The following is a 50,982-nucleotide window of genomic DNA, read 5'->3' as shown; positions in this document are numbered from 1 at the left end:
CGCAGCGGCCCCCCCGGGGGGCAGGGAGCTACACGCAGTGAGCGACCGTGGGGGCTTTTTTCTTTTCAAGCAGGGGCCGCGGGTCCGGCTTTGCCGGCCCGCAGGCGCAGCGGCCCCCTCGGGGGGCAGGGAGCTACACGCAGTGAGCGACCGTGGGGGCAACATCAGCCCGGGATTTTTTCGAGGCAGTAGCCGAGTCCGCGTACGGTGGCGATGCGCACCGGGCCCTTTTCAATCTTCTTGCGCAGCCGGTGGATATACACCTCGATCGCGTTGTTGCTGACTTCCTCGCCCCATTCGCAGAGGCGCTCGACCAGTTGGTCTTTGCTGACGAGGCGGCCGGCGCGCTGCAGCAGCACTTCCAGCAGGCCCAGTTCGCGGGCCGACAGTTCCAGCATCTGGCCGTCGATGGTGGCCACGCGGCCCGCCTGGTCATACACCAGCGGGCCGTGCTTGATGGTGCTGCTGGCGCCGCCCATGCCGCGGCGTATCAGGGCACGCACGCGGGCTTCGAGCTCCTGCAGGGAAAAGGGTTTGGCCATGTAATCGTCGGCGCCGTAGTCCAGGCCTTTGACGCGTTCTTCCACGCTGTCAGCGGCGGTGAGGATGAGCACCGGCATGGCCGAGCCGCGGGCGCGCAGGCGCTTGAGCACCTCCAGCCCGTGCATGCGCGGCAGGCCCAGGTCCAGGATGAGCAGGTCGAACTCGGTGTTGGTCATCAGGGCGGCATCCGCCTCGGTGCCGCTGGCCACGTGGTCGGCCGCCGCACCGGAGGCTCGCAGCGTACGCAGCAAACCATCGGCCAGGACCTGGTCATCTTCTGCAATCAGGATACGCATGCTGGTCTCCGGAGGTCAGGGCGGCAGCGGCTGCGTGCCCGTCGTTGTTATGTCTCTGCCCGAATTTTAGGCGCTGTGATCCTTTGCGGGCAGATCATTTATGCGAGTGAGCCTGGAGGCCGGTATCCCTCCAAGCAGGGGCCGCGGGTCCGGCTCTGCTCGCCCGCAGGCGCAGCGGCCCCTCGGGGGTAGGGAGTTGCGCGAAGCGAACGACCGTGGGGGCCGGTATCCCCAAGCAGGGGCCGCGGGTCCGGCTCCGCCGGCCCGCAGGCGCAGCGGCCCCCTCGGGGGGCAGGGCGCTACACGAAGTGAGCAACCGTGGGGGCCCTACTTTAGCCAGCATAGGCCTCCAGCCCCAGTGCGACCACCGTAGCCACGTCGGTGCCCACGGCCTGGCGGAACTCAGCTTCCGCTTGCGCGACGGCTGTGCGAAAGGCCTGCAGCCAGAGCAGGCCCGATTCGGTGAACATCACGATGCGGGCGCGTTTGTCGTAAGGGTCGGGCACGCGGGTGACCAGCCCCCAGGCCTCGCACTGGTCCACCAGGTCGCCCATGGCCTGCTTGCTCATGCCGGCGCTCTGTGCCAGGTCGGTCAGACGCGAGCCGCCGACTGCCAGGTGGCGGGTGATGTGGATATGCGCCGCACCCACCTGCGCGCGCGCAGCGAGGTTGGACAGGGCCAATGGCACATCGACATTGCGGGCCATCAGCACCAGCACGCGTTCGTCAAAACGCCGCAAGGCGTGGCCGAGCAGACGGCCAAGATGGGTAAGGCGCCAGTTTTCCTCGTCAGCGGGGGCGCCGCCGGACGCGTGAGCAGGGGAGGAATTCATGCGGAAATGATAAGCCCAGTTGATCAGGCAAACTGACTAAAAACATGGTTTACTTATTTATATGACAGCCATAAAGTACTGGTCATGTACCCAGCACTGTGATTAAAAGCAGATCTAGGGTTCGAAGTTAAAAGTTTCCCCTTACTGACATTCAAGGAGTTTTCCATGGACCTGCCGAACAAGACCAACCCCGCCCTGAACACCGAAAAAGCCAAGGCGCTGCAGGCTGCGCTGGCCCAGATCGAGAAACAATTCGGCAAGGGCACCATCATGAAACTGGGCGCCGGCGAGGTGATCGAGGACATCCAGGTGGTGTCCACCGGCTCACTGGGCCTGGACATCGCGCTCGGCGTCGGCGGCTTGCCGCGCGGCCGGGTGGTTGAAATCTACGGCCCGGAATCGTCCGGCAAAACCACGCTGACCCTGCAGGTGATTGCCGAAATGCAGAAACTCGGCGGCACTTGCGCCTTTGTGGACGCTGAGCACGCGCTGGACATCCAGTACGCCCAGAAACTCGGCGTGAACCTGCAGGAACTGCTGATTTCCCAGCCCGACACCGGCGAACAGGCCCTGGAAATCGTTGACTCGCTGACCCGCTCCGGTGCGGTGGACCTGATCGTGGTTGACTCGGTGGCGGCGCTGACGCCCAAGGCCGAGCTCGAAGGCGAAATGGGCGACTCCCTGCCCGGCCTGCAGGCCCGCCTGATGAGCCAGGCACTGCGCAAGCTAACGGCCCACATCAAGAAGGCCAACTGCATGGTCATCTTCATCAACCAGATTCGCATGAAGATCGGCGTGATGTTTGGCTCGCCCGAAACCACCACCGGCGGCAACGCGCTGAAGTTCTACGCCTCGGTGCGCCTGGATATTCGCCGTATCGGCTCCATCAAGAAGGGTGAAGAGGTGGTCGGCAACGAAACCCGGGTCAAGGTGGTCAAAAACAAGGTGGCCTCACCGTTCAAGATGGCGGAGTTCGACATCCTCTACGGGGAAGGCATCAGCCGCCTGGGCGAGGTGCTGGACCTCGGCGTGGCTGGCCACATTGTTGAAAAAGCCGGCGCCTGGTACGCCTTCAACGGCGAAAAAATCGGCCAGGGCCGCGACAACTCGCGCGAATTCCTGAAAGAAAACCCGGACCTCGCGATGGAAATCGAAAACAAGGTGCGCGAGTCGCTGGGCATTCCGCTGATTCAGGAGGCCGTGGGCGGCAAGCCGGACAAGGCAGAGAAGGCCGAAAAAGCGGAAAAAGCCGACAAACCCGAGAAGGCGCCCAAAGTCGTTGCTGCTTGACGGGTTGGGGCTGCTTGTGCCGAATTTCGCATCAGATAGGCCTCCAGACCTTATGTATCAAGCGCCAGCAGCTATCAAAATAGAAGCAATTGGTTGATGAATCAGCGTATGACATCAGGCAAACCTGCAGCGGCTCCCGGCTTCGGCCTGTCCCTGAAGGGTCGGGCCTTGCGCTACCTGGCGGCGCGCGAGCATTCGCGCGCCGAGCTGGAACGCAAGCTGGCAGCGCATGCTGAGTCGCCGCAGCAGCTGGTTCAGGTCCTGGATGAGCTGCAGGCCAAGGACTTCATCAGCGAAGCACGGGTGGTGGAGTCGGTGATCAACCGGCGCGCCGGACGTTTCGGTGCCGCGCGCATCCGCCACGAGCTGCAGGGCAAGGGTCTGGCGCCCGAAGCGGTGGCCGAAGCGGTTAACGGCCTGAAGGCCAGCGAGGTCGAGCGGGCCCGCGAGGTCTGGCGCAGGAAGTTTGGCGAGCCGGCAACAGACGCCGCGGCGCGTGGCAAGCAGATGCGTTTTCTGGCCGCGCGCGGGTTCGGCGCTGACGCGATTCGCCGCGTGGTGTCGCAGGCTGAGGACTGAGCCCCCACGTTCGCTCACTCCGTGTAGCTTTCTGCCCCCCGAGGGGGCGCTGCGCCTGCAGCCCGGCGAAGCCGGTTCTGCGGCCCCGACTGGTTGGGAAGTTCTCGCCTATAAACCGAGCATGAGTTCCAGGTTTTGCACCGCAGCGCCGGAAGCGCCCTTGCCCAGGTTGTCCAGCCGCGCAATCAGCACGGCATGGCGAAACTCTTCGTTGCCGAAGACCCGCAGTTCCATCTTGTTGGTGTCGTTCAGCGCGAGCGCATCGATGGATGTGCTGTCCCCGACCGGTTCTACTGTGACCCAGGGGCTGCCCGCATAGTGGCGTGCCAGCACGTCCTGCAGCTGCGCCGCCGTCGGCCGCCCAGGCAGCAAATCCAGGTGCAGCGGCAGCTGTACCAGCATGCCTTGCTTGAAGTTGCCGACGGATGGCGTGAACACGGGCCGGCGTGTCAGACCCGTGTAACGCATGATTTCCGGTAGGTGCTTGTGCTTGAGGTTCAGTCCGTAGATCTGGTAGGCCGGCGCCTTGCCGGATTCGTAGTCTTCAATCATGCTGCGCCCACCGCCGGAGTAGCCGCTGACGGCCGGAATGGCCAGCGGATAGTCCTTGGGCAACAGACCGGCATCAATCAGCGGGCGGATCAGCGCAATCGCGCCAGTGGAATAACAACCCGGGTTCGCCACACGATCAGCCCCCGCGACGGCATCACGCTGGCCGGGGGTGAGTTCAGGGAAACCGAAGACCCAGCCCGGCGCGGTGCGGTGCGCGGTGGAGGCGTCAATGACTTTGGGGCCTTTGTTGCCGCTGACACGTGCCAGGTCGTCGATCATGGCCACCGACTCGCGCGCTGCGTCGTCGTGCAGGCAGAGCACCACCAGGTCGACCGTGCCCATCAGCGTACGCTTGGCCGCAGCATCCTTGCGCAATTCGGGCGCAATGCTGACCAGCTCAATAGCGGGCATGGCTTGCAGGCGTTCCCGGATCTGCAGACCCGTGGTTCCCGCTTCGCCGTCGATAAATACCTTGGCCATCTGGCTTTTCCCGTGGAAAGTGCTTATAAGGGCGGCGTCAGCCGCGCACAAGAATTGTGCATCGCAACATGATACAGTTCTGCGCTGCTGCCTGCAGTGATCGAAGGCGTTACATTTTGGTGAATTCTGCGAAATGTCGCAGATACACATCAACTCCTGTGAACGCCCCTTTTTACCGACTCCTGGAAGTAATTTCATGAAAATTCACGAGTACCAAGGCAAGGAAATCTTGCGCAACTTTGGTGTCCCTACGCCGCGCGGCATTCCCGCGTTTACCGTGCAAGAAGCTGTTGAAGCTGCACAGAAATTGGGCGGACCGGTTTGGGTGGTGAAGGCCCAGATCCATGCTGGTGGCCGAGGCAAGGGAGGCGGTGTCAAGGTCGCCAAGACCATCGACGATGTCAAGCGCATCGCCGGTGAAATCCTCGGCATGCAGCTGAAGACGCATCAGACCGGCCCTGAAGGCCAGAAAGTCCGCCGCCTCTATATTGAAGACGGCGCTGACATCCAGAAAGAGTATTACGTTTCTGCTGTGACCGACCGCGAGTCGCAAAAGGTGGCCTTCATCGCTTCCAGCGAAGGCGGCATGGACATCGAAGAGGTGGCCCATTCGAACCCCGAAAAAATCATCAAGGTGTTTGTCGACCCCCTGGTCGGCATGACCGACGCGCAGGCCAAGGAAATTGCGTCCGGCATTGGCATGCCTGCTGATTCCGTGGCGCAAACCGTCGATATCCTGCAAAAGCTCTACAAGTGCTACATGGAGACCGACGCGTCGCTGGTAGAAATCAACCCGCTGAACCGCAACAGCAAGGGCGAAGTCATGGCCCTGGACGCGAAGTTCAACTTTGACGCCAACGCCTTGTTCCGCCACCCCGAGATCGTCGCCTACCGCGACCTGGACGAAGAAGACCCGGCCGAAGTCGAAGCCAGCAAGTTTGACCTGGCCTACATCAGCCTGGACGGCAACATCGGCTGCCTGGTCAACGGTGCCGGTCTGGCCATGGCCACCATGGACACCATCAAGCTGTTCGGCGGCGAGCCGGCCAACTTCCTGGACGTGGGCGGCGGCGCTACGGCCGAGAAAGTCACCGAAGCCTTCAAGATCATGCTGAAGAACCCCGATGTCAAAGGCATCCTGGTCAACATTTTCGGCGGCATCATGAAGTGCGACACGATTGCCGACGGTGTGATCACCGCCTGCAAGGCCGTGAACCTCTCGGTTCCGCTGGTCGTGCGCATGAAGGGCACCAACGAAGACCTGGGCAAGAAGATGCTGGCCGACTCCGGTTTGCCCATCATCGCCGCAGACACCATGGCCGAAGCCGCGACCAAAATCGTCGCCGCTGTCAAATAAGCCCGGAGCCAAGAACATGTCCATCTACATCAACAAAAACACCAAAGTCATCACGCAGGGTATTACCGGCAAGACCGGCCAGTTCCACACCCGCATGTGCCGCGACTACGCGAATGGCAAAGAATGCTTTGTCGCTGGCGTGAACCCCAAGAAAGCCGGCGAAGACTTCGAAGGCATCCCGATTTTTGCCAACGTGACGGAAGCCGCCAAAGCCACCGGCGCCACGGTGTCGGTGATTTACGTGCCACCCGCAGGCGCTGCCGCCGCCATTTGGGAGGCTGTTGAAGCCAATCTCGATCTGGCCATCTGCATCACCGAAGGCATCCCTGTCCGTGACATGCTGGAAGTGCGCAACCGCATGAAGGCCAAGGAAGCCGCCGGTGGCAAGAAAACCCTGCTGCTGGGCCCCAACTGCCCCGGCCTGATCACGCCTGAAGAAATCAAGATCGGCATCATGCCCGGCCACATCCACCGCAAGGGCCGTATCGGTGTGGTCAGCCGTTCGGGCACGCTGACTTATGAGGCGGTGGCACAGTTGACCGAAATCGGCCTGGGCCAGTCCAGCGCCGTTGGCATTGGCGGCGACCCGATCAACGGCTTGAAGCATATCGACGTAATGCGCGCCTTCAATGACGACCCGGACACCGATGCGGTCATCATGATTGGCGAAATCGGCGGTCCGGACGAGGCCGAAGCGGCCATCTGGTGCAAGGCGAACATGAAAAAGCCTATCGTCGGCTTCATCGCCGGTGTGACGGCCCCGGCCGGCAAACGCATGGGCCATGCTGGTGCGCTGATTTCCGGCGGTGCTGACACGGCGGACGCCAAGCTGGCCATCATGGAAGAGTGCGGCTTTACCGTGACGCGAAACCCGTCCGAAATGGCCAAGCTGCTCAAGGCACTGCTCTGAGATCCAAGCGCACCAGCGTTTCGAGAAATCTTGACTGCGGTCAAGCGCGTAAGCAGTAATACCAATCGTGGCAGCCGCGTTGCGGCTTAGACTCATCAAAAACAAAAAAGCGCTTTCCCGGCGCTTTTTTAATTCATAACAGGAGCTAGTCATGATTTTCGAAATGGACTTGACGTCCCCCATTTTCTGGAGCGCTTTCGGCTCCATCCTGCTGGCGAACATCGTCCTGTCCGGTGATAACGCCGTGGTGATCGCGATGGCGGCCAGAACACTGCAGCCCGCGCAGCGGAACAAGGCCATTTTCTGGGGCAGCGCCGCCGCCATTGTGATGCGGATCGTCCTGACCATTGTCGCGATCCAGCTCCTCACGCTCCCGTACCTGAAAATCATTGGCGCCATCCTGCTGGTGTATATCGGCGTGGACCTGCTTAACGGGGACGACGAAGGCGAGGGCGAGGGCAAGGAGATCAGTGGCATGGCTGCAGCCATTCGCACCATCCTGATCGCCGACCTGGTAATGAGTCTCGACAATGTGCTGGCCGTGGCTGCGGCTGCCAAAGGCAATCTACCGCTGCTCATCATGGGTCTGCTGGTCAGTATTCCGCTGATCATTTTTGGCGCCACCTTGTTGACCAAGGTCATGGAGCGTTTTCCCATCATCATCACCATCGGTGCCGCGCTGCTGGGCTTTCTGGCTGGTGAAATGCTGCTAACAGATCCGGCGGTCGTCACTCAATTCGGGGTGATAGGTGACCAGATCGTGACAATCGGCGGAATCCTGGGCGCCGCGCTGGTGGTGGCTTTGGGTACATACATGCAAAAACGACGCAGCCGGAGCCCCGCGCCGGAAGCCTGAAGTCCCGCTGCCGGCCGCCCCGTTCGGGGCTCCCGGCCCCCTACTACCGGTCTTCAGGCTGGAGAGTGGCGCTGGCGGCGCCAAATTGCAACACAAGCCAGGGGCGGTGTGCAAAAGTCCCTTGTCCGGGTTCAAAGCGTCTGTTAATGTCCACAGACAGTGGATTTGTAACCGGCTTGTAACGCTCGCCGGGTGACAAGTGCGCAAAAAAGAAACCGGTGCAGTAGCCTGCGCCGGGCGAACCAGGACAAAGGCGGGACGGACGTGGCCACATCATCAAGTAAGCGCAAACAGTTCTGGCGAGCCGACTGGTTTGTGGGCGTCCTGGTGGTGCTGGCCGTGCTGGTTCTGCACAGCGCGACAGATTTTTTTGGCACGCTGGAGCGCCGCTATTACGACTTTGCGAGCACCAGCACGTCGCGCCAGCCTTCAGATCGCATTGCGATCATTGCCATTGATGACCAGAGCATTGCCAATATCGGCCGCTGGCCCTGGCCGCGGGACATTCACGCACAATTGATTGATCAGCTGGCGGGGGCCAAGGCCAAGACGATTGCGCACACGGCCTTTTTCTTTGAGCCGCAGACCGACCGAGGCCTGGTGTTCATCCGGAAAATGAAAGAAGCGCTGGGGCCTGCTGCCAGTCCTGCGAATGCGTCTGGGGCGGATGCTGCTGTAGCCCAAAATGGCCTCAGTGAACAGCTCGCCAAGGTGATCGCCGAGGCGGAGATTGCACTCGACACGGATGCCAAGCTGGCTACAAGCATGGGCAAGGCGGGAAATGTCCTTGTACCTTCTGTATTTGCGCTGGGAGAACCCCAAGGCAAGGCTGACAGCCCCTTGCCCGCGTACGCGCTCAAAAGTGCCGTGGACGAGCCTAACGGTTTCTCTCTGCCTGCCGTGCGCGGGCAGCAGCCGATCGAAATCATTGGGAACAGCGCAGCGGGGGTGGCCCATTTGAATCAACTTCCTGATGTAGATGGCGCGGTGCGGCAAGAGCCCCTGTTGATTAACTATTACGGCAAGGCGGTTCCCTCGATGGGGCTGCTTGCGGCCGCCATGAGCTTGAACCTGACCGCGTCGGATATCAAGCTCAATGGCGGCGAGTCGGTCCAGCTTGGCAAGCTGCGCATAAGGACCGACGAGGCAGCGCTGATGTTGCCGCAGTTTTACAAAGGGCGTGATGGCAGGCCTGCTTTTGCCGTTGATTCGTTTTACGATGTGTTGTCCGGAAAAATTCCAGCAGCCAAATACGCCGGCAAGATCGTCATCATCGGCGCCACGGCAGCCGGGGTCGGTACGCAGTTTCCGACACCCGCTGGCCCCGGGCTTTCACCTGCGGAAACGATTGCCCATATCACTTCAAGCATCCTCAGCGAGCACTTTATTGTGCAGCCCTCCTGGGGAATTTGGGCCACGCTGGGCGTGCTGATCATCGTTGCGGCTTACTTGATTGCGGGTTTGCCTCGTCTTTCCGCCGGCAAGGCGGCCGTGGTGACGCTTCTGTTGTTCGTCGTGCTGCTGGTGATCGAATTCGGCTTGTTATCGGCAGCGGCGACCTGGCTCAAGCTGGTGTTTCCCGCGGCGCTGCTGGTCATCGGCCATCTGGCGCTCACAACAAAACGTTTCCTCATGACCGAGGCCGGCAAGCTCAAGTCTGACGAAGAATCGGCCGAGACCAATCGCATGATGGGCCTGGCGCTGCAGGGCCAGGGCCAGCTGGACATGGCCTTCGACCGTTTCCGCCGTGTCCCTTTCACGGATGCGCTGATGGACAACATGAACAACCTGGCGCTCGATTTCGAGCGCAAACGGCAGTTCAACAAGGCCCAGGCGGTTTACGAATACATGGCCAGCTACAACAAGAACCACAAGGATTTGCAGTCCAAGTTGAACCGCGCGAAAAATCTGTCGGAAACAGTCATTCTGGGCGGCGGTGGTGCGCATCCCGGCGGCACCATGCTGCTTGATGGCGGTGGGGTCGAAAAACCCATGCTGGGCCGATACCAAGTCGAGAAGGAGCTGGGCAAGGGCGCGATGGGTGTCGTTTATCTGGGCAAAGATCCCAAAATCGGACGAGTGGTGGCCATCAAGACCATGGCTTTGAGCCAGGAGTTCGAAGGTGACGAGCTGACGGATGCCCGTGAGCGCTTCTTCCGCGAGGCCGAAACGGCAGGCCGCCTGCAGCATCAGAACATCGTGACCATCTTCGATGCCGGGGAAGAACACGACCTTGCCTATATCGCCATGGAGTTCCTCAAAGGCAAAGACCTGGTTGACGTCACCAAAGACGGACAGCTCTTGCCCATTGCAAAGGTGTTGTCCATCGTGGCGCGTGTGGCGGAAGCATTGGCGTACGCGCACAAGCAAAACGTGGTGCACCGCGACATCAAGCCGGCCAACATCATGTATGACTCCGACAGTGACGTCGTCAAGGTGACCGACTTCGGCATCGCGCGCATCACCGACTCGAGCAAAACCAAAACCGGTCTGGTGCTTGGCACCCCGAGCTTCATGTCGCCCGAGCAGATTGCCGGCAAGAAAGTCGATGGGCGCTCGGACCTGTATTCCCTGGGCGTGATGCTGTTCCAGATGCTGGCTGGTGTGCTGCCTTTCCGTGGCGACTCGATGGCAGAACTGATGTACAAAATTGCCAACGAACCCGCACCGGATATTCGCATCATCCGCCAGGCACTGTCGCCGCGTCTTGCGGAGATCGTGGCATTGTCCTTGGGCAAGGGGCCGGAAACACGCTACCAGGACGGTGAGAAGTTTGCGGCTGATTTGCGGCTGGCGATGACCGAGCTGTCCGGCCAGGGGGTTCCCACTGCAGTCTCTTCGATGGCGGCGTCAGGCCCCCAAATCAGCGAAAAGACGGTGGCGTTTGCAGCCGGCGACAATCCTTCTTTTGAAAAAACAATTGCAGCCCGTTCTCCGCTGGATCCCCCCACAGGCGACGACGCTACAAATTTGAAACCATAACAAGAATACGATGATTTACGAGATTTGCACTCAGACCGATCCCGGCCTAATGCGGGACAACAACGAAGATTCCGTCACATTTGACGTGGTTACGAATCTGTGCATTTTGGCCGACGGCATGGGTGGTTATAACGCAGGGGAAATTGCCAGTGGCATGGCGACTGCATTTATCAAATCCGAATTGGGGCGCTGGCTGTCACAGGCAGGCAGGCACGCCAACGGCAAGGAAGTGCGGCGCGCCATGGAGATCTGCGTGGAAAACGCCAACCATTCCATTTTTAACGCCGCCAACTCCAACCCGCAGTATTCAGGCATGGGCACCACGCTGGTAGTGGGGGTCTTTCAGAACACCCGCCTGATGCTGGGTCACATCGGTGATTCGCGCTGTTATCGCTGGCGCAATGGCCAGCTTGAGCAGATCACCAAAGACCATTCCCTGCTGCAGGAGCAGATTGATGCGGGACTGATTACCCCGGAACAGGCGCTGACATCGGTCAACAAAAACCTGGTGACGCGGGCTTTGGGGGTGGAGGACGCTGTGTTGCTGGAAGTCAACGAACACCGGGTTGAGCTGGGTGATATTTACCTGATGTGCTCTGATGGCCTGTCTGACATGATCAGTGATGGGGCGATTGCGGCTATTCTATCGGGGTCGAAGTCGCTGGACCAAACGGCCCGGCAACTTGTCGTGGCGGCCAATGACGGCGGCGGGCGAGATAATATTTCGGTATTGCTCACGCAAGCCAAGGAAGCCACGGTCAAACGCGGGCTGCTGTCCAGAATGCTGGGGAAGTAAGCGGATTGACTGCGAAATTAAAAACAGACAGGAGTCGGCCATGCCGAAAATGATCGTCTCTATTGACGGCGTTGTGATCAAAGAGGTTCAGCTCACCAAGGACCGCACGTCCCTGGGGCGCCGTCCTTACAACGACATTGTCATTGACAACCTGGCCGTCAGCGGTGAGCACGCCGTTCTGCAAATGTCGGGCAACGAGGTTTTTGTTGAAGATTTGAACAGTACCAACGGTACCTATCTCAACGGCAAAGCTGTGAAAAAGCAGCAGCTCAACAACGGCGACACGGTTGAAATTGGCAAGTACAAGATCAAGTATGTCAACGAGGTTGCGAGTGCTGGTTTCGAAAAAACCATGATCATCAAGGCTGGCTCTGTTGCTCCGGCAGGACCGGCCGCCCCACAGGCAGCGGCCTCCAGCGGCGATGCCGCCGGTGGCGCCAATGCGGCCATCAAGGTCATGTCTGGCGCCGCCGCTGGCCGGGAGGTTGCCCTTGTCAAGGTCGTCACCACCATCGGAAAGCCCGGCGTGGCAGTTGCCGCCATCACCAAGCGGCCCCATGGGTTTGTGGTGGCGCACGTGGAGGGCGATAACAAGCCCACCCTGAATGGAGCGCCCATTGGCGTGGAGCCGGTGCCACTGAAAAATGGCGATATGCTGGAGTTGGCCGGCACCCAAATGCAGTTCGTGCAACGCTGACCAAGCGGTTTTCCAGTCACTGACCGGAAAACCACTTCCAATCGCGGCTCTTCAAGAGGCCTTATGCGACTTTTTTCCCGGCATTGGCCTCGCATTGCCGTCACCCTGATCCCGCTGGTACTGGCCTTGCTGCATGCCAGCGGTGCGGTTCGCATCGATGTTTTGCAGCGGCTTGACGACATTCTTTACGATGCGCGGCTTCGTGCCACCATGCCCCGGACGCTGGACGAACGCATTGTCATCGTCGATATTGATGAAAAAAGCCTGGCCGAAGTAGGCCGCTGGCCGTGGGGGCGTGACAAGCTGGCCGCTCTGGTGAGCGAATTGCTGGACGGGCAAAAAGCTGCGTTGCTGGGCTTCGACGTGGTTTTTGCGGAGGCAGACGAGAGTTCCGGGCTGAAACGCCTCAAGCAACTGGCCCAGAACGAGCTAAAGGACTTGCCGGCGTTTACAGAAAAGCTGGGGCAGTTGCAAGGCAGCCTTGACTACGATGCCGTATTTGCGAAGTCCGTGGAGAAACGGCCCGTGGTTCTGGGGTATTACTTCACCAGCGACCGGGATGGCCGGGTGAACGGCGTTTTGCCGCCACCGGTGATGACCCGGGAAGCGCTCAAGGGGCGACCCATCAAGTTCACCACCTGGAACGGCTTCGGTGCAAACATTGAGCAAATCGCCCACGCCGCGCCTATGGGAGGATTCTTCAACTCGATCACAGAGGGTGATGGCGTTGTGCGCTCGCTTCCCTTGCTGGCTGAATACAAGGGCCAGTATTACGAGTCACTGTCGCTGGCGATGTTTCGCATGCTGATGGGTTTGCCCGATGTTGAGCCTGGGTTCCCCCAGGAAAAATTCCTGACGCGCAACTACCAGGGGCTGGAAAGCATTCTGCTGAGGCAGGGCAACAAGACGCTGGCCATTCCGGTGGACGACCGGGTGGCCACTCTGGTGCCGTTTCGTGGACCGGGAGGCGCCGGCGGTGGATCTTATCGGTATATTTCCGCGTCCGACGTGCTGGCTCACAAGGTGGCGCCGGGTCAGCTGAAGGACAAAATCGTTCTGCTGGGCACCACGGCTCCAGGTTTGCTCGACTTGCGGGTCACGCCTGTCGGCGAAACCTACCCCGGCGTTGAAACCCATGCCAATGTGATATCCGGGTTTCTCGACGGCAAGGTATTTGTCAAGCCGGACTATGCCGTCGGCTTTGAAGTGGTGGTTCTGGTTCTGTCAGGATTGACCTTGGCCTTCGCGTTGCCGATGCTCTCTGCGCCCAAAGCTGTTGCAACCAGCGTCGCGGTAATTTTCGTGCTGTCAGGCCTCAACTTCTGGCTGTATTCGGCGTATGGCCTGGTCCTGCCCCTGGCTACAGCATTGGTGATGGCGTTGACTGCTTTTGCCTTGAACATGAGTTATGGCTATTTTGTGGAGAGCCGTTCGAAACGGGAGCTGGCCAATCTGTTTGGCACCTATGTACCGCCCGAGCTGGTCGATGAAATGGTCAAAGACCCCGACAGCTACAGCATGAAAGCGTCGGCCAAAGAGTTGACCGTGATGTTCTGTGACATGCGCGGCTTTACCCGGATGTCGGAAACCATGGAGCCTACGCAGCTCCAGGCGCTGCTTAACAGTGTTTTCAGCAGGCTGACAGACCAGATTCGCAGTAATCGCGGCACCATCGACAAATACATGGGTGACTGCGTGATGGCTTTCTGGGGTGCACCGGTGGACACGCCTGAACATGCCGGGCTGGCCGTTAAAACCTCATTGGAGATGGTGCAGGCAGTGCGCCAGCTGAACGAAGAACACCGAGCCAAAGGTTTGCCCGAGATTGGCATTGGCATCGGGCTGAACACCGGCAGCATGTGTGTGGGTGATATGGGTTCGGACATTCGTCGCAGCTACACGGTGATCGGCGACGCGGTCAACCTGGGCTCCCGTCTGGAAGGGCTTTGTAAAACCTATGGTGTCGATACAGTCGTCAGCGAATCCACCCGTCACCTTGCCGCTGAATTTGCATGGCAGGAACTCGATAAGGTCCGTGTCAAGGGCAAGGACCAGGCGGTGGCCATTTTCTCTCCGGTAGCGCTTTCGGGGCAGCTCGACAAGCAAGCGGCCGGCGAGCTCAAGGAGTGGGCTCTTGCCCTGAAGGCCTACCGCGACCAGGAATGGGACGATTGCGACGTGCATTTACTCAATTTACAGCGCATGAATGCGCAAAAGTACCTTTACCGGCTGTACGCGGAGCGTGTAGCCTCCATGAGATTGCTGCCCTTTGACCCCGAATGGGATGGGGCAACCAACTTCGAAACCAAATGACACAGCCTGCCGGCGCACCAAGCCAAAAAAGACCATGAAAGTACGCGTACTGGGCTGTTCAGGAGCCATTGCCAAAGGCTGCCGGACCACATCTTTTCTGCTTGATCACGATGTGCTGGTTGATGCCGGAACCGGCGTTGGCGATCTCACCTTGGACGAGATGCGCGGTATCGATCATGTCTTGCTGACTCACTCCCACCTTGACCACGTGGCGGCCTTGCCTTTGATGGTGGATGCGATTGCAGCGCAGCGGACAAGCCCGATCCGGATTCATGCCTTGCAAGGGACCATCGATGCGTTGAGGGCGCATATTTTCAACAATACCATCTGGCCCGATTTCTCGAGAATCCCAACGCCGGAAGCACCCTTTGTGAGTTTTCATCCGCTCACCATCGGCCAGACATTGCTGCTGGCAGGTAAATACGTGGAGGTGTTGCCCGCCGTTCATACGGTGCCGGCCGTCGGTTATGCGGTGGCGACAGGTTCCGGCTGCTGGGTGTTCACCGGCGACACAGAGCGCAACCCAGCCCTCTGGGACCGAATCAACCAGCTTAATGTCGCGATGCTGGTGATTGAAACCGCGTTCAGCAACCGGGAGCGGGATCTGGCCAGACGCAGCTTGCATCTCTCGCCACATGCATTGGCCAGTGAACTGGACTGCATCGACAAGGGAAAAAACTACCCGATTTACATCACCCACACCAAGCCGGCGGAAACCGATCTGATCATGGCCGAGATACAGCGCTTCGACCAGACAGCACCTTTTGGTCCTAACGTTACCCACGACATACGGTGGTTACGCGCGGGGCAGGAGTTTGAACTATGAATGCGCTTGTGCAGCGAGACCACGAGGACGAGTTCTTTGACTCGCAAATGCTTCCTCCCCAGGAAAGGGGGGTGACTTTTGAGGCGCTCTATTTCCGCCAGCTGCAACTGGTCACCAACCGCATTCACGAAACGGAGAACATTGACCAGATCATGCTGGAAGCTAGCCAGGATATCTGCAAGCTGTTCAATGCGGACCGGTTGACCTTGTATGCGGTCAATGAAGACCGCACCTCCATCATCTCCAAGGTCAAGACTGGCTTGAATACCAGCCGCGACCTGAAACTGCCAATCAGCACACAAAGCATTGCCGGCTACGTGGCGCAGTCAAAGCAAATGCTCAACATCGCCGATGTTTATGACGACGAGGCGCTCAAGAAGATTCACCCAAACCTGAGCTTCCTGCAGGAAGTGGACAAACGCTCCGGCTATCGCACCAAGCAGATGCTGGTGGCGCCGGTGATGGACGGCAACACGCTTTATGGCGTGCTTCAGGTCATCAACAACCGCAGTGACCAGCCTTTTGCAAAGCTCGAAGAAGACGGCGCGCAACAACTGTGCAAGACACTGGGCATCGCCATACGCCAGCGCATGCAGAAGTCCGAAGAGGGGCAGCGACGCAGGGCAACCAAGTACGACGGCCTGGTGGCGGAAGGGGTGCTGACGCAGGACGAGCTGCAGCAGTGCATCCAGAAAGCGCGCGAGGAGGTGCAGTCTGTCGAGCATTTGTTGATGGCTGACTATCACATCCGTCCGGTGCAGATCGGTGCATCGCTTGCCAAGTTTTTTGGTGTCCCCTACGAGGCTTTCAACGCGGGCCGCATACGCTCGGAAATGCTGCATGGCCTGCTCAAGCGGGATTTTGTGGAGCAGCAGGCATGGATGCCGCTTGAGGAAACGCCGGACGGGCTGGTCATTATGTGTGTGGACCCGGAAGCGGTCCGCGGTGCGCGTGTGGTGCCGCAAGTCTTTTCAAAAATCGGCAAATTCTCGTATTGCGTAACGACGCAAACCGAGTTCGACGAAACCCTGGCCCAGTTGTTTGGCTCGGGCAATGAAGGCGGCTCCATCGACGAGCTGCTGGCCGACATGGACTCGCCGCTCGAGAACGATGCTAATGACGATTCAGCCCTGGAATCGGCTGCGGCCGACAACGAGCTGGTCAAGTTCGTCAACAAGGTCATCATTGACGCCTACAAGCAGAAGGCGTCCGACATCCACATCGAGCCGATGCCGGGAAAGGCCAAGACCGGCATCCGTTTCCGTATTGACGGCACCTTGCTGCCTTACATCGAAGTACCGGCCCAGTTTCGCCAGGCCATGGTCACGCGGCTGAAGATCATGTGCGATCTGGACATTTCCGAAAAGCGCAAGCCGCAGGACGGAAAAATCAAGTTCAAGAAATATGGCCCGCTCGACATCGAGTTGCGTGTCGCCACCATTCCGTCAGCGGGAGGCGTCGAGGATGTGGTGATGCGGATTCTCGCCGCAGGGGAGCCAATACCGCTTGAAAAGCTGGGCCTGACTGCCCACAACAAGGAGCGGCTGGAAAAAACCGTTTCCAAGCCCTACGGCCTCTTTTATGTTTGTGGCCCGACAGGTTCTGGCAAGACGACCACACTGCATTCCATTCTGAAGTTTTTGAATACGCCAGACACCAAAATCTGGACGGCCGAAGATCCCGTGGAGATCACGCAAAAAGGCCTGCGTCAGGTTCAGATCAATAAAAAAGCGGGTATTGATTTTGCGCTGGTCATGCGTGCTTTTCTGCGCGCCGACCCGGACATCATCATGGTGGGTGAGTCCCGAGACAAGGAAACGGTCTCCATGGGTGTGGAAGCTTCGCTGACAGGCCATATGGTGTTTTCCACGCTGCATACCAATTCAGCGCCGGAATCCATCACCCGCCTGCTCGACATGGGCATGGACCCATTTAACTTTGCTGATGCCTTGCTCGGCATCCTGGCGCAGCGCCTGGCGAAAAAGCTGTGCGATTGCAAAGAGGCCTACCAGCCGACCGCGCAGGAGGTCAAGGACTTCGTCAAGGAGTATTCCGAAGAGCTGCGGAGTACGGATGCCTGGAAGACCGATCCTGGTGGTGAAGCGCAGAAGCTGCTGGACGATTGGACAGAGCGATACGGCAAGGATGGCCAACTCACCATGTACCGGGCGGTAGGATGCGACAAATGCAACCAGACCGGCTACAAGGGCCGTATCGGCTTGCACGAGCTGATGATTGCCGACGATGCGGCTAAAAAATTGATTCAGGAGCGGGCCAGGGTTGCCGAGCTGTTTTCTTCGGCGGTAAACAGCGGCATGCACACGCTCAAAATGGACGGTATGGAAAAAGTTCTGATGGGATTGACTGACTTGAAGATGGTCCGGTCGGTGTGTATCAAGTAAAGTCAACAATGGACGGATCGCGGTAGCAGGGCGCGCCGACCTTATGCCGGTGGGTTGTCATCGCCACGAAAAAAAATGGAAAGCGAAGTGCGTTAAATCCATTTGCGGCCGTTTGCGTAGTCGACCTGGAAGCGAATTTTTCAGGAGAAAACCTTGTCAGTATTATCAAGTTTGCTTGGGGACTTATTTTCGCGGAACAGTCCACTGGGTGCGTCGCACCATTCTTCTAGTTCGGCAGAAAAAATAGTCGAATTTGGTCGTGAGATGCTGACTGCTGGCGACATATCGGGTGCCGAGAGCATGTGCCTCAAAGCGCTTACTTTGGTTCCTGAACATGAACCGGCCCGCCAGTTACAAATCGATATCGAATTCGTTCAATGCCTTGCAACAGTTGACCACCGCTTTCCGGGACCCCACTATCTGGATTGGCTGGCCTGGTTCCATCAGACCCTTGCGCCCGAAAGCTATCTGGAAATTGGTGTTGAATCTGGGCAGTCCTTGCAGTTCGCCGCCGCCCCGACGCGAACGGTGGGGGTGGACCCGGAAATCAGAATTGTTTACCCTCAGAAAAACTGGGTGAAGCTCTTTAAATTGACCAGCGATCAATTCTTTGCCACTCAAGATATTCAACAGGTGTTTGGACTAGAGACTATCCGCCTGTCTTTTATAGATGGACTGCACACGTTCGACCAAGCGTTGAAAGATTTTATCAATGTAGAGCGCTTCTCGAATGCGGCATCTGTAGTCCTATTCCATGATATTTTCCCGGTGGTTCCGGCCACGGCGCAGAGAGATCGAATTACGAAGTTTTGGGTGGGCGATACCTGGAAGGTCATGTGGATATTGTTGAAATATCGTCCAGAGCTCAATATTTTCACGATACCATCCGGTCCAAGCGGACTTGGCGTGATCACGGGGTTAAATCCCCATTCGGACGTTCTCCAAAGCGGATTTGACCGGATTTGTCGAGAAGCCATGGCTCTTGATCTTGAGAGTTTCATTGCAGATATGGGAACATTTTTGCATGTAGTTGAAAATGATTTTGAAGGGGTGGCAAACCGTTTGGCTAATATATGAAATAGCGGGCTGCCATCACCTATGGCATTCGGTAAAACTCCAACGATATTTAAGGACACCTGTGTTCTCATTTTTTGACGCACGTTCAGCCAAGAAGTTTGGCGCTCAGATGGCCCAGTTCTACATCGCAGCAATGCCCCTGAACATGAATTTGAAAGAAAAGCAGTTTGCCGTGAAATCGCTGAAAACAATGGAAAAAATGAGCCTGCTGATTGGATCCTACAAGCAGCAGAACAAACTCAATATTTACAAAGTGGCCCAGATGGGAAATGCCTTTAAGTGGGCGTTGAAGGATGCGGCTTATGAGGATGATTACGTTGATAAATTGACGCAATGGTTTGTCGTCACGGTGAAAACATGATTTCTTCTGCCTTGCTGAGTCAATACCCGGATTACCCATGCTTAAATGGTTGGCAACAAAGTTCGAAGCACGCCGAGCCGGTCTGCAGTCACGCCTGGAAGGTTCTTTGCAGCCTTCGATGGGCACCAGCCAGCAGATCAGCTCAGCAGAATGGCGTAAGCGCGGTAATGCGCATCTCGACGCCGGCCGGCTGAACGAAGCCGCGGAGTGCTACCGCAGCGGAATGGCGATCAGTCCTGATGACGCGATCTGTTATTCCAACCTTGGGTATGTTCTGGGGGAGCAGGGACGTTCAACAGAGTCGCAGGAAATGCTGCTTAAGGCGGTGAAGCTCAACCCCGCGGATTTCGATGCCTACTACTTGCTGGGCAACCTGGCACGGGCGAGGGGTGAATTGTTGCAAGCTGTCGTGAGTTATCGCAGGGCGCTGGATATCCGTCCCGATTTCGACATTTGCCGACGTGGTCTTTGTGTTTTGCTGGCGCAGACAGGCCGAACCCGCGAGGCCCGCCTTGTGTTGGAGCAAGGTCCGGCCTTCCCTGAGAACACCGTTGACTTCTATTACTTCAGGGGCAATCTGCATCTCGCCGAGGATGAACTTGACGACGCCATCAAGAATTTTCTCCGCGCCGCGCATTTGCAGCCTCGAGACTCCTCCATTCTTATCAATTTGGGAGTGGCGCAACTCAGGAAGCGTGATGTTTTTTCTGCAATAGACACTTATCGCGGTATCCTGGAGTTTGAGCCTGGCAATGTGCAGGCGCATGCCAATATCGCGGCCGCCTTCCAGCTGAGTGGTCAGTTGGACCTTGCCATTCAGAGTTACAGACATGCTTTGAAAATCAACCCTGAGTATTTGAACGCGCATCAAAACCTGCTGTACGCACTGACTTATGTGCCAGATTTTCCGCCCGCCGAGTATCTGCTCGAGGCGCGACGATACGGCACTAGAATCACCGCGCGCGCCAAAGCCTATTCGCGGTGGCTTTGCCCGGCACTGACGGAAGTGGCCCGCCCCTTGCGTGTGGGATTCATCTCGGGTGACTTGCGGACCCATCCTGTAGGCCTGTTTCTTGAAAGCATTTTGGCAAGGATTGACCCTGCCAAGTTGACACTCGTTGCCTATTCGAACTCTACGACGGTCGATGTTCTGTCTGAACGGCTCAGGGCCCAGTTCGCAGAATGGAACCTGGTTTCCGCGATGCCGGACGAAGCGCTGGCCAGAAAAATTCACGGTGACAGCATCGATATTCTTGTCGATCTTTCTGGGCACACCGAGTTCAATCGGCTGCCCGTTTTTGCGTGGAAGGCCGCACCTCTGCAGGCTTCATGGCTCGGCTACTGGGCGAGCACTGGTGTTGAGGAAATCGATTACATCCTTGTCGACGACATCGCTGTGCCGAAATCAGAGGTGCAGTTTTTCTCAGAAAAAATCTGGTACTTGCCGGATACCCGTTTTTGCCTGAGTCCGCCCGCTACCGCCCAGCCTGTTGAAATACAAGAGCTACCCGCCCTGCGCAACGGGCGTATCACGTTCGGCTCATTTCAGATACTGAACAAGATCAGTGATCGCACCCTGGCACTCTGGGCTCGAATTCTTGCGCGCGCCCCATCGGCGCGGTTTCGTCTTCAAAGCTTGCCACTGTCCTACCCCGAAGCCATTGCCAACATGCGCCGGCGATTGGCTGCTGTCAACATTGATCCTGACCAGGTGGACCTCCACGGCGGAGTTTCACGGGAAGACTATCTGGCTTCATACTCAGAAGTTGACATTGTTCTGGACACGTTTCCGTTTCCGGGGGGAACCACGACCGCCGAGGCTTTGTGGATGGGTGTGCCGACAGTCACACTCACCGGCAGCTCACTCCTGGCGCGCCAGGGAGAAAGCCTTCTGCGTTGCGTGGGGTTGGGGGACTGGGTTGCAGCCAACGAACAGGAGTACGTCGATATAGCCCTGGCGAAGGTGGGTGACCTGAAGAAGTTGGGAGAATTAAGGGCCACCCTTCGTTCCCGTGCGCTCAATTCGCCGCTTTTCGATGCCGCTAGGTTTGCGCGACATCTGGAAGATGCCTTCACGGGCATGGCTTGTGCCAAGATCCTCAGGAATTGAACTACCCTGTTGACAAACCAGATCGGCAGAAAAGACGCCGCCGGCAGGAGAGGGGGGGGGTGACAAAAATGTCTCTTTCCGTGTCCGTCGCCGCAGAAATTGTCAATTTTGGTCTTGTTTGAGCGTCGCAGATGAGTCTTTGGGCTCGTTTTCGGGGCTTGGATCGGTTGGCATGAACCCTGCTCATCACAAGTGCCAGTTTTTCAACCAAGGAGTTTTTATATGAAGCGTTCCATGCAACAGGGTTTTACCCTGATCGAATTGATGATCGTTGTGGCGATCATCGGTATTTTGGCGGCCGTGGCATTGCCCGCGTATCAGGACTACACCGTCCGTGCGAAAGTCAGTGAGGTCGTTTTGGCGGCTTCTGGCGGAAAGACCGCAGTTGCCGAGGCCTTTCAGACTTTGGGGCACATGCCTTCTCTTGGTTCGGAGGGCATAACGAATCAAAACTCTCCGTTTGTGGCGACTGTTATCTACAGCACCACGGCGACCAATGTGGGCATCATCACTGCAACGGCGTCAGCTAAAGAACCCAAAGTTTCTGGAAGCACCATTGTCCTGACCGGAACGGCCAACGGAGACGGCGTGGTGGCATGGGTTTGCACCGGCACCATCGATCCAAAATACAAGCCTGCCAACTGCCGTTAATTTTTCAAAACTTCATTTTCTGTTGTTAAAAAAGCTCCGCTTGTGCGGAGCTTTTTTTTTGCTGTTGCCGAGGTGCATTTGATGTCTTTGAGACGTTTGTTGGTACTTCTGATTTTGTTTTTGGTCGCCTTGTGCCTGCTTGTCGCTATAACCTATTGGGCGGGGATACGCGGGACTTTTATATTTGATGATTTTTCAAACATCGTCAATAACCCATCATTGCGGCTATTTGATGGGTCGCTGTCATCCCTGATGGCGGCAGCGACCAGTGGGACGTCAAGCCCCTTGGGCCGGCCCTTGAGCATGGCCAGTTTTGCCTTGAATTTCTTTTTCTTTGGAGGCGCTCCCTTTTCGTTCAAGCTGACCAATCTGCTCATTCATATTGCGAATGCGCTGCTGGTTTTCGGGCTGGTTAGGCAGTTGTTACGCCGCTTGGGTGACGACACAGGCACCAGCCAGTCGTTGGCGTTGGCAGCAGGGATAACGGCAGCGTGGGCATTGCACCCTATGAACGCAACGCCAGTGTTGCTCATTGTTCAGCGCATGACGAGCCTGTCCGCCTTTTTCATTCTTTCTGCACTGTCACTCTACCTGTATGGAAGGCACGCAAAAAACAAGTTGGGCTTCCTTGCAATTGCGACAAGCCTTCTGGTGTGCTGGCCAGCGGCGATTCTTTCAAAAGAAACCGGGTTGTTACTGCCGATTTACATCTTCCTGTGCGAATGGCAACTGCTTGGCACTTTCCGGTCTATTTCCATAAAAGCGAAGTGGCTGAGCTTGTCCGTGATTGGTGGCCTGGGTGCCGCAGTATGTTGGGGAAATTGGACTTTCATCACTGCCGGTTATGGCGTGCGGGACTATGATCTTTTGGAACGACTCATGACGGAGGCCAGAGTTCTCTGGTTCTATATTCGACAGCTGCTGTTGCCCGCGCCCGATCTCTTTGCCCTGTTTCACGATGACATTCCGGTTTCACGAGGGCTGCTTGCTCCGTCTGAAACACTCTTTGCGATCATGGCTTGGATAGGCGTCACAGCCCTCGCCTTCCACCAGCGCGCACGCAGCCCGCTATTTGCATTTGCCGTGTTCTGGTTCTTGGCGTCCCATTTGTTGGAATCGACCGTATTGCCATTGGAAATCGCCTATGAGCACCGTAATTATGTGGCGTCGATCGGGATATTCCTGTGGCTTGGTCGCCTGTTGCTGCCTGTTCAGACAAATGTGCAATGGCTTATTCCCCGGTTGGTGCTGGCGGCCGCCTTTGTTTTTTTCTGTGGCCTTGTGACAAGCATGCGTTCATTGCAATGGGCGGACGAATTCCAGCGTACTCAGATGGAAGCAAGCAATCACCCTGATTCCGCACGGGCCAACTATCACGCCGCCACGGTCGCTATGCAGAGAACATATGAATTGGGTGGTGGCAACCCGGTCGCTTATCAAATGGTGCAGTTCTATTTCAAGCGCGCGGGAGAGCTTGACACGAGCAGCAAAGCCCCTCTGATTGGCTTGTTATACCTCGACTGCGCCGCTGGTTTGCCACAGAATGCTGTTATTCAGTCGCAGTTGCGCGAGCGATTTTCTTCCGCACGATTTTCCTTTGGTGACCGCGCTGTTGTGCATAGTCTGTCGGCGCTATTGGTTGAAAATCGCCTGTGCTTGGACGACCAGGAAGTCAAAAAACTCATCGAAGCGGGCCTCTCGAACCCGCTGGCAGATGGTTTGATGCGTGGCATGATCAACGCTGTGGCAATGGATTATGCGGCAGCAAAAATGCGGTCAATTCCCCTTGCCTTGACGTATGCCCAAGCCGCTGTGGCGAGTGATCCGGGTAATGTCGCATTCCGTGTCAACCTCATTCACCTCTATATCCAGTCCAATAAATTCAATGAAGCGCGCCGGGAATATATGATTCTTGCGAGCAGGTCGCTTTCAGCGCGTGACAGACCAGGCGTGGACGGACTGAAGAACCTATTTGATGCGATGGGAAAAAATGCGAACAGACACTGACAGCTTGGCTGAGACGTATTCCATCGTGATCCCAGCTCGCAACGAGGCAGCTGGATTAGCGAAACTGTTGCCAGCGTTGGTTGCGCGTGTTCTTCAGCGCGCGGAAATCATTGTTGTCAACGACGGCTCAGACGATGACACCATCTCGGTATGTGCAGACCACGGCGTCCGGGTGCTAAGCCACCGTTATCCCAAGGGCAACGGCGCCGCCATCAAAACGGGTGCACGCGCAGCTACAGGCGACATCCTGATCTTCATGGACGCCGACGGCCAACACCAGCCTGAAGACATTCCCCGCCTGCTTGAACAGTTCAACCAAGACTGTGACATGGTTGTGGGCGCGCGGCAGTCAGGCTCGCAAGCGGGTTTGCATCGCGCTGCCGCCAACGACATCTTCAGCCGCTTCGCGAGCTGGATGGTGATGCAGCCGATCGCCGATCTGACCTCGGGATTCAGGGTTGTTCGTGCTTCCAAGTTTCGCCAATTTCTGTATCTGTTGCCAAACGGATTTTCCTACCCGACAACCATCACCATGAGCTTCTTCCGCGCTGGCTACAGCGTGGTCTATGTCCCGATCCATTCGCCCCGTAGGAGCAGCGGCGCTAGCCATATCCATCCACTGCGCGACGGCCTGCGCTTCCTGTTAATCATCATCAAGATAGGTACGCTGTTTTCGCCGCAAAAGCTGTTCCTTCCGATCAGCGCAGGTTTTTTCTTCACGGGTCTTGCCTACTATGTGTACACCTACTTGACTGCCGGTCGGTTCACCAACATGAGCGCGCTGCTGTTCATCTCTGCCATCTTTACCTTTTTGATTGGCATCGTTTCCGAGCAGATATCGGCCTTGCATTACAAGAACATCGACACCAACGACCACAAGGGCAACTAGCGTTGCCGCGAGGCGAAGGGCTCTCGCCGCCCCGCCTGCTCCAAAGAATTCCCGGCCATGACCCTGAATCCCATTCCTCCCGTCGCCTCCCTTCGTGCGATCCCCGCCTTGGCGATGGTGCTGGTGCTGGTCGCGCTGGCAGTGGCGTGGGGATTGATGCACTACGCAGTGGGCGGGCGAGTCGCCTATACCATGGACTCATTGACGTACCGGGATGCCGCGCTGCAGTTCGCGGCCGGCCACCCGATGCAGTCAAGCAACGTGACGGCGCAGGCGCCCAAACTTCGTCCCCTGCTGAACTGGCCGCCCGCTTATCCCGCACTGTGGGCGTCGACCCTGAGCCTGGCAAACGGCAATGTCGATGATGTGCCCGCTCTACTGAATCCGGTTTTGCTAGGGCTCACCACGCTGGCCATTTTCGGGATTTGCCATATGGTTACCGGCAACTCCATGACTGCGGGGGCCTTGGCTACCGTGAATGCGTTCACGCCGACCAGCATGATTGTCTACGGCCACGCATGGAGTGAGACGCTGTTCATTCCCATGCTGCTGCTGGCCTACGCCGCCTTCTGGAAGTACCGAATATCCCAAGAGAAATTCATCTGGCTGGCGGCCGCTGCCGTCCTTGTTGGCAGTATCAATTGGGTTCGGTATGCCGGCGTGGTTTTCCTGCCCATACTGGGATTTTCGGTTCTCGCAGCCTCGAGCTCGACGCTGGGCAAACGAATTGTGCACGCAGCCAGCGCGATGCTGCTGGGCGCCGCACTGGCCATTCCCCTGTGGCTACGCAACTGGCAGCTGGCCGGCAATATTTCCGGATCCGCCCGCGGGGGGATCCCGAGATTTGACAGATGGCTCGAGGATTTTGTGACCATCATCGATTTATTCGAGCACTGCTTTTTCTCGTTCAGCATGGTGCTGAGGGCGAATCTGGAGATCCCGATTCTCACCGGGGCTGTTTTTGTGGCTTACAAAGCGTTCCGCCGCAGTGGCATCCAATGGCTTCGCCCCCCGGAAATCTGGCTGCCCATGATCTGGCTGACGGGGTACCTGCTCTTCCTGCTTTACGCCCGAAAAATCCAGACCACCGTGGACCTGGACCTGCGCATGGTGGCCGTCGTGTTTCCCTTCCTCCTTCTTGCGATGGCTCCCGCCGTGAGTGCCGCGTTCTCGAACCGTCTCCTCGATACTCGGAAGATACTCGTTGCCCTGATGCTGGGGCTGCTGGTGTATGCCGGTCTCGACCAAGCCAGCAGAACCCACCGAAATTACGCGTTTGACGGGATACCACGATGGCGGTCCGCATTTGGCCTTGGCTTCCGGGAGTTGCGCGACACCTCGCCGACCAGCCGCGCGATCAAGGAAAGCATCGGCCCTGTGGATGCGTCCACGATCATCCTGACGGATTACCGCGCTCTTTACATCCGGTACCTGACAGGTGCAAAAGTCTATTCTCCAGAAGACAAGGACTGTGCACAATGGGCATATGCGTCGACCGGGAGCTTGCTGTTCCTGGGTGGTGCGGAGCTGCCGGCCTGGGCTGTCGACTGTCTCAAGGAAAAGTCACGGTGGCGGCTGTTGAGACCTGCAGGGAAAGCCGCGCCATCCATGTATGTCGATTGATTCTCATGATTCGGAAAGTTGTAGCTTGAACATCCTGATGAGCAGCACCTCCTACCCAGAAAGTCCACAGGACTGGCGCGGCCGCTTCATTGTCAACCAGGCTGCCGCGCTGGCGCGACGTGGAGATGTCAATCTTTCTTTGTGGGCACCGCCGGGGGAATTGCCCGCGGGCGTAAGCGCCGCGACGACACAGGCCGATGCGCTCTGGCTGGCGGGCTTGTCGCGGCAGGGCGGCATCGCCCACCAGCTACGGACCCGACGCTTACTGGCCGGTGGCAGCATTCTGGTTTTGCTGATGAGACTGGGCCGGGCCTACCGCCGCCGGTCCACCGATGTCGTCCATGTGAACTGGCTTCAAAATGCATTGCCGCTATGGGGCACTACGACACCGGCGCTGATCACCGTGCTCGGTAGCGATTTTGGCCTGCTGCGCCTGCCCGGCATGAAGGCTTTGCTGCGCGCCGTGCTGCGGCAACGCCGCGCGATCCTGGCTCCCAACGCCGACTGGATGCGGCCGGCGCTGGAGCAGGCCTTTGGCGATCTTGCCGAAATCCGTCCGATGGCCTTTGGCGTGGACGATCCCTGGTTTGAGGTTGAGCGCCATCCCCCGGCAGGCAACGTGCGGCGCTGGCTGGCAGTGACCCGCCTGACTCGGGACAAGATCGGTGACCTGTTTGGCTGGGGTGAGGGCCTTTTCGATGATGTGCGGCAATTGCACCTGTTTGGCCCGATGCAGGAGACGCTCGAGCTTCCTTCCTGGGTGCGGTACCACGGCCCGACGCATCCGGCGGACCTGCTGGAAAACTGGTTCCCGCAGGCGTGCGGGTTGATCACCCTGAGCCGCCACGATGAGGGGCGGCCGCAGGTGATGCTGGAGGCCATGGCCGCGAGCCTGCCAGTGCTTGCCTCCGCCTTGCCGGCCCATCGCGACATGGTTCAGCATCGCGCGACCGGCTGGCTGGCGGGCAGCCGTGACGAACTTTGCGAGGGCCTGAACTGGCTGGAGAACCCCCTGAACAATCAGGTGACTGGCCAAGCAGCTCGAGGCTGGATCAAGCAGTCGATCGGCACTTGGGACGACTGTGCCGGGCGTTATGCAGCCGCCTATAAAGATCTACTTGAGAGAGCAGTATGAGCCAGGATGGCGTGCTGCTGCTCGGCGGTGCCGGTTTCATCGGCAGTGCGCTGGCTCGGCGCTTGGCACGGGAAAATATGCCCGTGCACATTCTTGGTCGGCACCAACAGGATCAGCTCGAGCATGTGTTACCGCAGTGTGGCACCGTGGTTCACCTTGCCTGCTCCACCACGCCAAGCGCATCAGCCGCCTGCGCGAGCTTGGAGCTGGGCAACCTCACCCTGACCTTGCGTTTACTGGACTTGCTGAAGAATCAACCGAAAACGCATCTGATCTTCTTTTCCTCCGGTGGCACCGTATACGGCAATCCCCGGACTCTTCCGGTGACGGAAGACAGTCCGCTCGCGCCGCTTTCCAATCACGGTGCGAGCAAAGTTTCGCAAGAGGCTTTTTGCAGCGCGCTGAGAACTGAGGGCCATCCCCTTACGATTCTTCGCCCGTCCAATGCCTATGGGCCGGGCCAGATGATGAAAAGTGGCTTCGGCCTTATTCGGACCATGCTCGAACACGCTCGTGCAGGGACCCCGCTAGAAATTTGGGGCGATGGTGAAAATATCCGTGACTTCATCTACATCGACGACATCGTCGAGGCCAGCCTGCGCTTGATCAAGCTGCCGCAAGACGCAGGTACCTACAACCTTGGCAGTGACATGGGCTTCAGCATCAACCAAGTCCGGGGCATCGTCGAGGCGGCCTGCGGCAAGGAATTGCAGACAAACTATCGCCCAGCAAGAGGCACAGACGTTCGCTGCGTGGTGCTGGACAGTAGCCGCCTCAAGGCACGACTGGGCTGGCAAGCTGCTGTTGGGCTGGTGGACGGTATAACGCGAACCTGGGATTGGCTGAAACGGCATGGTTGACAATCCTCCGCTTATTTCCGTGTGCATCGCTAACTACAACGGCATGGAAGTCATCGACGACTGCCTGCGATCCATTTTTGAACAGGAAGGTCATCTCCCTGTGGAAATCCTGGTCCATGACGATGCCTCCAGCGACGGCTCGGTAAGCTATATCCGGGACCGCTATCCGGATGCAAGGCTGATCGTCAGCGACAGCAACGTCGGTTTTTGCGTCGCCAACAATCGCATGGTGGCAGCGGCCAGGGGAAAATACCTGCTGCTGCTCAACAACGATGCAGCGCTTTTCCCGGATGCCGTGCAAACCCTGCTCCAGGAGGCTGATCGGATTGGCGGGTCCGCCATCCTCGGGCTGCCACAGTATGACGCTGGCAGCGGCGAGATGGTCGACATGGGTAGCCTGCTTGATCCTTTTCTCAACCCGGTTCCCAACCTCGACCTGAGCCGCAACGAAGTCGGCATGATCATAGGCGCCTGCTTATGGGTGCCAAAAGAACTCTGGAATGAATTGGGTGGATTTCCGGAGTGGTTCGGCAGTATTGGTGAAGACTTGTACCTTTGCTGCCGGGCGCGGCTCGCAGGTTACGCGGTCAGGGCCCTGGCAGTTTCAGGCTACCGACATTGGCAGGGAAAAAGTTTTGGCGGTAACAAGGTGGTCGAAAATCGGCTCGCTACGACCTTCCGGCGACGTGCTTTGTCGGAGCGCAACAAGTGTTTTGTCATGGTGTTGGCTTATCCCACACCACTGCTTCAGCTGATTTTCCCTATGCATCTGGCTTTGCTATTGGTTGAGGGCTTTTTACTAAGCCTGCTCAAGAAGGAATGGCGGGTGTTCCAGGATATATATGGGGGCTGCCTGCAAAGCCTGTGGAGCGAGCGGAAGAACCTTTTCCGGCTTCGACGCCAGATCCAAGCCGACCGGACGATATCCTGGCGGACGTTCATTGATTCCTTCACCTGGTGCCCGCACAAATTGCGCCTGTTGCTACGCCACGGGGTTCCACACGTTGGCTGACAGGTCCACACATGCTTGAAGCCCTCCGCGCCGACCCCTGCCGGTTTGTTGGGACCCTGTTGGATTACCGGGCCCTCCACCGGCTCTGGCACACCTGGCGCAGCCGGGGGACGGCAGCCATTCTTGCCGAACTCTCCATTGAAGAAAATCCTCAGTTCGCGGGCGTAGTGCCCGATGCGGTGTCAACAAAGGACCTTCGGGCTGGGGCCACCCTGCTGGTCATTGACACTACGCTTCCCCAGTACGACCGCCATGCCGGAGGGCGATCCAGCTTCCTCTATCTGCAGATGCTGCGAGAAATGGGGCATCAGGTGTTCTTCATGCCCAATGATCAAATGCGGCGAGAGCCCTACGCCAGCGCCCTGGAAGGTCTGGGCGTGACCTTGCTCATGGGGCCGGGCTTGCGTTGCGGCCAATGGAAGCACTGGTTGCGGGACAGGCCTGGGCAGATTACCCATGTTGTTCTACATAGGCCGAACGTGGCAAAGCGCTATCTGGCGGCACTCAAAAAAATGGCCGGCCTGAAGATTCTCTATTTTGCGCACGATCTGCGCTTCCTGAGGGAGGCGCGTCATTACGAACTGAATGGCGATACGTTCCATCGCTCCGAGGCTGAGTACTGGAAAAAGGTAGAAGAAAAAATCATCTCCCAGGTAGACGTGGCATATTTTTTTTCCGATGAGGAGGTCCGGGCGGTTTCCGCCTGGAATGGCGGGGCAATTGCCCGTACCGTGCCGCTATTTCCCGTGAATCTCGCCCCGGTTTCAGGATTGCCGTATGCGCAGCGCGCTGGTCTGCTGTTTGTCGGAGGGTTCGCCCATCAGCCCAATCGCGATGCGGTCTCGTGGTTTGCCAAGGAAGTGTTCCCCCTTGTGCGGCAGGCTTTGCCGAATATCGAGTGGCATATCGTGGGCCGTGAACCACCCCCTGAAATCCGCAGCCTTGCGGGAAATGGAATCTTTGTCGAAGGGGGCGTCTCCGAGGCACGCCTGGAAATGCTTTATCAGACCACAAGGCTGGCGGTCGCCCCGCTGCGCTTTGGTGCCGGCGTAAAGGGGAAGGTCGTGGAGGCAATGTGCCTAGGTGTGCCGGTCATTACCACTCGAGTCGGCGCGGAGGGCATACCAGATGGTGATGAACTCCTGAAGGTCAGCACATCTGGAGAAGATATGGCAAGACAAATTCTTGAAACATACCAGCGCCCTGATTTGTGGGAGAGCATGCGCGAACGTGCCATTCAAGGGGTGAATAAACATTTTTCGCGGCAGGCAGCTCTGCTGCGCCTGTCGGAAGATTTTGGCCCAGGGCCACATCGTTTGTCAGTCGACAAAGGTCTTAAGCGTGACCAGTAGGTTCCGCGTACTTTCTTCCCAGGTGGGCCAACTGAAAGAGGAGGTGCCGGGAGTCGAGGCCAAGGCAAGGTGCGCCTCGACTACATTTGCTAAAGCTTGTGCATCAGTCGCAGTGAAGAAAATAGCGTGGTCACCAGCAATTTCCCTGAATGGAGGAATGTCACTAGCAATAACTGGCAAACCCAAGCTTAACGCTTCAACTAGAGGTAGACCAAAACCTTCTACTATGGACGGGAAAATAAGCGCGGAAGATCGTTGATAGGCGTTAACTAAATCACGATCATTAACATCATTAAACCAATACAACATTTTTCCTGTCTGGGGGTGTTGCTTGATACGCGCTATGAGATCATCGCAAAGCCAACCTTCTCGACCAATGAGTAGGAGTGTTGCATGGTGACCGGTCTTCCAAAGAATTTCGAATGCGGTGATAAGAACTTGAATGTTCTTTCGAGCTTCCAGTGAGCCAACGCAAATATATACAGGCATGGTCGATTCCAAAACGCGACACAGCGTTCGATGACCAATCCGTACATTTTCTGGTGTTGGCAAGTCGAATCCCAGCTGCACTACCTTGCGGGGCGGAGCCGTTACTGCGACTCGGTCAATTAGAAAAGTGCTGACGCAACTCGCCGTAAACTGACTATTGCAAATTAACAAGTCGGCTGTACTCAGCACCTGCAGAAACCATGATTTGAAACGAGCTACATGCACGACATGACAAACCTCAGGATGGTCTATCGGAATGATGTCATGAATCAGAAAGACAATTTTTGAACCGGAGGACTTGGCACGATCCAAGAAAGGGAATGGGTCATAACCCCATGACGCATCTGGAAGAAATATCACGTCCCCATCGCCAAAAATGATGATTTGATCCGACGGTTTGGCAGTGTTGGCACCCTTAAGGGCTGTTTTCAGGATCAAAAATAGGCGAAGCGGCAAATATAAAATCCAAGCCAAACCGAAAGCCGATCGATGAGCCGAAATAAAGCGTTGCCATGCGGGGAATGGCAATAGCCTAGACAGGTTGCGTGCGAAGTGAAGGTATGCTTGATTTAGCCGTGCGCGCAGTGACTCTCGCGGAGGCGAATCTGAAAAAAGTGCTCCACCAGGAATAATCCTCGGTAGCGAGTTGTCAAATACGAAAGGAATGATCTCAATTTTTTCTGAATGGCCAAATCTCTGCAAGTGAAATACAAAATTTCGGACTACGCGTTGAATCCCAGTGTTTTTGCCGGAAAAATACGTGTCAGTGCAATCTATAAAAATACGCATAAGTTATTATTAACTTCCACTTATTTGATTACCTCGCGTTGCCTTTTCGGATGATCAATCCTATGGAGGTGCAGTCAAAATTATGTAAATTTAGACGAATGTGCTGATCGTCACTATAGGGCGGCATATCGACATGGCGATCGAGCTCAGAGTCGCAAGTAGAAAAATCGGGTTCTTCTACGTGGTGCCCCAACTTTCTTAACTGCAATATTAATAGTTCGATGTCTTGGCGTCTGAACAATACACACGATCTGTTGTTGTCAATGGTTGTAATGTTAGATGTGAGGTTCAATTCGGTAGTGTGAACAGCTAGACCACCGGGCCTCAATGTGTCTAGCGAGCGTAGGATGAAGGTGAGTCCATTGTGAATAGAGCCAAGGTGCTCGAGTGCGCAGGAAGACCAGCAAAAATCGTATCCATTCAAATGTGCTGGAATGGAATTCATGTCTACGACCTGAAAGTCGACTTGCTGTTGAAAAAGCGATGGCTCGCACAATCCGCGCTGATTCAAATCAGCATGAGATGCTGCATGCTGTTCTGAAGTGGCCCAGCCGAGTTCTTGAGCCGTAATAGTGGCTAAATCCGTAGCGGTAATTTTGCAGCCAGATGCGGCAAAAAGAGATGGTAATGGCTCTTTTCCCACACCAAAGCCGATTCCACTATTGGATGCCTGAAGGTATCCACGTTCATGTAGCGCATGGACGATAAAAACAAATTCCCATTGCTTTCTGTGGAGTCGCGGCTTTTCACGAAATTGCTGACACCAATAGGCATAAAGAGGCATCAAAAAGTGTCGCGACCGGCAAATGTCTGATCTAAAAGTGTACGGTCCTGATGGTGAAATTGACGCGAGGTGTTGATAGCTTGAGGAATTCAGTTCCCTCAGCACATTTCCCGAGTCCGAATAACTAGCGTGTTTTTTTTGTTTTTCGACAACGGACGATGATTGGGAATACGGGGAATTGGAATATGGAATGAGCGCGTGCTTGGATTTTTTGGCGATGTTATAAATCCAACGTGCAAGCCGCCAAACCTTGCTTTGACGCAGACGTTGCCTCACATTCTCGGCTTGCTCTGCTCGGAGTAATCTTTCGTCATAGCGTCGAACAATATCCTCGAGACTCATCCCTCCTTGACTTAGGAAGGCGGTTGACAAGGATGCCATCACTTCCGGCGGCCCTTCTTTTTGGGCAATCACTGCATAGTCAGGACTGGCTCCACGAATGACATCCATTAGGGATGGACTCATGTTGGTAGCTAAAAGAGGCTCTTCATGCAAACGCAATAACTTCACTCTCGGAAAACCATGATATTTCGTGAGAAAAGTAAGAAAGTCTGATGGGATAGGGCGAATGTGAGTCGGGTCTAGATAGAAATTTTGTGTCGCAACTAACAGGTTTTCTGGATTAGGGGTCTCCATTATCAGAATTCCACCGGGCTTCAACGCCCGAAAGGACTCAGATACGACCTGGCGCAAGGCTTCGAATGGAATATGTTCGATGACATGAAAAGCTGAGATGACAGCCTGACTATCGTTCTCCAAAGTTTTCAAATGTTCGACCGCATCTCCTTCTTTAACGGGTAAATCGCGGTCCCAGCAATCTTGGAGCATACCGGCATCAAGATCAACGCCAAACACTTCAAAGCCCATTTCTTGCATGAGACTCAACCACTCACCACGTCCGCAACCAATATCAAAAACTTCTGCAGCCTCATATATTTTTGTGAGTGGCAAAACAAAAGGAAGATATTGTTTACGCAGTTCCGTAATCACCTGGCGAGGTGCATAGAATTTCTCTTCAAAGGCCCTGTAAAATTTTTCATTCATTGCAATATTCCCATTTTGAACTGAGGCCGACAAGCCATTTAAATCTATTTAAATATTGCTTCTAGAGAGAGCATGGAAATGCCCAATCATTCGGGTCATTTGGATGGTTTGATTGATTGAATTTCCTTAATCTTTCTTGCGGGCACGCCCGCATAGATGCTGTTGGCATCCACATTACCTGTCACAACCGCTCCTGCTGCTATGACCGAATTACGTCCAATCACACATGGGCCTAAAACAGTAGCGTTAGAGCAAATCCATACGCCCTCTTCGATCAAAATATCTCGTCCATAGCTAGGTATCTGTGCCTGGCGCTCAAAACCAGTGCAATGGTAATCATGAGTCCCCGTAAGAAGGGAAACTCCATGCCCGAAAAAAGTATGGTCCATTAAGACCACGCGGCCTGAAACTGTATTTATTAAGGCATTGTTCAAAACCACACCGTGTCCAACTATAAGATTTTCATTTTTTCCAAAAACGAGGTGAACATTTAGAAGTTTGTGCGATATATGTCTATATATATCATCATTTTTAAGTAGGCATACTTCATGTATGCCAAGAAATTTAAGTAGCCAATCTTTAATTTTTACGGAAAAATTATTCATTTTCAATCCTGTGACGCACTACATTTTGATTAGTCGACAGATAAATTGCTCCGGTAAATTTTGGCTTGGTTAGATTGATCACTTGGAAAAATAAGGCTCCATCCCGCCACTCAAAATTTTTGGAGAGATGTGTCTCTGAATTTGTAATTGCGGTTGCAATTGAGTAGGTTCCTTCGCCCAGAGCCGCGTCAAAGCTAAACTGGTAGAGAAGCTCATCTCCAGCAGACAGATTCTGCTCAGCTTTACCGAGTTGAAATGTACTCGTCCCGTATATAGCTTGTCCGAGCCGATCCTTGAGTAGATAGCCTAGAACGAGTAGAGGAATAGGGGCGTAAATACGAACTCTGATTTGTAGGACAACCGATTCCCCCACATCCACGACCTCTGCTTGTTCGCCTTTTGCATCTAGCAGCGCAATGTCTTCAACTGTGGCTTCCCCCGTGCCGGATGTGGTTTGCACCTTGCCGTCTTCGCCAGTGCGTTGGCGCACGGTCTGGTTTTCACGTTCGGCCAGCAGGGCGTTGTAGTAGTCCATCACCGCCTCGGGCTCGCCTTGCATGCCAAGCTGGCCGGCGTTGAGCAGGATGGCACGGTCGCAAATGGACTGGATGGCCGCCTTGTCGTGCGAAACAATCAGCAAGGTGGTGCCATCCCTGCGGAACTGGCGGATGCGCTCGAAGCTTTTGTGCTGGAAATAGGCATCGCCCACCGAGAGCGCCTCATCGATGATGAGGATGTCCGGCCTCCTGGCGGTGGCTACGCTGAAGGCCAGGCGCATCTGCATGCCGCTGGAATACACCCGCACCGGGTGATCCATATAGTCGCCGATCTCGGCAAAGGCTTCGATTTGCGGCATGAGTTGGTGGATTTCCTCCGCGCTCATGCCCAGCAACTGACCCGCCATGAAGGCATTTTGCCGCCCGGTAAATTCGGGGTGAAAGCCAATGCCCAGCTCCAGCAGTGCGGCCACGCGGCCAGTGGTTTGCACCGATCCGGTGGTCGGTATGGTGGTGCCGGTGAGCATTTTGAGCAGGGTGCTCTTGCCGGCGCCGTTGACGCCAATGATGCCGATGGCCTCACCGGGGTTGACGCTGAAATTGATGTCCTGCAGCACCCATTTGAGGGTATGGCGCGGCTTGGAGAATGGGATAAGCCATTCTTTCAGGCGGGCGAAACGGCTGGGGTAAACCTTATAGGCTTTGCCGAGATTGCGCGCGGTAATGCTGCCCATCAAAGTTCATCCACCATTTCGCTGGAATGACGGCGAAAGAGACTGACCGCATACAGGGCCAAGCCCGCGGAAAAGAGGGTGACCAGCGCAAGATTTTGCCAATCCGGCAATTGGCCTGCCACGAAAATGTTCTGATACCCCTGCATCAGCTGATACATGGGGTTCAGGTTCATCCAGGGCCTCAACCATTCGGGCAGGATGGAAGCGGGATAAACGATAGGCGTGGCCCAAAACCAGAACTGCAGCAGCAGGCCGGACAGCTGGCCCGCGTCGCGGAAGAAGACGTTCAGCACGCCGAGCGTGATCCCCAAGCCCGCAGCAAACAGCACCTGCACAGCTAGCAAAGGAATCATGGCAAGAATGCTTACGCCGGGAAAGTTGCCCGTCACCAGCAGAAAAACCAGGAACAGCCCGAAAACGATCGAAAAGTTGAGCAGCGCGGTGGCAACCACGATGACTGGAAGGGTGAGGCGCGGAAAGCTGAGCTTCTTGATCAGATTGGCATTGTCAAGGAACACCGACTGGCTACGCTGGATGATCTCAGCGAAAAGCCCCCAGGTGATAACGCCGGCGCAGAGGTGAATGCTGTAAGAAAAGTTACCCTCCACGCCAGGCAGTCTGGACTTCATCAGATGGGAAAAAACGAGCGTGTAGATGAGGATCATGGCAAGCGGCTGCAAAACTGTCCACGCAATGCCCAGCATGGTCCCCCGATAGCGCAACTGATAGTCGCGCCGAACACTGCCGAAAACAAAGCCGCGAAAGTTCCAGGCTGCTTTGAGGGACGCTGCAGAAATCATCACAGCCTCCATACCGCGAAGCCGGCCGAGTTGAGCTTGTCGCCATCAAATTGTGCCTTGACATCGATAAAACACCCGCCGGGCTTCAATTTCCCGGCGTATGACGCGTACGACGTTGATAGCAATTGTGCATGCGGCACCGCGACAATCACTGCATCCGCCTGCGGCAGCGAGTCCCAGGGCAACAATTCAACGCCATACTCCAGCAGCGCCTCAGGTGCATCGGCGATCGGATCATGCACCAGGACTTCTACGCCATATGCACGCAGTTCAGTGATCAAGTCACCCACTTTGGAATTCCGCAGGTCTGGTACGTTCTCCTTGAACGTGATTCCCAGTACATTGACCTTGGCGCCCTTGATGTGTCTATCAGCCTGAATCAACTGTTTGACGGTCTGCTCGGCAATGAATTTCCCCATGCTGTCATTGATGCGCCGTCCCGCAAGGATCACTTCGGGGTGGTAGCCCAGCATCTCTGCCTTGTAGGTCAGGTAATAGGGATCTACGCCAATGCAGTGCCCGCCGACCAGGCCCGGACGGAATGGCAGGAAATTCCATTTTGTCCCAGCAGCCTCGAGAACTTCCAGTGTATCCAGGCCCAGCATGTTGAAGATCACGGCAAGTTCGTTCATCAGCGCAATATTCAGGTCTCGCTGAGTATTTTCGATGACCTTGGCGGCCTCTGCGACTTTGAGTGAGGACACCCGGTGTACGCCTGCGGCGACCACCTTCTCATACAGCGCGGCGATACGTTTCAGAGTGTCGGGGCTGTCTCCGGCCACCACCTTGATGGTGTTTGCCAGGGTATGCAGTGTGTCGCCGGGATTGATGCGTTCCGGCGAATAGGCGATGTGAAAATCCTGACGCCACTTCAGCCCCGATACGCGCTCGAGTACGGGGATACAGATTTCTTCGGTAGCACCGGGATATACGGTGGACTCGTAGACAACGGTTGCTCCCTGCTTCAGATGCCTGCCTACATCTTCACTGGCGCGAATGAGGGGCGTGAAATCGGGCTTGCGAGCCGCGTCAATGGGGGTTGGCACCGCGATGATGAAGATGTCAGCGCCAGCCAGCCCCGCAGAGTCGGGGGTGAAGGTGAGCTTGCCGGCCTCACGCATATCGCGACTGGGGACTGTTCCGCTGAGGTCGATGTGCTTGCGGCAAGCATCGATTTTTGAGAGGGAAAGATCGTAGCCTATCGTAGGCATGAGTTTGCCGAACGCAACGGCCAGCGGAAGGCCGACGTATCCGAGCCCGACGACTGCGACTATTTCCACGGTGTTCGTTTCCAATTCATGCTTTGGGCGCTGGCTAGCGGGCGGTTTCGGTACAGACCCGCATGATGCTAACCTGTCTTTTTCCACTTGACGTCTCTTTCATGCGAATTTGGAGGGTCTCTTCGTGAGTTGATGGTATGGGCCAGCGCCGGTTCGTCGGTGGCCCGTCCCGGCTTGCTATATTCGCAGCGGCTAACCGGGGCCGGACAATTAACCGCAAATGACCGGGTTGTGCTCCCTGTGTGTGCAATGCCAATGTGTTCCCGTTTCGTCATTTCCAGATTCAATGCAGTCAATTGCCTTATTCTTTTTCCTGACGCTGCCGTGGCTTAATCCATTTGCCCCGGGACCACTGCCTGCTGCCATACCGTTGCTGTTCTCCTGGGCTTGCATCGTCGCGTTGTTTGTGGTGAGTGGTCGTAGATCGTTCGGGGTACCGACGGGGCGTTTGGTTGCAGTCTCTACGTTGGCCTGGCTGAGTGCGGGCTTGCTCAGCAGCGTGATGGGCTTGTGGCAGTACCTTGGCGCAGGCGACAGTTTTTTGCCCTGGATGAATCAGGCCAAGTTGGGGGAGGCTTTTGCGAATTTGCGCCAACGCAACCAATTTGCCAGCCTGACCAGCGTTGCCCTCGTGGCTCTGCTTTGGATGCCAGTCAATTTCACCAGGAATGCCGACGCTGCGCGGCAATTCGACAGCAAACATCCATGGGTAGTTCAGTTGGCGGCGGGACTGCTGGCAGCCGGTAATGCGGCTTCGTCGTCGCGAACCGGGTTGTTGCAGCTTTTTCTAATCTGCGCGCTGTGCTGGATCTGGGGCGGTTGGCGTCAGCCATTTGCTCGCCGCGTGTTGCTGGCCGCGATACTGGCTTATGTACTCGCGGCGCTGGTATTGCCCTGGCTGGGAGGGTTGGACCTGATGGGGCACGGCATGGTCGCTCGCTTGCGCGCGGGAGACATGGTTTGCGCCAGCCGTCTTACCCTTTGGTCCAACATATTGACGCTTATTGCGGAGAAGCCCTGGCTTGGCTGGGGCTGGGGCGAGCTGGACTACGCGCATTACATGACACTTTTTTTTCCGGGTGAGCGGTTTTGCGACATTCTGGACAACGCCCATAACTTGCCTCTGCACCTGGCCGTAGAACTCGGCATTCCCGTGGCATTGGCTGTATGTGCAGCGCTGGGGTGGATCGTTTGGCGTACAAAGCCCTGGCGCGAAACGGATCCGGTCCGACAAATGGCTTGGGGCGTGCTGGCCGTGATCATGCTGCATAGCATGCTGGAGTACCCGCTTTGGTATGGGCCGTTCCAGATGGCAGCTGGTCTGTGTGTGTGGATGTTGTGGGACACGCCGCGGGCGCGTACCGATGGCAGCCATGAACGTTCTCTTGTAGCACCGGTTCTACGGCTTGCTCTTGCCTCAGCACTGCTCGCGGCCATTGCCTACGCCGTGTGGGATTACCACCGCATCAGCCAGATCTATCGGTCGCCGGAAGTACGCGACCGAGCCTATCGCGGCGATACGATGCAAAAGATCCGTGGATCCTGGCTTTTCCGCAACCAGGTACGTTTTGCAGAGCTGACGACCACTCCGCTCAAACGCGACAATGCGCGGTGGACGTTCGATACAGCCACAGGATTGCTGCATTTTTCGCCGGAACCGCGGGTGATCGAAAAGGTGATTGAAAGCGCCGTTATGCTGGGGCGTGACGATGAGGCCTTGTTGCACCTTGTCCGCTACCGCGCTGCCTTCCCCGAAGACTATGAAAAATGGCGCCATGCCAATAGGCTGGCGGGAGCGCCTGCAGATGGAGGCCGGAAGTGACGGTTAGGGCGTCGCCATAAAATTGCCAGATTTACCGCCGTGCTTTTCCAACAATCTCACGTCGGTGATCGTCATGCTCCGGTCGGCCGCCTTGCACATATCGTAAATGGTCAGCAAGGCTATTTGTACCGCAGTCAGGGCCTCCATCTCCACGCCTGTAGGTCCGACCGTTTCCACCGTCGCTTGGCAAACAATGCTGGCGCTGCGAGTGTCGGCGCTGAAATCCATCGCCACGCGGGTCAGTGCTAGCGGGTGGCATAGCGGAATTAGGTCACTGGTTTTCTTTGCCGCCATGATTCCTGCTATCCGGGCGATGCCGAGCACGTCGCCTTTTTTGGCGCTGCCTTCCAGGATGATGGCCAATGTGGCAGCATTCATGGTGATGCGGCCTTGCGCCACTGCCACCCGGTGGGTGGCAGCCTTGCCTGCCACATCGACCATGTGTGCCTGTCCTTGCCCGTCAAAATGTGTCAGTGGTGAGGTGGTGGTCATACTGTTACGAAACCTTTACAAGCAATCCTCATCATAAGAGCATGTCCGCAATTTCCGCTTCATCAAAACCGGTTTTCCGCAGAGGTAGGTGCTGTTGACGCGGCTGCGGCTTTAGCGCCCGCTTCCGTTGGCGGCAAAGACAACCGGGAAGTGGGCTATGTGCCCATGGCTGGCCGTAACAAGTTCTGGACAGTTTTGCTGGATCTCCATACCACCGAGGTGATTGCTTTTGTTCCCATTGACTCCTTCTAAACTCTTTAAGCCAAACAAGCGGTTTGCCAAGGACTGCATTGCGCTGGCAGCTACACTTTTGATAGTGTCTTCAGGTTTGGCGCGGGCGCAGCAGACGCCTGTTCAGCCCACTGGTTCCTTGCCGGCGCTCGGTGACACGTCGGAGCTGTCTGCAGCCGCGGAAAGGCGTCTCGGTGACCGGATTGCCAGCAGCATTTACCGCGACCCGGACTACTTGGACGACCCGGTGCTGGGCGACTACCTGCAGGGCATCTGGCAACCCCTGATGACGGCGGCGCGCGCCCGGGGTGAACTCGGTCCCGAACTGGAGGAGCGGTTTGCCTGGGACGTCATGCAGATCCGGGACCGCAGCATCAACGCCTTTGCCTTGCCTGGCGGTTATCTTGGGGTGCACCTGGGGCTGATAGGCGCGGTGGCCACCCGCGACGAACTGGCTTCCGTACTGGCGCATGAATTGACCCATGTGACGCAGCGGCATATTTCGCGCCTGATGAGCAAACAGAGCCAGCAAATGCCCTGGATGATCGCAGCCATGGTTCTGGGTGCCCTTGCAGCCAGTAAAAACCCGGATGCCGCCAACGCCGCAATTGCCGGCGGGCAGGCGGTGGCGATACAGAACCAGCTTAATTTTTCCCGCGACATGGAGCGTGAGGCCGACCGGGTCGGTTTTGGCGTGATGGCCGATGCCGGGTTCGACAAACAGGGCTTCGCCAGCATGTTTGAAAAACTGCAGCAGGCCTCTCGGCTCAACGACAACGGATCTTTTCCTTACCTGCGCAGCCACCCGCTGACCACCGAGCGCATCGCCGAGGTCAAGGGCCGGCTGCAACTGGACGGGGTGACAGCCTCGCCGGCCAGCAACGCGGAGGCGGGCCATGCGCGCGTGTTGCACGCCATGATGGCCGCACGGGCACGTGTGCTGGCTGACCCGGGCGTGGATGGCTTGCGGCCTTTGATCGCTGATGCGCAGCGTGTGTCGCTGCCAGCCGCAGCGGCTGCGTTGACGGCGCGGGATGCCGGCGCCCTGTATGCGGGCGCCCTGGCGGCCAGCCGCTTGCGCGACCACACACTGGCGCGCAGCCTGGTGGGCAAACTGAAGTCGGCGCCCACGCCGTCGAGTGCAGTCGCCGAGCCGGTTGAGTGGCTGGCTCTGGAGATTGAGCTGTTGGCTGGCAACACGGCCAGTCTGCCCCGGCTGGGCAACACCCGCAACCGGGCTGCCTTGTGGTTGCAGGCCAGGGCCGATCTGGCGGGCGGCCGTGCCCAGGATGCTTCAGGCGCCCTGCAGGGCTGGGTCACCACGCACCCTAAAGATGCAGTCGCCTGGCAATTGCTCGCAGCGACCTATGGCCAGCAAGGGCTGACGCTGAGGGCCATCCGTGCTGATGCGGAAAGCCGTGTGGCCCAGCTTGATTATCCCGCGGCACGGGACCGCTTCAAGGCCGCGCAGGATGTGGTTCGAAGCGGCCGCGAAGGGGGTGCCGGGACGAACAGCTACATTGATGCTTCCATCATCGACACCCGCGCGCGCGAGATCGACCAGCTACTTCGGGAGCAGGCGCTCCAGGAGAAACTCGATCGCTAGCTGCAGTACCGAATAAATCAGCGAGCCGATCAGGGCCGCCACAAAACCCGTGACATGCAACCCGCTGAGCAGGCTGGCGGCGGCCCAGAACATCAGGGCGTTGATGACAAACAGGAACAGTCCCATCGTCACCAGTGTCACGGGCAGGGTCAGCAGAATCAGCACCGGGCGTACCACGGTGTTGAGCGCGCCGAGGACGGCCGCCGCAAGCAGCGCCGCAGGAAAGCTGGTCACGGTTACGCCGGAATAGAGATAAGCCACCGCCAGCAAGGCGGCAGCGCTGCAGAGCCATTTGACGATGAGTTTCATGCTCACAAGAATAGCACCTGCGTGACCAGCCAGCCCCTAAGGGGCAAGCCACACACTCTGGAGGTGTTGGGGACTCAGTCCACCGCCAACAACATGCCGGTACCGGCCACCACGGCGGCGTAGCTCCATACGCCTTGCGCCTCCTGGGGTTGCTGGCGAGTGACAGGCTGCAAGTCCTGGCCGAGCTTGGGCCGGCGTGCGTCCAGAACACGACCTGAGCCGTATTGGGCCATGAGCGAATCTGTCAAATCGCACAGGGACCCGCTGGCGACCTGCGTGATCACCGAGTCGCCCGGGCCGCGGAGCAGGGGAACCACCTGTGCAAAGACTTTTTCCGCCCATTTGCCGCGCCAGCTTTGGCGCGCACTGTTGGTGACCCATTTGCTGGCGTGGTGGGTCACGCGCGGCGCGCAGCCGACCACGATCCAGCGTGTGGGCGCGCGTGCGTCGCCGGATGGCAGCATCGGCGTCAGCATCTTCAATGCGTAGGCGGCTTCATCAATGTAAACAATCATGTTGTCCATAAAGTTCTCCTTGGTTTTACGTGCTATGCGGACTCTCTGGCTCTCTTTGCTCGGTGGTGTTTATTCGGTGATGAGTTTGTGGCCCTCACTGGATTTGTTGCGGCGCGTGGCCCACCAGCCCGCGCCCAGCACGCCGGCGACGGCCAGGGCATAAGTGCCCCATTCGGCGATGTTGTGCAGGGTTTCGGCGCTTGCAATCGCGTCAGGGCCGCCGTAGATGCTGTCAAGCAGCGGCTCGCTCACAATCATCTTGGCTGCGGTAAAGGCCAGCACGGCTGCGCCAATGTTGATGATCACGGGGAAGCGTTCGACCAGTTTGAGCACCATGGTGCTGCCAAACACGACGATGGGTACACTGACCAGCAGGCCGATGATGACCAAGTCAAACGACCCATGCGCCGCACCGGCCACGCCCAGGACATTGTCGATACCCATGAGCGCATCTGCCACCACAATAGTTTTCATTGCGCCCCAGAAGGTGCTCGCGGCGGGACCGTCATGCGCCTTGTCGCCGCTGTCAGCCAGCAGCTTGTAGGCGATCCATAGAAGGCCCAGGCCACCGACGAGCATCAGGCCTGGAATTTTGAGCAGCCATACCACGCCGATCGTCATGGCTGATCGCACTGCGATGGCACCCACGGCGCCCCAGGCAATCGCTTTTTTCTGCAGATGCGGGGGAAGGTTGCGCGCGGCCAGCGCGATCACGATGGCGTTGTCGCCGGCCAGTACAAGATCAATCAGGATGATGGCCAGCAGGGCCGTCCACCAGGGCGTAGAGAAAAGTTCCATGTTTCACAGACTCCAAATCGCGTTTCGACGTGGAAATCCGCAAGCGGATTTCCGGCTTCGTTGAAACCGACCGGTCTGTGAGTGGAGGCAGCTGGTTGAAGGGCCGCGAACACCTCGATCAAACCTGTACAGGTTTCAATCGAAGGTCTGGCTCAACATGCAGTGTCTCTGCATGTCCAGCAAGCCGGAAGCGTTAGCTTCGAAATGACGACTTGCCGTAGCGATTTTGCTGTTTGGTCTGTTTTATCTTGTAATGCAGCAAAACGAGGGAGTTACTCCCCTTCGTGCTCGCATTTTACCGATAGATATTGATTTAGCGCAAGCCCCGTCCTTGCGGGACTTTCCCGCGCGCCGGGCTCGCCCTCTGGGCTTCTCGCCGATAATTCTCCATCCGGCGTCAATTGTTCCCCCGCGCGCTCGCACGCACTCAGGTTTACATACCCTCCTCTTTTCCCATGTCCGGCATTCACATCACCGACATCGAAGCCGCCATCAACTACTGGCGCGAGAAAAAGCCGTCACCTGACGGCATCACACTCGCGCCTGAGCTACGGGCTCTGGCCGAGGTCTATGCACTGCTGGTTTTCTACCGTGAGGACGAGGCTGACGAATCCGGTTTTCCGCCTGCGGCCATGGGGGCCTGGCGTGCCTGGTATGACACGACGGCAGACACACCCTGCATCGCCATTTGCTCGACCAGTCAGGGCGACGAGTTATGCAAGGGCTGCGGCCGCACTTTCGAAGAGGTGCAGCTCTGGCCAGAAATGAGCCCGGTGGCCAAGCGCGGGACCTGGCGGCGCATCACGCAAGAGGCGACCGCCTGGCGTTTTGGCCGTTATGCAGACCGCGCGCTGGAAAACAGGGACGCACCGGCCGGCGGCGCCCTCAATTCCTGATTTTCAAGGCTTTTTGGCCTTCAGCCCTTATGGGGCGGGCGCAAGCAGCTATACATTCAGGAGTAAACTGACGCCATGCTCCGACTCGCCCGCGCCCCCAACATTGCCATTGCGGCGCTCTGGGCCGATGTGCTTCAGCAGGCGGGTTTTTCAGCCACGGTGCAGCGTTATTTCCTTGGCAGTGTGGCGGGCGAACTGCCCCCCGACCAATGCCAACCCGAAGTCTGGCTGACCCACGATCATGAGAAGCCACGCGCCGAGGCGCTACTGCACAGTCTGCAGAACCTGCCGCAACGGCGCTGGCTCTGCACCTGCGGCGAAACGGTAGAGGGCGGTTTCGAGCAATGCTGGCAATGTGGCGCCGACATGCCGGCACTCGCCTGACACATCGTTGCGCTCATGGAGGGCGTCCTTGGACAGGCTAAGGACGAGTGCACTGGCGGGACTCTTAAACCAAGCAGGGGCCGCGGAACCGGCTTTGCCGGGCCGCCGGCGCAGCGGCCCCCATTGGGGGCAGGGAGCTACACGCAGTGAGCGGACCGTGGGGGCTAAATTTTTTTAGCTAGTTCGGCGGCCTTGCCGATATAGCTGGCGGGCGTCATGGCCAGCAACCGGTCCTTTTCCGCCTTCGGGATTTCCAGTGAGCGGATCAAGCCATGCAGCGCCTCGGCCGTCACGGTTTTGCCGCGCGTGACTTCCTTGAGTTTTTCGTAAGCACCCTGCACGCCGTAGCGGCGCATGACGGTCTGGATCGGCTCTGCCAGCACCTCCCAGGAGCTGTCCAGGTCCTCGTCCAGCGCCTCGCTGTTGAGCTCGAGCTTGCCCAGGCCTACGCTCAGCGAACTGTAAGCCAGCACGGCGTAACCGAAGGCCACGCCCATGTTGCGCAGCACGGTGCTGTCGGTCAGGTCGCGTTGCCAGCGGCTGATCGGCAGCTTTTCGCTAAGGTGGCGCAGCAAGGCATTGGCCAGGCCGAGGTTGCCTTCGGCATTTTCAAAATCAATCGGATTGACCTTGTGCGGCATGGTGCTGGAGCCGATTTCGCCGGCTTTCAGGCGCTGCTTGAAGTAGCCCACGCTGACGTAACCCCAGACATCACGTGCGAAGTCGATCAGAATGGTGTTGGTGCGCGCAATGGCGTCAAACAGCTCGGCCATGTAGTCGTGCGGCTCGATCTGGATGCTGTAGGGCTGAAAGCTCAGCCCCAGGCCCAGCGGCTCGGGGGACTCTATAACGCGCCGGCTCAGCGCTTCCCAGTCGAAGTCGGGCCAGGCCGACAGGTGGGCGTTGTAGTTGCCAACGGCGCCGTTCATCTTGGCCATCAGCTTGACAGCGGCGATGCGCTTGCGGGCCACGTCCAGGCGCGCCACCACATTGGCGATTTCCTTGCCCACGGTGGTCGGGCTGGCGGTCTGGCCGTGCGTGCGGCTGAGCATGGGCTGATCGGCATACAAATGGGCCATCACGCGTAGCTGCGTGATAACCTTGTCCAGTGCCGGGAGCAGCACCTGCTCGCGGCTGCTTTTGAGCTGCAGCGCGTGGCTGGTGTTGTTGATGTCTTCGCTGGTGCAGGCGAAATGCACAAACTCGGCTGCAGCCTGCAATTCGGGCCTGGCCTCAAACTTCGACTTGATCCAGTACTCGACCGCTTTCACGTCGTGGTTGGTGGTTTTTTCGATTTCCTTGATCGCGGCCGCATCGTTCTCGGAAAAATGTTTGACCAGTCCGAGCAGGTAAGTGCGCGCGCCCGGCGTCAGCGGCTTGAATTCTGCAAAACTCGCATCCGACAGGGCAATGAACCACGCAACTTCCACCTGGACGCGGCGGTGCATGTAGCCGAGCTCCGACATCAGCGGCCGCAGCGGTGCGAGTTTGGCAGCATAGCGGCCGTCCAGGGGGGACAGGGCGGTGATGGTGAAGCTGGTGGACGGATTCATGAAGGCAATTGTAGGCGTCCCCCCGGCGTCCCCGGTGCTGGTTTGGATACTTTTGGGTACTTGTCAGTCCGGATTGCTGCTTACTCGATAGAATGCAAACCGACTTGGGCTCACGACAAAAGATACAGCTATGAAACTCATTGGATCCACCAGCAGCCCCTATGTGCGCAAGGTGCGCATTGTGATGGCCGAGAAAAAACTCGACTATCAATTTGTCATTGAAGACGTCTGGGCTGCAGGCACCACCATGGCCGAATCCAACCCGCTTGGCAAGGTGCCCTGCTTGGTGATGGAAGGCGCCAACGGTTCGGAAGAAGCCGTTTTCGACTCGCGTGTGATTGTCGAATACCTCGACACCCTGTCGCCGGTCGGCAAGCTGATCCCAGTGCAGGGCCGCGAACGCGCCGAGGTGAAAACCTGGGAAGCGCTGGCCGACGGCCTGCTCGACGCCGCCATCCTGGCCCGGCTGGAGTCCACCTGGGCCGGCCGCAGCGACAAACAACGGTCCCAGGCCTGGATTGACCGCCAGATGTCAAAAATCGACACCACCGTGCGGGCCATGAGCACTGGCCTGGGCGACAAGGCTTTTTGCAGCGGCATCCATCTGAGCCTGTCCGACATTGCTGTCGGCTGCGCCTTGGGTTACCTGGACTTCCGTTTTTCCCAGATCGACTGGCGCGCGCCCTACCCCAACCTGGTTCGCCTGTATGAAAAGCTGATGCAGCGCCCGAGTTTCGCCGACACCCAGCCTTTTTGATTTTAGGCATCAAATGGGCAGTTCACCCTTGCTGGTAAAGCGCGAAGAGCTATAAAAACAGGAGCAAACCGCTTCCTGGTCCAGGCCAGTTTCAGGCGGCGCAAGACTGGTCTCGGGTACGACCTCTGCCGGGAATAGCCGGGCCGCCAAGCCTGTCCGGAAGCGGGCGGGGCAAGGCGCCCAGCCGCTGGAAGATAAAAATGCTGCGAAGCGCCCCGATGCGAACAAGGGAGGGAGGGAGGAGGAGGAGAACCGCCCCGGGATTACATCCGGACCGCAAGGGCCTGGAAGTCTTCGCAACAAAAAACTGGTGGTGCCAATCTCGCGCTCGGCAAGCGGCACCGGTAGAAGTGTGAGCCCGGAAGAGGCCTGGCAGTTCCCCGGCTGCAGAACAGTCCGGGTAAAGTTTTGTTAACAGGTGCGGCCGCCCGCTTGCCGCTGCGGCCCAGTCGACGGAGTGGGTCCTTTGGCGAAAATGGTGTGATGGGGGCATGGCTATTTTGGCGGCATTGGCTGCTATCCAGTGCCACAGGAACGGTGTAGAAGGGATCAAAGAGGTTCAAAAGAGCCCAACCCTCTCGAATCTTTCGCGAAATGGGCCTAAAAGGCCCTGTGGAAAGAGTTGTCACATTCCGCCCCTAAAATCGGCTGAATCTCACGGCATGTGCCGCATAAGGAATCCGTATGCTTTACCCAGAACTCTTCAAACAACTGGAATCGGTCCGTTGGGACATGGACAAAGATATCCCCTGGGCGAGCTTCGACGCCTCCCGGCTGACCGACGAGCAGGCGCAGACCATCAAGATGAACGCCATTACCGAATGGTCCGCCCTGCCGGCCACCGAGATGTTTTTGCGCGACAACAAGGACGACAGCGATTTTTCTGCCTTCATGTCGATCTGGTTTTTCGAAGAGCAGAAACATTCGCTGGTGCTGATGGAGTACCTGCGGCGCTTCCGGCCCGAGCTGGCGCCGACCGAAACAGAGCTGCACGAAGTGCGCTTCGAGTTCGAGCCCGCTCCCGCGCTCGAAACCCTGATGCTGCATTTCTGCGGTGAAATCCGCCTAAACCACTGGTACCGCCGCGCCAGCGAATGGCACACCGAACCTGTCATCAAGCAGATCTACACCCAACTCAGTCAGGACGAAGCGCGCCATGGCGGCGCCTACCTGCGCTACATGAAACGCGCCATCAACAACTTCGGCAACGACGCCAGGGCCGCCTTCACCAAGGTGGGTGTGCTTATGGCCAGTGCCCGCCGCACGGCGCAGGCCCTGCACCCGACCAACCTGCATGTGAACAAAAGCTTGTTCCCGCGCGACACCATCCAGTCGCGCCTGCCCAACCCCGAGTGGCTGGAGCACTGGCTGGACAAGCAGATCAACTTCGATGCGGTCTGGGAGGGCAAGGTGGTCGAGCGCATCCTGCACAACATGAGCTTGCTAATGAACCAGAGCTTTAAAACCGTGCAGGAGCTCAATCGCTACCGCAAGGAATTGAGCCGCGAAATTGCAGCCTCGCTGGCTGCCAAGCCTGCCGCCAGCGGCACCTGATGCAGGATCTGCGCTGGCCGAGCGCAGCGGGTGGCCGCAGCCGCGTGGTTGCTCGCGGCGCGCAGGTGTTTGCTGTGGCCAACGCCAGCGATCCGGCGCTTGATTTTTCTGCGCAGCTCACGCAGACGCTGGCCATGCTTGAAGCCCACCTCGGACACGTGGGTGCTTCCCGGGAAAACTTGCTCAGCGTGCAAATTTTCCTGACCGATTTTCGCAACAAGCCTGTGCTGGATGCCGCTTGGCGTGCGTGGATTGGCGATGACAGTGCGGCCTGGCCGCAACGCGCGGTGATTGGTGCCCAACTCGACGGCGGCTTGCTGGTCGAAATGGTGGCCACGGCCTTCCGGTAAAGTCGCGTGATGCAAAGCGCATCATCATCCCCCCAGCCTCCCTTCACGAAAAAAATTGCCACGCGCGCCGAAGCGGCGCGGCGCGTGGCGCTTCTCGCGCAGCCGGTGGTGTTCACCAATGGCGTGTTTGACGTATTGCACCGGGGCCACGCAACCTATCTGGCCAACGCGCGGGCGCTGGGGGGCAGCCTGGTGGTGGCGCTCAACACAGATGCATCGGCCCGGCGGCTGGGCAAGGGGCCGGACCGGCCGCTGAACAACCAGGAAGACCGCGCGGTGCTGATGGCTGCGCTTGAATCAGTGAGTCTCGTCACCTGGTTTGACGAGGACACGCCGCTCGAACTCATCACCGAACTCAAGCCATCCATTCTCGTCAAGGGCGGCGACTACGACATGGACAAGCTCGCCGAAACCGCCGTGGTCAAGCGTTACGGCGGCAAGGCGCTGGCGATCCCGTTTGTCGATGGTTACTCAACGACGGCGCTGATGAAAAAAATCCGGCACCCTGCCTGATGCACCATTGTTGGCTTGCAAGGCGCTATTGATTTTATAGCTGTTCGCGCCCGTCAAATAAGGGTAATGTGTCGATTTGACTTGTAAAACGGGGCTACGAGCTGGTTACGGCCCCGTCTTACGGCGCCGGCAATTCCGCTGGTCTGGCATCCGAGGCCAGCTGACGGTTTTCCTTTTCCGGTGGCTCGTAACGCCGCCCGCGCACACGCGCCGCCAGGCGCCGGACGCCGTGTTCAATATCGTCGATATAGGTAAACACCGCCGGTACCACCAGCAAGCTCAGCACGGTGGATGTGATCAGCCCGCCGATCACGGCGATTGACATCGGCGAGCGAAAGCTCGGGTCGGCCGCGCCCAGGCCCAGGGCGATCGGCATCATGCCGGCGCCCATGGCCAGGGTGGTCATGATGATGGGCCGGGCCCGCTTGTGGCAGGCGTCCAGCAGTGCCTCCAGCCGGGTCATGTCGTGGTCGCGCCGCGCAACGATGGCGTACTCCACCAGCAGGATGGAGTTCTTGGTCGCAATGCCCATCAGCATGATCAGGCCGATCAGCGAAGGCATGGAAAAACTCTTCTGCGCGATCAGCAGGCCCACAAAGGCGCCACCCAGCGCCAGCGGCAGGGCGGCCAGAATCGTCACCGGGTGCAGGAAGTCCTTGAACAGCAGCACCAGCACGATGTAGATGCAAAGCACGCCGGTCAGCATGGCCAGGCCGAAGCTGGCAAACAGCTCACCCATGACTTCGGCGTCGCCGATTTCCACCACCTTCACACCGGCCGGCAGGTTCTTGACGGCCGGAAGTTCCTGCACCAGCTTGGTCACGTCGCCCAACGGCAGGCCTGACAGCTCGATCTCGAAGTTGACATTGCGTGAACGGTCGTAGCGGTCTATCACTGCGGGGCCGCCGGCGATCTCCAGTGTGGCCACCTGGCCCAGCATGACCGGGCCTTTGGTGCCGGGCACGGCCAGGCGTTCCAGCACGCTGAGGTCCTTGCGCGCCGCGTCGTCGAGCTTCACCACAATCGGAACCTGGCGTTCCGGCAGGTTGAGCTTGGGCAAGGAGACGTCGTAGTCGCCCAGGGTCGCAATGCGCAGCGTCTCGCCAATGGACGCGCTGGTCACGCCGAGGTCGGCCGCGCGTGCAAAGTCAGGCCGCACGGCGATCTCGGGCCGGATCAGGCTGGCGGTGGACGCCACACTGCCCAGGCCAGGCACCGTGCGCAAGTCTTTTTCCACCGCCAGCGCCGCGGCCTGCAGGGCGACCGGGTCTTCGCCGGTCAGCACCAGCACGTATTTCTCACCCGAACCGCCCAGCCCGACCTTGGTACGCACACCGGGCAGGGTTTCCAGGGCTGTGCGCATTTTGTTTTCAATGCCCTGCTTGCGCGGC

General features: G+C 57.7%; 45 protein-coding genes (1 of these 45 cut by a window edge). 30 read left to right on the top strand and 15 right to left on the bottom strand.

Going from position 1 to position 50,982, the window contains the following annotated elements; genetic code table 11:
• Positions 1-164 precede the first annotated feature (164 nt).
• Together ABI660_RS04070 and ABI660_RS04065 are read right to left on the bottom strand one after the other, a co-directional pair.
• Complete coding sequence (locus ABI660_RS04070; RefSeq protein ID WP_096666079.1) at positions 165-839, bottom strand: response regulator transcription factor; 675 nt, start codon at positions 837-839, stop codon at positions 165-167.
• A 332-nt stretch (positions 840-1,171) separates the two neighbouring features.
• Positions 1,172-1,672: a MarR family transcriptional regulator gene (locus tag ABI660_RS04065; protein ID WP_348065209.1), complete on the bottom strand. Its 501-nt coding sequence runs from the start codon at positions 1,670-1,672 to the stop codon at positions 1,172-1,174.
• Positions 1,673-1,837: 165 nt separating this feature from the next.
• Between ABI660_RS04065 and recA the strand changes: the two genes are divergently transcribed.
• Together recA and recX are read left to right on the top strand one after the other, a co-directional pair.
• Positions 1,838-2,962 (top strand): recombinase RecA, encoded by a 1,125-nt coding sequence (gene recA / locus ABI660_RS04060; protein WP_348065207.1) that lies wholly within the window; start codon positions 1,838-1,840, stop codon positions 2,960-2,962.
• Between the two features lie 108 nt (positions 2,963-3,070).
• Positions 3,071-3,541 (top strand): recombination regulator RecX, encoded by a 471-nt coding sequence (gene recX, locus ABI660_RS04055; RefSeq protein ID WP_348065205.1) that lies wholly within the window; start codon positions 3,071-3,073, stop codon positions 3,539-3,541.
• A gap of 108 nt (positions 3,542-3,649) precedes the next feature.
• Here recX and argC read toward each other — a convergent pair whose 3' ends face one another.
• Entirely contained in the window at positions 3,650-4,573 is a 924-nt protein-coding gene (gene argC, locus ABI660_RS04050) for an N-acetyl-gamma-glutamyl-phosphate reductase (RefSeq protein ID WP_348065203.1), read from the bottom strand.
• A 196-nt stretch (positions 4,574-4,769) separates the two neighbouring features.
• On the opposite strand from argC, the gene sucC reads away from it, so the two are divergent.
• The 20 genes from sucC to ABI660_RS03950 all read left to right on the top strand — a co-directional run bounded on the left by sucC (position 4,770) and on the right by ABI660_RS03950 (position 30,789).
• Positions 4,770-5,930 carry an ADP-forming succinate--CoA ligase subunit beta gene (sucC, locus tag ABI660_RS04045; protein WP_348065201.1) on the top strand — a complete coding sequence of 387 codons (1,161 nt, stop codon included), beginning with the start codon at positions 4,770-4,772 and terminating at the stop codon, positions 5,928-5,930.
• Positions 5,931-5,946: 16 nt separating this feature from the next.
• On the top strand, positions 5,947-6,840 hold the full coding sequence (gene sucD / locus ABI660_RS04040; protein WP_300511977.1) for a succinate--CoA ligase subunit alpha: 894 nt from the start codon (positions 5,947-5,949) through the stop codon (positions 6,838-6,840).
• Positions 6,841-7,003: 163 nt separating this feature from the next.
• Entirely contained in the window at positions 7,004-7,696 is a 693-nt protein-coding gene (locus tag ABI660_RS04035; protein WP_348065215.1) for a TerC family protein, read from the top strand.
• 264 nt (positions 7,697-7,960) lie between these two features.
• Positions 7,961-10,678, top strand: a complete 2,718-nt coding sequence (locus ABI660_RS04030) for a serine/threonine-protein kinase (RefSeq protein WP_348065199.1) — start codon at positions 7,961-7,963, stop codon at positions 10,676-10,678.
• 10 nt (positions 10,679-10,688) lie between these two features.
• A complete protein-coding gene (locus ABI660_RS04025) occupies positions 10,689-11,474 on the top strand; it encodes a Stp1/IreP family PP2C-type Ser/Thr phosphatase (protein WP_348065197.1) in 786 nt (261 codons plus the stop codon).
• 40 nt (positions 11,475-11,514) lie between these two features.
• A complete protein-coding gene (locus tag ABI660_RS04020) occupies positions 11,515-12,171 on the top strand; it encodes an FHA domain-containing protein (protein WP_348065195.1) in 657 nt (218 codons plus the stop codon).
• 63 nt (positions 12,172-12,234) lie between these two features.
• The gene (locus ABI660_RS04015; protein ID WP_348065193.1) at positions 12,235-14,484 is read left to right on the top strand and encodes an adenylate/guanylate cyclase domain-containing protein; all 2,250 of its coding nucleotides are present in this window, start codon (positions 12,235-12,237) and stop codon (positions 14,482-14,484) included.
• A gap of 34 nt (positions 14,485-14,518) precedes the next feature.
• A complete protein-coding gene (locus ABI660_RS04010; protein WP_348065191.1) occupies positions 14,519-15,310 on the top strand; it encodes a 3',5'-cyclic-nucleotide phosphodiesterase in 792 nt (263 codons plus the stop codon).
• On the top strand, positions 15,307-17,712 hold the full coding sequence (locus tag ABI660_RS04005; protein ID WP_348065189.1) for an ATPase, T2SS/T4P/T4SS family: 2,406 nt from the start codon (positions 15,307-15,309) through the stop codon (positions 17,710-17,712). Before ABI660_RS04010 ends, ABI660_RS04005 begins: the two co-directional genes overlap by 4 nt.
• A 153-nt stretch (positions 17,713-17,865) precedes the next feature.
• Positions 17,866-18,789: a class I SAM-dependent methyltransferase gene (locus tag ABI660_RS04000; RefSeq protein ID WP_348065187.1), complete on the top strand. Its 924-nt coding sequence runs from the start codon at positions 17,866-17,868 to the stop codon at positions 18,787-18,789.
• Positions 18,790-18,850: 61 nt separating this feature from the next.
• Positions 18,851-19,150 (top strand): hypothetical protein, encoded by a 300-nt coding sequence (locus ABI660_RS03995; RefSeq protein ID WP_348065185.1) that lies wholly within the window; start codon positions 18,851-18,853, stop codon positions 19,148-19,150.
• Between the two features lie 37 nt (positions 19,151-19,187).
• Complete coding sequence (locus ABI660_RS03990) at positions 19,188-21,260, top strand: tetratricopeptide repeat protein (protein ID WP_348065183.1); 2,073 nt, start codon at positions 19,188-19,190, stop codon at positions 21,258-21,260.
• Positions 21,261-21,482: 222 nt separating this feature from the next.
• Positions 21,483-21,911 (top strand): pilin, encoded by a 429-nt coding sequence (locus tag ABI660_RS03985; RefSeq protein WP_348065181.1) that lies wholly within the window; start codon positions 21,483-21,485, stop codon positions 21,909-21,911.
• Between the two features lie 81 nt (positions 21,912-21,992).
• A complete protein-coding gene (locus tag ABI660_RS03980) occupies positions 21,993-23,918 on the top strand; it encodes a tetratricopeptide repeat protein (protein ID WP_348065179.1) in 1,926 nt (641 codons plus the stop codon).
• A gap of 4 nt (positions 23,919-23,922) precedes the next feature.
• Positions 23,923-24,807 (top strand): glycosyltransferase family 2 protein, encoded by an 885-nt coding sequence (locus ABI660_RS03975; protein WP_348065177.1) that lies wholly within the window; start codon positions 23,923-23,925, stop codon positions 24,805-24,807.
• 57 nt (positions 24,808-24,864) lie between these two features.
• The gene (locus tag ABI660_RS03970) at positions 24,865-26,430 is read left to right on the top strand and encodes a hypothetical protein (protein WP_348065175.1); all 1,566 of its coding nucleotides are present in this window, start codon (positions 24,865-24,867) and stop codon (positions 26,428-26,430) included.
• A gap of 25 nt (positions 26,431-26,455) precedes the next feature.
• Positions 26,456-27,565 carry a glycosyltransferase family 4 protein gene (locus tag ABI660_RS03965; RefSeq protein WP_348065173.1) on the top strand — a complete coding sequence of 370 codons (1,110 nt, stop codon included), beginning with the start codon at positions 26,456-26,458 and terminating at the stop codon, positions 27,563-27,565.
• A complete protein-coding gene (locus ABI660_RS03960; protein ID WP_348065172.1) occupies positions 27,562-28,425 on the top strand; it encodes an NAD-dependent epimerase/dehydratase family protein in 864 nt (287 codons plus the stop codon). The genes ABI660_RS03965 and ABI660_RS03960 overlap by 4 nt, the downstream gene beginning before the upstream one ends.
• Positions 28,418-29,437: a glycosyltransferase gene (locus tag ABI660_RS03955; RefSeq protein WP_348065171.1), complete on the top strand. Its 1,020-nt coding sequence runs from the start codon at positions 28,418-28,420 to the stop codon at positions 29,435-29,437. The genes ABI660_RS03960 and ABI660_RS03955 overlap by 8 nt, the downstream gene beginning before the upstream one ends.
• A gap of 11 nt (positions 29,438-29,448) precedes the next feature.
• Entirely contained in the window at positions 29,449-30,789 is a 1,341-nt protein-coding gene (locus ABI660_RS03950) for a glycosyltransferase family 4 protein (RefSeq protein ID WP_348065169.1), read from the top strand.
• Here the strand turns inward: ABI660_RS03950 and ABI660_RS03945 are convergent.
• The 6 genes from ABI660_RS03945 to ABI660_RS03920 all read right to left on the bottom strand — a co-directional run bounded on the left by ABI660_RS03945 (position 30,757) and on the right by ABI660_RS03920 (position 37,811).
• Complete coding sequence (locus ABI660_RS03945; RefSeq protein WP_348065167.1) at positions 30,757-32,067, bottom strand: glycosyltransferase family 1 protein; 1,311 nt, start codon at positions 32,065-32,067, stop codon at positions 30,757-30,759. The genes ABI660_RS03950 and ABI660_RS03945 overlap by 33 nt on opposite strands.
• Positions 32,068-32,095: 28 nt before the next feature.
• Complete coding sequence (locus tag ABI660_RS03940) at positions 32,096-33,895, bottom strand: methyltransferase domain-containing protein (protein ID WP_348065165.1); 1,800 nt, start codon at positions 33,893-33,895, stop codon at positions 32,096-32,098.
• Positions 33,896-33,990: 95 nt separating this feature from the next.
• Complete coding sequence (locus tag ABI660_RS03935) at positions 33,991-34,500, bottom strand: acyltransferase (RefSeq protein WP_348065163.1); 510 nt, start codon at positions 34,498-34,500, stop codon at positions 33,991-33,993.
• Positions 34,493-35,731 carry an ABC transporter ATP-binding protein gene (locus tag ABI660_RS03930; RefSeq protein ID WP_348065161.1) on the bottom strand — a complete coding sequence of 413 codons (1,239 nt, stop codon included), beginning with the start codon at positions 35,729-35,731 and terminating at the stop codon, positions 34,493-34,495. Before ABI660_RS03930 ends, ABI660_RS03935 begins: the two co-directional genes overlap by 8 nt.
• Entirely contained in the window at positions 35,731-36,531 is an 801-nt protein-coding gene (locus ABI660_RS03925; protein ID WP_348065159.1) for an ABC transporter permease, read from the bottom strand. Before ABI660_RS03925 ends, ABI660_RS03930 begins: the two co-directional genes overlap by 1 nt.
• Complete coding sequence (locus tag ABI660_RS03920) at positions 36,531-37,811, bottom strand: nucleotide sugar dehydrogenase (protein ID WP_348065213.1); 1,281 nt, start codon at positions 37,809-37,811, stop codon at positions 36,531-36,533. Before ABI660_RS03920 ends, ABI660_RS03925 begins: the two co-directional genes overlap by 1 nt.
• 286 nt (positions 37,812-38,097) lie before the next feature.
• Here ABI660_RS03920 and ABI660_RS03915 point away from each other — a divergent pair, with 286 nt between their 5' ends.
• A complete protein-coding gene (locus tag ABI660_RS03915; RefSeq protein WP_348065157.1) occupies positions 38,098-39,633 on the top strand; it encodes a Wzy polymerase domain-containing protein in 1,536 nt (511 codons plus the stop codon).
• Between the two features lie 3 nt (positions 39,634-39,636).
• Here the strand turns inward: ABI660_RS03915 and moaC are convergent, their stop codons facing one another.
• On the bottom strand, positions 39,637-40,125 hold the full coding sequence (gene moaC / locus ABI660_RS03910; RefSeq protein WP_348065155.1) for a cyclic pyranopterin monophosphate synthase MoaC: 489 nt from the start codon (positions 40,123-40,125) through the stop codon (positions 39,637-39,639).
• 316 nt (positions 40,126-40,441) lie between these two features.
• Between moaC and ABI660_RS03905 the strand changes: the two genes are divergently transcribed.
• Positions 40,442-41,962 carry a M48 family metalloprotease gene (locus tag ABI660_RS03905; protein WP_348065154.1) on the top strand — a complete coding sequence of 507 codons (1,521 nt, stop codon included), beginning with the start codon at positions 40,442-40,444 and terminating at the stop codon, positions 41,960-41,962.
• On the opposite strand, the gene ABI660_RS03900 is transcribed toward ABI660_RS03905, so the two are convergent.
• The 3 genes from ABI660_RS03900 to ABI660_RS03890 all read right to left on the bottom strand — a co-directional run bounded on the left by ABI660_RS03900 (position 41,921) and on the right by ABI660_RS03890 (position 43,584).
• A complete protein-coding gene (locus ABI660_RS03900; protein ID WP_348065152.1) occupies positions 41,921-42,271 on the bottom strand; it encodes a phage holin family protein in 351 nt (116 codons plus the stop codon). The two genes, ABI660_RS03905 and ABI660_RS03900, sit on opposite strands and share 42 nt — an antisense overlap.
• Before the next feature lie 74 nt (positions 42,272-42,345).
• On the bottom strand, positions 42,346-42,795 hold the full coding sequence (locus ABI660_RS03895) for a hypothetical protein (RefSeq protein ID WP_348065150.1): 450 nt from the start codon (positions 42,793-42,795) through the stop codon (positions 42,346-42,348).
• Positions 42,796-42,855: 60 nt separating this feature from the next.
• A complete protein-coding gene (locus ABI660_RS03890) occupies positions 42,856-43,584 on the bottom strand; it encodes a TerC family protein (RefSeq protein WP_348065148.1) in 729 nt (242 codons plus the stop codon).
• Positions 43,585-44,039: 455 nt separating this feature from the next.
• On the opposite strand from ABI660_RS03890, the gene ABI660_RS03885 reads away from it, so the two are divergent.
• Positions 44,040-44,480 (top strand): DUF3717 domain-containing protein, encoded by a 441-nt coding sequence (locus ABI660_RS03885; RefSeq protein WP_348065146.1) that lies wholly within the window; start codon positions 44,040-44,042, stop codon positions 44,478-44,480.
• Positions 44,481-44,555: 75 nt separating this feature from the next.
• A complete protein-coding gene (locus tag ABI660_RS03880) occupies positions 44,556-44,864 on the top strand; it encodes a DUF2007 domain-containing protein (protein WP_348065144.1) in 309 nt (102 codons plus the stop codon).
• Positions 44,865-45,028: 164 nt separating this feature from the next.
• Here ABI660_RS03880 and purB read toward each other — a convergent pair whose 3' ends face one another.
• Positions 45,029-46,417, bottom strand: coding sequence for an adenylosuccinate lyase (gene purB, locus ABI660_RS03875; RefSeq protein ID WP_348065142.1), 1,389 nt, complete (start codon positions 46,415-46,417; stop codon positions 45,029-45,031).
• Positions 46,418-46,547: 130 nt separating this feature from the next.
• Between purB and ABI660_RS03870 the strand changes: the two genes are divergently transcribed.
• The 4 genes from ABI660_RS03870 to rfaE2 all read left to right on the top strand — a co-directional run bounded on the left by ABI660_RS03870 (position 46,548) and on the right by rfaE2 (position 49,591).
• Positions 46,548-47,174, top strand: a complete 627-nt coding sequence (locus ABI660_RS03870; protein WP_348065140.1) for a glutathione S-transferase N-terminal domain-containing protein — start codon at positions 46,548-46,550, stop codon at positions 47,172-47,174.
• 684 nt (positions 47,175-47,858) lie between these two features.
• Complete coding sequence (locus tag ABI660_RS03865; RefSeq protein ID WP_348065138.1) at positions 47,859-48,728, top strand: ferritin-like domain-containing protein; 870 nt, start codon at positions 47,859-47,861, stop codon at positions 48,726-48,728.
• The gene (locus tag ABI660_RS03860; protein ID WP_348065136.1) at positions 48,728-49,078 is read left to right on the top strand and encodes a Rid family hydrolase; all 351 of its coding nucleotides are present in this window, start codon (positions 48,728-48,730) and stop codon (positions 49,076-49,078) included. The genes ABI660_RS03865 and ABI660_RS03860 overlap by 1 nt, the downstream gene beginning before the upstream one ends.
• A 9-nt stretch (positions 49,079-49,087) precedes the next feature.
• Positions 49,088-49,591 (top strand): D-glycero-beta-D-manno-heptose 1-phosphate adenylyltransferase, encoded by a 504-nt coding sequence (gene rfaE2, locus ABI660_RS03855; protein WP_348065134.1) that lies wholly within the window; start codon positions 49,088-49,090, stop codon positions 49,589-49,591.
• Positions 49,592-49,709: 118 nt separating this feature from the next.
• On the opposite strand, the gene ABI660_RS03850 is transcribed toward rfaE2, so the two are convergent.
• Positions 49,710-50,982, bottom strand: the end of a protein-coding gene (locus ABI660_RS03850; protein WP_348065132.1) for an efflux RND transporter permease subunit. 1,862 nt of this gene lie beyond the right edge of the window; 1,273 of the gene's 3,135 nt are visible here — the last part of the coding sequence; its start codon lies off the right edge, out of view; the stop codon is at positions 49,710-49,712.

Source organism: Polaromonas sp. (genome assembly GCF_039930745.1).
In the GTDB taxonomy this organism is placed as follows: domain Bacteria; phylum Pseudomonadota; class Gammaproteobacteria; order Burkholderiales; family Burkholderiaceae_C; genus Polaromonas.
This window is presented reverse-complemented; position numbering and strand designations above follow the sequence as displayed.

Bases quoted from the DNA above. Each gene is read 5' to 3' on its own strand.
- ABI660_RS04070 (WP_096666079.1), bottom strand. From the start codon at position 839: ATGCGTATCCTGATTGCAGAAGATGACCAGGTCCTGGCCGATGGTTTG.
- ABI660_RS04065 (WP_348065209.1), bottom strand. From the start codon at position 1,672: ATGAATTCCTCCCCTGCTCACGCGTCCGGCGGCGCCCCCGCTGACGAG.
- recA (WP_348065207.1), top strand. From the start codon at position 1,838: ATGGACCTGCCGAACAAGACCAACCCCGCCCTGAACACCGAAAAAGCC.
- recX (WP_348065205.1), top strand. From the start codon at position 3,071: ATGACATCAGGCAAACCTGCAGCGGCTCCCGGCTTCGGCCTGTCCCTG.
- argC (WP_348065203.1), bottom strand. From the start codon at position 4,573: ATGGCCAAGGTATTTATCGACGGCGAAGCGGGAACCACGGGTCTGCAG.
- sucC (WP_348065201.1), top strand. From the start codon at position 4,770: ATGAAAATTCACGAGTACCAAGGCAAGGAAATCTTGCGCAACTTTGGT.
- sucD (WP_300511977.1), top strand. From the start codon at position 5,947: ATGTCCATCTACATCAACAAAAACACCAAAGTCATCACGCAGGGTATT.
- ABI660_RS04035 (WP_348065215.1), top strand. From the start codon at position 7,004: ATGGACTTGACGTCCCCCATTTTCTGGAGCGCTTTCGGCTCCATCCTG.
- ABI660_RS04025 (WP_348065197.1), top strand. From the start codon at position 10,689: ATGATTTACGAGATTTGCACTCAGACCGATCCCGGCCTAATGCGGGAC.
- ABI660_RS04020 (WP_348065195.1), top strand. From the start codon at position 11,515: ATGCCGAAAATGATCGTCTCTATTGACGGCGTTGTGATCAAAGAGGTT.
- ABI660_RS04015 (WP_348065193.1), top strand. From the start codon at position 12,235: ATGCGACTTTTTTCCCGGCATTGGCCTCGCATTGCCGTCACCCTGATC.
- ABI660_RS04010 (WP_348065191.1), top strand. From the start codon at position 14,519: ATGAAAGTACGCGTACTGGGCTGTTCAGGAGCCATTGCCAAAGGCTGC.
- ABI660_RS04005 (WP_348065189.1), top strand. From the start codon at position 15,307: ATGAATGCGCTTGTGCAGCGAGACCACGAGGACGAGTTCTTTGACTCG.
- ABI660_RS03990 (WP_348065183.1), top strand. From the start codon at position 19,188: ATGCTTAAATGGTTGGCAACAAAGTTCGAAGCACGCCGAGCCGGTCTG.
- ABI660_RS03985 (WP_348065181.1), top strand. From the start codon at position 21,483: ATGAAGCGTTCCATGCAACAGGGTTTTACCCTGATCGAATTGATGATC.
- ABI660_RS03980 (WP_348065179.1), top strand. From the start codon at position 21,993: ATGTCTTTGAGACGTTTGTTGGTACTTCTGATTTTGTTTTTGGTCGCC.
- ABI660_RS03970 (WP_348065175.1), top strand. From the start codon at position 24,865: ATGACCCTGAATCCCATTCCTCCCGTCGCCTCCCTTCGTGCGATCCCC.
- ABI660_RS03960 (WP_348065172.1), top strand. From the start codon at position 27,562: ATGAGCCAGGATGGCGTGCTGCTGCTCGGCGGTGCCGGTTTCATCGGC.
- ABI660_RS03955 (WP_348065171.1), top strand. From the start codon at position 28,418: ATGGTTGACAATCCTCCGCTTATTTCCGTGTGCATCGCTAACTACAAC.
- ABI660_RS03950 (WP_348065169.1), top strand. From the start codon at position 29,449: ATGCTTGAAGCCCTCCGCGCCGACCCCTGCCGGTTTGTTGGGACCCTG.
- ABI660_RS03945 (WP_348065167.1), bottom strand. From the start codon at position 32,067: ATGCGTATTTTTATAGATTGCACTGACACGTATTTTTCCGGCAAAAAC.
- ABI660_RS03940 (WP_348065165.1), bottom strand. From the start codon at position 33,895: ATGAATGAAAAATTTTACAGGGCCTTTGAAGAGAAATTCTATGCACCT.
- ABI660_RS03935 (WP_348065163.1), bottom strand. From the start codon at position 34,500: ATGAATAATTTTTCCGTAAAAATTAAAGATTGGCTACTTAAATTTCTT.
- ABI660_RS03930 (WP_348065161.1), bottom strand. From the start codon at position 35,731: ATGGGCAGCATTACCGCGCGCAATCTCGGCAAAGCCTATAAGGTTTAC.
- ABI660_RS03925 (WP_348065159.1), bottom strand. From the start codon at position 36,531: ATGATTTCTGCAGCGTCCCTCAAAGCAGCCTGGAACTTTCGCGGCTTT.
- ABI660_RS03915 (WP_348065157.1), top strand. From the start codon at position 38,098: ATGCAGTCAATTGCCTTATTCTTTTTCCTGACGCTGCCGTGGCTTAAT.
- moaC (WP_348065155.1), bottom strand. From the start codon at position 40,125: ATGACCACCACCTCACCACTGACACATTTTGACGGGCAAGGACAGGCA.
- ABI660_RS03900 (WP_348065152.1), bottom strand. From the start codon at position 42,271: ATGAAACTCATCGTCAAATGGCTCTGCAGCGCTGCCGCCTTGCTGGCG.
- ABI660_RS03895 (WP_348065150.1), bottom strand. From the start codon at position 42,795: ATGGACAACATGATTGTTTACATTGATGAAGCCGCCTACGCATTGAAG.
- ABI660_RS03890 (WP_348065148.1), bottom strand. From the start codon at position 43,584: ATGGAACTTTTCTCTACGCCCTGGTGGACGGCCCTGCTGGCCATCATC.
- ABI660_RS03885 (WP_348065146.1), top strand. From the start codon at position 44,040: ATGTCCGGCATTCACATCACCGACATCGAAGCCGCCATCAACTACTGG.
- ABI660_RS03880 (WP_348065144.1), top strand. From the start codon at position 44,556: ATGCTCCGACTCGCCCGCGCCCCCAACATTGCCATTGCGGCGCTCTGG.
- purB (WP_348065142.1), bottom strand. From the start codon at position 46,417: ATGAATCCGTCCACCAGCTTCACCATCACCGCCCTGTCCCCCCTGGAC.
- ABI660_RS03870 (WP_348065140.1), top strand. From the start codon at position 46,548: ATGAAACTCATTGGATCCACCAGCAGCCCCTATGTGCGCAAGGTGCGC.
- ABI660_RS03865 (WP_348065138.1), top strand. From the start codon at position 47,859: ATGCTTTACCCAGAACTCTTCAAACAACTGGAATCGGTCCGTTGGGAC.
- ABI660_RS03860 (WP_348065136.1), top strand. From the start codon at position 48,728: ATGCAGGATCTGCGCTGGCCGAGCGCAGCGGGTGGCCGCAGCCGCGTG.
- rfaE2 (WP_348065134.1), top strand. From the start codon at position 49,088: ATGCAAAGCGCATCATCATCCCCCCAGCCTCCCTTCACGAAAAAAATT.